Origin of the sequence: Pseudomonas sp. GM33, from assembly GCF_000282295.1 — a bacterium.
Classification (GTDB): Bacteria; Pseudomonadota; Gammaproteobacteria; order Pseudomonadales; family Pseudomonadaceae; genus Aquipseudomonas; species Aquipseudomonas laurylsulfatiphila.
In genome coordinates this window covers 1-57,671 of the sequence record NZ_AKJO01000012.1, presented here as the reverse complement: position 1 = coordinate 57,671, position 57,671 = coordinate 1, and the positions used below count along the sequence as shown (strand labels likewise).

At 59.2% G+C, this 57,671-nt stretch carries 46 protein-coding genes (1 of these 46 running past the window's edge); 20 read left to right on the top strand and 26 right to left on the bottom strand.

Going from position 1 to position 57,671, the window contains the following annotated elements:
• Together PMI26_RS26635 and xthA are read right to left on the bottom strand one after the other, a co-directional pair.
• Nucleotides 1–1,080, bottom strand: the 5' portion of a protein-coding gene (locus PMI26_RS26635; protein ID WP_007970501.1) for a substrate-binding domain-containing protein. It extends 261 nt beyond the left edge of the window; only the first 1,080 of its 1,341 coding nucleotides appear in the window; the start codon lies at nucleotides 1,078–1,080; its stop codon lies off the left edge, out of view.
• Nucleotides 1,081–1,273: 193 nt separating this feature from the next.
• The gene (xthA, locus tag PMI26_RS26640) at nucleotides 1,274–2,086 is read right to left on the bottom strand and encodes an exodeoxyribonuclease III (protein ID WP_007970500.1); all 813 of its coding nucleotides are present in this window, start codon (nucleotides 2,084–2,086) and stop codon (nucleotides 1,274–1,276) included.
• A gap of 296 nt (nucleotides 2,087–2,382) precedes the next feature.
• On the opposite strand from xthA, the gene PMI26_RS26645 reads away from it, so the two are divergent.
• The 7 genes from PMI26_RS26645 (at nucleotide 2,383) to PMI26_RS26675 (ending at nucleotide 13,662) form a co-directional block, all read left to right on the top strand.
• Nucleotides 2,383–3,033, top strand: a complete 651-nt coding sequence (locus PMI26_RS26645) for a GNAT family N-acetyltransferase (RefSeq protein ID WP_007970499.1) — start codon at nucleotides 2,383–2,385, stop codon at nucleotides 3,031–3,033.
• A gap of 78 nt (nucleotides 3,034–3,111) precedes the next feature.
• Nucleotides 3,112–4,839, top strand: a complete 1,728-nt coding sequence (locus tag PMI26_RS26650; protein WP_033047381.1) for an autotransporter assembly complex protein TamA — start codon at nucleotides 3,112–3,114, stop codon at nucleotides 4,837–4,839.
• Complete coding sequence (locus tag PMI26_RS26655) at nucleotides 4,836–8,507, top strand: translocation/assembly module TamB domain-containing protein (RefSeq protein WP_007970496.1); 3,672 nt, start codon at nucleotides 4,836–4,838, stop codon at nucleotides 8,505–8,507. The genes PMI26_RS26650 and PMI26_RS26655 overlap by 4 nt, the downstream gene beginning before the upstream one ends.
• Nucleotides 8,508–8,744: 237 nt before the next feature.
• A complete protein-coding gene (locus PMI26_RS26660; RefSeq protein ID WP_007970494.1) occupies nucleotides 8,745–9,218 on the top strand; it encodes a MarR family winged helix-turn-helix transcriptional regulator in 474 nt (157 codons plus the stop codon).
• On the top strand, nucleotides 9,215–10,684 hold the full coding sequence (locus tag PMI26_RS26665) for an efflux transporter outer membrane subunit (RefSeq protein WP_007970492.1): 1,470 nt from the start codon (nucleotides 9,215–9,217) through the stop codon (nucleotides 10,682–10,684). Before PMI26_RS26660 ends, PMI26_RS26665 begins: the two co-directional genes overlap by 4 nt.
• A gap of 15 nt (nucleotides 10,685–10,699) precedes the next feature.
• Nucleotides 10,700–11,902, top strand: coding sequence for an HlyD family secretion protein (locus tag PMI26_RS26670; protein WP_007970490.1), 1,203 nt, complete (start codon nucleotides 10,700–10,702; stop codon nucleotides 11,900–11,902).
• A 227-nt stretch (nucleotides 11,903–12,129) separates the two neighbouring features.
• Nucleotides 12,130–13,662, top strand: a complete 1,533-nt coding sequence (locus PMI26_RS26675) for a DHA2 family efflux MFS transporter permease subunit (protein WP_007970488.1) — start codon at nucleotides 12,130–12,132, stop codon at nucleotides 13,660–13,662.
• A 125-nt stretch (nucleotides 13,663–13,787) separates the two neighbouring features.
• On the opposite strand, the gene lpxH is transcribed toward PMI26_RS26675, so the two are convergent.
• Both lpxH and PMI26_RS26685 read right to left on the bottom strand, forming a co-directional pair.
• A complete protein-coding gene (gene lpxH / locus PMI26_RS26680) occupies nucleotides 13,788–14,540 on the bottom strand; it encodes a UDP-2,3-diacylglucosamine diphosphatase (RefSeq protein WP_007970487.1) in 753 nt (250 codons plus the stop codon).
• Nucleotides 14,537–15,040 (bottom strand): peptidylprolyl isomerase, encoded by a 504-nt coding sequence (locus tag PMI26_RS26685; protein ID WP_007970485.1) that lies wholly within the window; start codon nucleotides 15,038–15,040, stop codon nucleotides 14,537–14,539. Before PMI26_RS26685 ends, lpxH begins: the two co-directional genes overlap by 4 nt.
• A gap of 251 nt (nucleotides 15,041–15,291) precedes the next feature.
• Here PMI26_RS26685 and PMI26_RS26690 point away from each other — a divergent pair, with 251 nt between their 5' ends.
• Together PMI26_RS26690 and cysS are read left to right on the top strand one after the other, a co-directional pair.
• The gene (locus PMI26_RS26690) at nucleotides 15,292–16,989 is read left to right on the top strand and encodes a glutamine--tRNA ligase/YqeY domain fusion protein (protein WP_007970483.1); all 1,698 of its coding nucleotides are present in this window, start codon (nucleotides 15,292–15,294) and stop codon (nucleotides 16,987–16,989) included.
• A gap of 21 nt (nucleotides 16,990–17,010) precedes the next feature.
• Nucleotides 17,011–18,393: a cysteine--tRNA ligase gene (gene cysS / locus PMI26_RS26695; protein WP_007970481.1), complete on the top strand. Its 1,383-nt coding sequence runs from the start codon at nucleotides 17,011–17,013 to the stop codon at nucleotides 18,391–18,393.
• Between the two features lie 595 nt (nucleotides 18,394–18,988).
• Here cysS and PMI26_RS26700 read toward each other — a convergent pair.
• Nucleotides 18,989–19,378 carry a hypothetical protein gene (locus PMI26_RS26700; protein ID WP_007970479.1) on the bottom strand — a complete coding sequence of 130 codons (390 nt, stop codon included), beginning with the start codon at nucleotides 19,376–19,378 and terminating at the stop codon, nucleotides 18,989–18,991.
• A gap of 514 nt (nucleotides 19,379–19,892) precedes the next feature.
• Here PMI26_RS26700 and PMI26_RS26705 point away from each other — a divergent pair.
• From PMI26_RS26705 to PMI26_RS31290, 5 genes are all read left to right on the top strand, one after another.
• Nucleotides 19,893–21,083 carry a DUF4268 domain-containing protein gene (locus PMI26_RS26705; protein ID WP_007970478.1) on the top strand — a complete coding sequence of 397 codons (1,191 nt, stop codon included), beginning with the start codon at nucleotides 19,893–19,895 and terminating at the stop codon, nucleotides 21,081–21,083.
• Between the two features lie 718 nt (nucleotides 21,084–21,801).
• Nucleotides 21,802–22,239, top strand: a complete 438-nt coding sequence (locus tag PMI26_RS0129325) for a hypothetical protein (RefSeq protein WP_033047380.1) — start codon at nucleotides 21,802–21,804, stop codon at nucleotides 22,237–22,239.
• 184 nt (nucleotides 22,240–22,423) lie between these two features.
• The gene (locus PMI26_RS26710; RefSeq protein WP_007970476.1) at nucleotides 22,424–23,629 is read left to right on the top strand and encodes a tetratricopeptide repeat protein; all 1,206 of its coding nucleotides are present in this window, start codon (nucleotides 22,424–22,426) and stop codon (nucleotides 23,627–23,629) included.
• A 130-nt stretch (nucleotides 23,630–23,759) separates the two neighbouring features.
• Nucleotides 23,760–24,266 carry a hypothetical protein gene (locus PMI26_RS31295; RefSeq protein WP_157222254.1) on the top strand — a complete coding sequence of 169 codons (507 nt, stop codon included), beginning with the start codon at nucleotides 23,760–23,762 and terminating at the stop codon, nucleotides 24,264–24,266.
• Nucleotides 24,267–25,441: 1,175 nt separating this feature from the next.
• Nucleotides 25,442–25,606, top strand: a complete 165-nt coding sequence (locus tag PMI26_RS31290; RefSeq protein ID WP_157222253.1) for a hypothetical protein — start codon at nucleotides 25,442–25,444, stop codon at nucleotides 25,604–25,606.
• 231 nt (nucleotides 25,607–25,837) lie between these two features.
• Here PMI26_RS31290 and PMI26_RS30265 read toward each other — a convergent pair whose 3' ends face one another.
• The 6 genes from PMI26_RS30265 to PMI26_RS26735 form a co-directional block, all read right to left on the bottom strand.
• Nucleotides 25,838–28,180 carry a phage/plasmid primase, P4 family gene (locus PMI26_RS30265; protein WP_007970472.1) on the bottom strand — a complete coding sequence of 781 codons (2,343 nt, stop codon included), beginning with the start codon at nucleotides 28,178–28,180 and terminating at the stop codon, nucleotides 25,838–25,840.
• Nucleotides 28,177–28,437 carry a hypothetical protein gene (locus PMI26_RS26720; protein WP_007970471.1) on the bottom strand — a complete coding sequence of 87 codons (261 nt, stop codon included), beginning with the start codon at nucleotides 28,435–28,437 and terminating at the stop codon, nucleotides 28,177–28,179. The genes PMI26_RS30265 and PMI26_RS26720 overlap by 4 nt, the downstream gene beginning before the upstream one ends.
• A 118-nt stretch (nucleotides 28,438–28,555) precedes the next feature.
• Nucleotides 28,556–28,735 (bottom strand): helix-turn-helix transcriptional regulator, encoded by a 180-nt coding sequence (locus PMI26_RS0129305; protein ID WP_338009681.1) that lies wholly within the window; start codon nucleotides 28,733–28,735, stop codon nucleotides 28,556–28,558.
• Between the two features lie 141 nt (nucleotides 28,736–28,876).
• Nucleotides 28,877–29,419 (bottom strand): hypothetical protein, encoded by a 543-nt coding sequence (locus PMI26_RS26725; RefSeq protein WP_007970469.1) that lies wholly within the window; start codon nucleotides 29,417–29,419, stop codon nucleotides 28,877–28,879.
• On the bottom strand, nucleotides 29,416–30,645 hold the full coding sequence (locus tag PMI26_RS26730; protein WP_007970468.1) for a tyrosine-type recombinase/integrase: 1,230 nt from the start codon (nucleotides 30,643–30,645) through the stop codon (nucleotides 29,416–29,418). Before PMI26_RS26730 ends, PMI26_RS26725 begins: the two co-directional genes overlap by 4 nt.
• Before the next feature lie 318 nt (nucleotides 30,646–30,963).
• Nucleotides 30,964–32,796 carry a sigma-54-dependent Fis family transcriptional regulator gene (locus PMI26_RS26735; RefSeq protein WP_007970467.1) on the bottom strand — a complete coding sequence of 611 codons (1,833 nt, stop codon included), beginning with the start codon at nucleotides 32,794–32,796 and terminating at the stop codon, nucleotides 30,964–30,966.
• Between the two features lie 358 nt (nucleotides 32,797–33,154).
• Here PMI26_RS26735 and PMI26_RS26740 point away from each other — a divergent pair, with 358 nt between their 5' ends.
• Genes PMI26_RS26740 through PMI26_RS26765 form a run of 6 tightly spaced genes read left to right on the top strand, consistent with a single transcriptional unit; the run spans nucleotide 33,155 to nucleotide 39,111 of the window.
• On the top strand, nucleotides 33,155–34,249 hold the full coding sequence (locus tag PMI26_RS26740) for an ABC transporter ATP-binding protein (RefSeq protein WP_007970465.1): 1,095 nt from the start codon (nucleotides 33,155–33,157) through the stop codon (nucleotides 34,247–34,249).
• Nucleotides 34,249–35,364 carry an ABC transporter ATP-binding protein gene (locus tag PMI26_RS26745; RefSeq protein WP_007970463.1) on the top strand — a complete coding sequence of 372 codons (1,116 nt, stop codon included), beginning with the start codon at nucleotides 34,249–34,251 and terminating at the stop codon, nucleotides 35,362–35,364. The genes PMI26_RS26740 and PMI26_RS26745 overlap by 1 nt, the downstream gene beginning before the upstream one ends.
• On the top strand, nucleotides 35,361–36,227 hold the full coding sequence (locus tag PMI26_RS26750; RefSeq protein WP_007970461.1) for a carbohydrate ABC transporter permease: 867 nt from the start codon (nucleotides 35,361–35,363) through the stop codon (nucleotides 36,225–36,227). Before PMI26_RS26745 ends, PMI26_RS26750 begins: the two co-directional genes overlap by 4 nt.
• Before the next feature lie 10 nt (nucleotides 36,228–36,237).
• Nucleotides 36,238–37,038 carry a carbohydrate ABC transporter permease gene (locus PMI26_RS26755; RefSeq protein ID WP_007970460.1) on the top strand — a complete coding sequence of 267 codons (801 nt, stop codon included), beginning with the start codon at nucleotides 36,238–36,240 and terminating at the stop codon, nucleotides 37,036–37,038.
• Nucleotides 37,039–37,048: 10 nt separating this feature from the next.
• Entirely contained in the window at nucleotides 37,049–37,321 is a 273-nt protein-coding gene (locus PMI26_RS26760; RefSeq protein ID WP_007970457.1) for a DUF2160 domain-containing protein, read from the top strand.
• A 47-nt stretch (nucleotides 37,322–37,368) separates the two neighbouring features.
• Nucleotides 37,369–39,111: an ABC transporter substrate-binding protein gene (locus PMI26_RS26765; RefSeq protein WP_007970455.1), complete on the top strand. Its 1,743-nt coding sequence runs from the start codon at nucleotides 37,369–37,371 to the stop codon at nucleotides 39,109–39,111.
• Nucleotides 39,112–39,409: 298 nt separating this feature from the next.
• Here PMI26_RS26765 and nuoN read toward each other — a convergent pair whose 3' ends face one another.
• The 15 genes from nuoN to PMI26_RS26840 all read right to left on the bottom strand — a co-directional run bounded on the left by nuoN (nucleotide 39,410) and on the right by PMI26_RS26840 (nucleotide 57,464).
• On the bottom strand, nucleotides 39,410–40,873 hold the full coding sequence (nuoN, locus tag PMI26_RS26770; protein ID WP_007970453.1) for an NADH-quinone oxidoreductase subunit NuoN: 1,464 nt from the start codon (nucleotides 40,871–40,873) through the stop codon (nucleotides 39,410–39,412).
• Between the two features lie 7 nt (nucleotides 40,874–40,880).
• Nucleotides 40,881–42,413: an NADH-quinone oxidoreductase subunit M gene (gene nuoM / locus PMI26_RS26775; protein ID WP_007970452.1), complete on the bottom strand. Its 1,533-nt coding sequence runs from the start codon at nucleotides 42,411–42,413 to the stop codon at nucleotides 40,881–40,883.
• 39 nt (nucleotides 42,414–42,452) lie between these two features.
• Nucleotides 42,453–44,306: an NADH-quinone oxidoreductase subunit L gene (gene nuoL / locus PMI26_RS26780; RefSeq protein ID WP_007970451.1), complete on the bottom strand. Its 1,854-nt coding sequence runs from the start codon at nucleotides 44,304–44,306 to the stop codon at nucleotides 42,453–42,455.
• Nucleotides 44,303–44,611: an NADH-quinone oxidoreductase subunit NuoK gene (gene nuoK / locus PMI26_RS26785; RefSeq protein ID WP_007946416.1), complete on the bottom strand. Its 309-nt coding sequence runs from the start codon at nucleotides 44,609–44,611 to the stop codon at nucleotides 44,303–44,305. Before nuoK ends, nuoL begins: the two co-directional genes overlap by 4 nt.
• A 2-nt stretch (nucleotides 44,612–44,613) precedes the next feature.
• On the bottom strand, nucleotides 44,614–45,117 hold the full coding sequence (nuoJ, locus tag PMI26_RS26790) for an NADH-quinone oxidoreductase subunit J (RefSeq protein WP_007970450.1): 504 nt from the start codon (nucleotides 45,115–45,117) through the stop codon (nucleotides 44,614–44,616).
• Between the two features lie 9 nt (nucleotides 45,118–45,126).
• A complete protein-coding gene (nuoI, locus tag PMI26_RS26795) occupies nucleotides 45,127–45,672 on the bottom strand; it encodes an NADH-quinone oxidoreductase subunit NuoI (protein ID WP_007970449.1) in 546 nt (181 codons plus the stop codon).
• A 12-nt stretch (nucleotides 45,673–45,684) separates the two neighbouring features.
• A complete protein-coding gene (gene nuoH / locus PMI26_RS26800; protein WP_007970448.1) occupies nucleotides 45,685–46,692 on the bottom strand; it encodes an NADH-quinone oxidoreductase subunit NuoH in 1,008 nt (335 codons plus the stop codon).
• On the bottom strand, nucleotides 46,689–49,403 hold the full coding sequence (gene nuoG / locus PMI26_RS26805) for an NADH-quinone oxidoreductase subunit NuoG (protein WP_007970447.1): 2,715 nt from the start codon (nucleotides 49,401–49,403) through the stop codon (nucleotides 46,689–46,691). The genes nuoH and nuoG overlap by 4 nt, the downstream gene beginning before the upstream one ends.
• A 136-nt stretch (nucleotides 49,404–49,539) precedes the next feature.
• Complete coding sequence (nuoF, locus tag PMI26_RS26810; protein ID WP_007970446.1) at nucleotides 49,540–50,895, bottom strand: NADH-quinone oxidoreductase subunit NuoF; 1,356 nt, start codon at nucleotides 50,893–50,895, stop codon at nucleotides 49,540–49,542.
• Nucleotides 50,892–51,389: an NADH-quinone oxidoreductase subunit NuoE gene (nuoE, locus tag PMI26_RS26815; protein ID WP_007970445.1), complete on the bottom strand. Its 498-nt coding sequence runs from the start codon at nucleotides 51,387–51,389 to the stop codon at nucleotides 50,892–50,894. The genes nuoF and nuoE overlap by 4 nt, the downstream gene beginning before the upstream one ends.
• Nucleotides 51,390–51,391: 2 nt before the next feature.
• Nucleotides 51,392–53,176, bottom strand: coding sequence for an NADH-quinone oxidoreductase subunit C/D (gene nuoC, locus PMI26_RS26820; protein ID WP_007970443.1), 1,785 nt, complete (start codon nucleotides 53,174–53,176; stop codon nucleotides 51,392–51,394).
• Between the two features lie 72 nt (nucleotides 53,177–53,248).
• Nucleotides 53,249–53,923, bottom strand: a complete 675-nt coding sequence (locus PMI26_RS26825) for a NuoB/complex I 20 kDa subunit family protein (RefSeq protein ID WP_007970441.1) — start codon at nucleotides 53,921–53,923, stop codon at nucleotides 53,249–53,251.
• A 10-nt stretch (nucleotides 53,924–53,933) separates the two neighbouring features.
• The gene (locus tag PMI26_RS26830; protein ID WP_003223812.1) at nucleotides 53,934–54,347 is read right to left on the bottom strand and encodes an NADH-quinone oxidoreductase subunit A; all 414 of its coding nucleotides are present in this window, start codon (nucleotides 54,345–54,347) and stop codon (nucleotides 53,934–53,936) included.
• Between the two features lie 565 nt (nucleotides 54,348–54,912).
• Nucleotides 54,913–56,238 carry an isocitrate lyase gene (aceA, locus tag PMI26_RS26835; protein ID WP_007970439.1) on the bottom strand — a complete coding sequence of 442 codons (1,326 nt, stop codon included), beginning with the start codon at nucleotides 56,236–56,238 and terminating at the stop codon, nucleotides 54,913–54,915.
• 473 nt (nucleotides 56,239–56,711) lie between these two features.
• Complete coding sequence (locus PMI26_RS26840; protein WP_007970437.1) at nucleotides 56,712–57,464, bottom strand: secretin N-terminal domain-containing protein; 753 nt, start codon at nucleotides 57,462–57,464, stop codon at nucleotides 56,712–56,714.
• Nucleotides 57,465–57,671: the final 207 nt, after the last annotated feature.

The window sequence follows — 57,671 nt, the reverse complement described above, 5'->3', positions numbered from 1 at the left end:
CAAGTCTTGTTGCGCCTTGTTGTCCAGCGTTGCGCTGCCTTCCTCGAAACGAAAGTTGACCGACAAACGCTGCGCATGACGGCTGAGGGCCTGATAACCCTCGGGCATCAACGCATTGGGTGTCACGCTCATGGCCTGGACGGTCTGGGCGATGAAACCGTTGGCGGCGACAATCGCTTGTCCTTTACTGCTTTGGGCGAACGCCGCCAGTGCATCGGCCCAAGGGTTCTTTGCGCTCGGCGGCAGATAAAAAAACAGTCGACGGGACAGCGGATAGTCTTCCGTGGCAATCAGGTTGTTCAGTGGCGGCATGGCCTGTGATTGCCCATCGACAATTGCCACGGCTTTGGCCCGACGCACGTAGGGCAGGCCGATAAAACCAATGCCTTGTGGGTCTGCACTCACGGCGTCGGACAGTTGTTCACTGGATTCGAAGCGTTTCGCCATGCTACCGAGACTTTTCCCGCGATCACTCAGGACCAGTTCCTTGAAGGTGTCGTAGGTACCGGACTGATCATCCCGCGCATACAGATGAATCGGCCCGCCGCGGCCGCCGATGTCCTCCCAGGTTTTGACTTCGCCACTGAAAATGCGCGCCAGTTGCTCGGTGCCGAGTTGAGTCAGCGGATTGTCCGGATGAAGGATGATCGCCAGGCCGTCGATGGCGATGACTTGTTCGGCACCCGGGCTTTTCAGATCGCCCAGGGATGCAAGGCTCACCCGTTCGCTGTCCTTGATCGGGCGCGATGAGGCGGCGAGGTCGGCATTGGCGGTTTTCAGGGCGGCAAAACCAGTGCTCGAACCATGGGCTGCGACTTCCACGACAACCCGGCTGCCCTGATCGGTTTCACCCACGATGCGCAGTTCGTTGGCGGTAGCCAGGGTTTCGCGGTGAATCCTGCGCAGGCCCTGTTCGCCCAGCAGGCCCTCGACCAGTGCCGGTCCCAAGGCCGCGCCGATGGTGTTGGAGCCCTGAATGCGCAGCACCGGGCCTTGTCCGGATGTCGGCAAATTGCCGGCAGCCGCCAGGTGTGGCAAGCCGAGGCACAGCATCAACAGGAACAACACGCGCAGCATCATGCCGGCACCTTATATAGCCAAAGGAGGTGTCGGGAGATTAAGTCAGTAAGGTTTCCGAAAAATGACAGGTTGCAGTGATGGTCCCTTGTGGGAGCGAGCTTGCTCGCGATAGCGGTGGTTCAGTGACAATGATGTCGACTGACACTCCCTCATCGCGAGCAATCTCCCACAGGGGATTGTGGTTGGTCCTGGATCAGCTCAACTCAAGCCAGATCGGCGCATGGTCCGAAGGTTTTTCCATGCCGCGCAGTTCGTAGTCCACACCGGCGGCCTTCACCCGCGGCAGCAAGCCGTGGGAGGCGAGGATCAGGTCGATGCGCAGGCCTCGCTTGGGTTCGTCTTCGAAGCCACGGCTGCGGTAGTCGAACCAGCTGAAGGTGTCGGTCACGTCCGGGTTCAGGTGACGGAAACTGTCGACCAGGCCCCAGTTCTTCAGGCGGGCCATCCACTCGCGCTCTTCCGGCAGGAAGCTGCATTTGCCGGTCTTCAGCCAGCGCTTCATGTTGTCCGGGCCGATGCCGATGTCGCAGTCTTCCGGGGAAATGTTCACATCGCCCATCACCACCAGCGGCTGGTCGTTCTTGAACTGGCTTTCCAGCAATTGCTGCAAGTCGCCGTAGAAACGCTCCTTGGCCGGGAATTTGGTCGGGTGGTCGCGGCTTTCGCCCTGTGGGAAATAACCGTTCATGATGGTGACTGGTACACCGTTGGCGTCGGCGAAGGTGCCCCAGATGAAACGCCGCTGGGCATCCTCTTCGTCGGTGGCGAACCCTTTATGCAGGGCCAGCGGTTCCTGGCGCGAGAGCAGGGCGACGCCGTAATGGCCTTTTTGCCCGTGGAAATACACGTGGTAGCCCAGCGCCTGCACCTCGGCCAGCGGGAATTGCTCGTCGTGGACCTTGGTTTCCTGCAAGCCGATCACATCGGGCTGGTGCTTTTCGATCAGCGCCGCCAGCTGATGGGGACGGGCGCGCAGCCCGTTGATGTTGAAGGAGACGATCTTCATGGTCGGCAGTCCTGGCAAAAGGGCGATGCTAGCTGACATGTGGGAATCGGGCCAGTGTGGGGTGAGGGGATTGGGTTTTGCCTGTCAGTCTTGTGTGGGCAGTGATGGCCCTTTCGCGAGCAAGCCCGCTCCCACAGGTTATGCGCCGGCCTTTGCTTTTGTGGGAGCGGGCTTGCTCGCGAAGGCGATTTCATTGCCTACACTGATTGCGGATCTGTAAGGAACTGTGTCAGCGCCGATCCGCTCGTAACAACAAGAGCGCAGCCATCCGAGCTGTGCCGGGGAGATCAACCGTCATGCCCGAAACATCGACCGCCATCGCCGATATTCACATGCTCGACAGCGGCTACGCCCGTGAAGCCCGTTCGCTGCTGTACCAGGCTTATCGACACGAACCGACCTTCGGCTATCTGTTCGAAGCCGAACGCCCCGGTTACGAACAGCGGGTTCGCGCCACGGTGCGTGAACTGGTGACCCAGCATTTTCTCCAGGACCTGCCGGCCATCGGTCTGCTGGTCAACGACCGCCTGATCGGCATCGCCCTGATCGCGCCGCCGCAGCGTCGGCTTGGGGTTACCGAAAGCTGGGCGTGGCGCCTGCGCATGGTGCTCAGTACGGGATTTCGCTGCACCCGTCGCTATCTGGAGTATCACGCTGCCGTGGAGGCCTGCGTGCCGAACGACTCGGTGCACGTCTTGCCGTTGCTGGGGGTTCACCCACAGTTCCAGGGGCAGCATTTCGGCGAGCAACTGTTGCAAGCCGTGCACAACTGGTGCGCGGTGGATGAACACTCACAGGGCGTGATCCTCGACACCGGGAATCCACGCTATCTGGAGTTCTATAAACGTCAGGGCTACGAGGAAATCGGTGAAGTTGCCGTAGGGCCGGTTCGCGAGCACGTGTTTTTTCACCCCAATCCCCAGGTGTTACAAACAGCAATGGCTTAGCCCACGAACTTTCTTTGCATGTCAGGCTCTATCACGCTTCCATGTTCATCAACCATGCTCGTGATAGCATCCGCGCCTATGAAGTTTCCAGGAAGATTTACCAGTGGCGTGCTCATGCTGTTATCCAGCTGCACGGCGCTGGCGCAAAGTGAATTGGATGTGCGGATCAAACCGTCCAACGATGAACTGAAGGCCAATATAGAGGGCTATATCGGCAGCCTCGGCGATCGTGACGAAGAAGCCTTGCAGCGCTTCAGTCGTGGCGCCGAGGAGCAGGCGCGCAAGGCCGCCCAGGCCTTGGGTTATTACCAGCCGCACATCGACAGCGAAGTGAAGGGCGGCGAAAAACCGCGCCTGGTGTTGAAGGTCGACCCCGGCGAGCCGGTGCACCTGCGCAATGTCACGGTGCGAGTCGAAGGACCCGCAGCGTCCCTCAAATCCTTTCGAATCCCCAAAAGCGACGAGCTCAAGCCCGGTGCCGTGCTCAACCATGGGCATTACGAGGACGCCAAGCGCCTGATCCAGAACCAGGCTTCGCGGTATGGCTTTTTCAGCGGCCACTTCACCCGTTCGAAACTGTCGGTCGACCCGCGGGCCGGCGTTGCCGATATCGAACTGATCTATGAAAGCGGTCCGCGCTATACCTTGGGCAAGGTCAGTTTCGAGGGTGATACGCCGTTCGATGACGACCTGCTGCAACGCATGGTGCCATTCAAGGCCGGTACACCCTATGACTCGGAGCTGATTGCCGAACTCAATCAGAACCTGCAATCGAGTGGCTACTTCGAAGGCGTGCGCGTGGACGCGGCACCTGCGGCGTCAAAAGAAAATGCGATCCCGGTGGACGTCAAGCTCGAAACCCGCAAGCCACGGACCATGGGCCTGGGCCTGGGTTTCTCCACCGACGTCGGCCCACGGGCCAAGGCCAACTGGACCCGGCACTGGGTCAACGCGCAAGGGCACAGTTACGGCTGGGAGGCCGAAGTCTCGGCGCCTCGGCAGAACGTCGGGTTGTTCTACGACATTCCGCTGGACCCGCCGCTGACGGACAAACTGCGTTTTGCCGGCGGCTATCAGAATGAAGACATCGCCGGCACCGACACCCATAGTAAACTGTTGACCCTCGGCCCCGAATGGCACAGCAAACTGCCCAGCGGCTGGCAACGGGTGGTATCGCTGAAGTGGCAGCGCGAGGATTACCAACTGGGCGATGACTCGGGACTCAGTACCTTGCTGATGCCCGGTGTGAGCTATTCGTACCTCAAGAGCGACAACCGCATCGACCCGCACAACGGCTATCGCCTGCAATTCGAATCCAAGGTGGCCAAGGAAGGTCTGGGTTCCGACAGCAACCTGCTCTACGGCACGGCGTTGGTCAAAGGCCTGACCACGGTGTTCGATAAACACCGCTTCCTCGGGCGGGTGCAGGTCGGCGGCAGTGCCACCAACGGCTTCAAATCGGTGCCGCCATCGTTGCGCTTCTTCGCCGGTGGCGATCAGAGCGTGCGCGGCTACGACTATCAGAGCCTGTCGCCGGAAAACTCCGACGGCGACCGCATCGGTGGCCGCTACATGGTGGCCGCCAGCGCGGAGTATCAGTATTCGGTCGCCGAAAAATGGCGAATCGCGACCTTTGTCGATCAGGGCAACGCCTTCAACACCCTCGAGCTGCCGAGCCTCAAGACCGGGGTCGGTATCGGCGTGCGCTGGGTCTCGCCGGTGGGGCCGCTCCGGCTCGACCTGGCCCATGCGCTGGACGACGATGGCGGCATTCGACTGCACTTTTCCATGGGGCCTGAGCTGTGAAGCGTGGTTTGAAAGTAACGCTGCTGGCAATAGCCGCACTGTTGATGCTGTTTGTCCTGACCCTGGCCACGGTGCTCGGCACGGCGACGGGCAGCCGCTGGGCCTTGGGCTTCGTACCGGGTTTGACCCTGGACAACTTCCAGGGTCGGCTGGGCGGGCAGTGGAGTGCCGACCGGTTGCTGTGGCAGCAGGACACCAGCCGGGTTGAACTGAACCAGGTGATTTTCGCCTGGTCGCCGTTGTGCCTGACTCGCATGACCTTGTGCATCGAGCAATTGCAGGCCGACCAGGTCAGCCTGACGTTCCCGCCGGGTGGCGAAGAGCCGGACAGCGGCCCGATCACGCTCCCGGAGCTCAAGTTACCCTTGGCCATCGAACTGGGGGAGATCAAGGTCGGCAGCCTGTTGTTCAACGGCAGTGAAGAGCTCAAGGGCTTGCAACTGGCGGCGCACTGGACGGCTGCCGGTTTGAAAATCGATTCGGTATCGTTACAGCGCGATGACTTGAGCCTGAACCTGTCCGGCCTGCTGCAACCCAGCGGCAACTGGCCGCTCGGCGCCGAAGGTAAGCTGACCCTGTTGTCGACGCCTGAACCCTTGGTGCTGGCGTTGAAGGTCGACGGCGACCTGCTCAAGACCTTGAACCTGAAAGCCGACAGCAGCGGTTACCTCAACGGGCAACTGACCGGCGAGCTGCAACCCCTGGTGGACAACCTGCCGGCCAAGGTGCGGATCACCGCCGATGGTTTCAAACCCGGTGCCGATCTGCCGGATACCCTGCAACTCAATCAGCTTGAACTCACCGGCGCCGGCGACTTGAAGAACGGCTACGCGCTGCTCGGCAAGGCCACGCTGCCCGCCGAGCAAGGGCCGGTCGCCCTGGCGCTGCAAGGCAAGGTCGACGCCAACGGCGCGCAGATCGCCGCGTTGGACCTGACCGCCAACGACAAGCAAAGCCTCAAGCTCACAGGGCTTGTGGATTGGAGCAAAGGCCTGAGCGCCGAAGCGAAAATCGGCTGGCTGGACTTCCCCTGGCACCGTCTCTATCCATTGATTGACGAGCCGGAGGTAGCGTTGCGCCGCTTCACCGGTGAGGTGTCCTACACCGACGGCAAGTACCTCGGTCATTTTGAAGCCGCGGCGGATGGTCCGGCCGGCGCCTTCACCCTGGCCAGTCCGTTCGCTGGCGACTTGACGAAAATCTACCTGCAACAGATTCAACTCCAGGCCGGGCAGGGCAAGGCTGAAGGGCACCTCAACCTGCAGTTCGCCGACGGCATTGCCTGGGACACCGCGCTGGACCTGTCGGCGATCAACCCGGCGTACTGGGTCGCGGAGCTGCCGGGCACGCTGGCGGGGCCATTGCGCAGCACGGGCGAACTGAAAAACGAAGTGCTCAGCCTCAATGCTGACCTGGACCTCAAGGGCAAACTGCGCGGCCAACCGGCGGTGATCCAGGCCAAGGCCGATGGCCGTGGTGAGCAATGGAACCTCAACGCCCTGCAGGTTCGCCTGGGCGAGAACAGCATCAGCGGCAAGGGCAGCCTGCAACAGAAACTCGCCGGGCAGATCGATCTCAAGCTACCGCGCCTGGCCCAGCTCTGGCCAGAGCTGCGCGGCCAACTCAATGGCCGCGTGGATGTCGCCGGCACGCTCAAGGCGCCCCAAGGCAAGCTTGACCTGCAAGGCTCGCAATTGGTTTTCCAGGACAATCGCCTGCAAAGCCTGAACCTGGACGCCACGCTGGACAGTGCGCAACGGGCGAAAATCGACCTCAAGGGCAGCGGCATCCAGGCCGGTGACACCTCGCTGGGAACCCTGACCGCCAGCGGCCAGGGCGACATCAAGAACCAGAAGCTGAGCCTCGATCTGCAGGGGCCGAAGCTGAAACTGGCGCTGGGTCTGGACGGTGCGCTGGATAAAGGCAATTGGCGCGGACGCCTGGCCAGCGGTGATATCCAGGCCGGTGGCCAGGACTGGAAGCTGCAAGGGCCGGCGAAACTCGAACGCCTGGCGGACGGCAAAATCAACTTCGGTGCCCATTGCTGGGCATCCGGTCAGGCCAGCCTGTGCGGGGAGGACTCGCGGCTGATGCCCGAGCCGAAGCTGCGTTATCACCTCAAGCAGTTCCCGATCGACAGCCTCGCGCAATGGTTGCCGAAGGATTTCGCCTGGCAGGGCCGGCTCAATGCCGACCTGCAACTGGACCTGCCGGCCAGTGGCCCGAACGGCCAGGTCAGTGTCGATGCCGGCGGCGGCACGTTGCGCATCAAGGAAAAGGACCAGTGGCTGGACTTCCCGTATCAGACCCTGAAACTCACCAGCAGACTCACGCCCAAACGTATCGACACCGAACTCAATTTCGTCGGCGGCAAACTCGGCGAACTGATGGTGCAGGCGCAGCTCCATCCGTTGCCGAAGAACAAACCATTGAGCGGCTCGTTCCGCTTGAGCGGGCTGGACCTGTCGGTGGCGCGACCGTTCGTGCCGATGGTCGAGAAGCTGGCCGGGCGCCTGAATGGCAGCGGCACGATTTCCGGCGGGCTTTTGGCGCCACAGGTCAATGGCAGCCTGCAACTCAGTGACGGCGTGGTGGCCGGGCCTGAATTGCCGATGGAGCTGCAAAACCTGCACGTTCAGGCGCTCATCGCCGGTGAAAGCGTGCAACTGAACGGTGGCTGGAACAGCGGCAAGGCCGGGCAGGGCAGCTTGAACGGCAACATCGCCTGGGGTCAGGCGCTGGTGGTGGATCTGGCACTCAAGGGCTCGCAGTTGCCGGTCACCGTCGAGCCTTACGCCAAGCTTGAAGTGTCACCGGACCTGAAGATTTCGATGAAGGGCGATGAGTTGGCCATCGCCGGTAAAGTGCTGGTACCCAGGGGTGAAATCACCATTCGTGAATTGCCGCCATCGACGGTCAAGGTCTCCGATGACACGGTGATCGTCGGTCAGCAGACCGAGGAGGGCAAGCCACCGCTGGCGATGAAGATGGACATCGAAGTGCTGGTCGGCGAGGACAAGCTGAGCTTTGCCGGGTTTGGCCTGACGGCGAATGTGCAGGGGCATGTGCACATCGGCGACAACATGGACACCCGTGGCGAGCTGTGGCTCAACGACGGGCGTTACCGCGCCTACGGCCAGCGGCTTTCGGTGCGCCGGGCACGTTTGCTGTTTGCCGGGCCCATCGACCAGCCGTACCTGGACATCGAAGCCATTCGCAAGACCGACGACATCATCGCCGGCATTCGTTTGAGTGGCAGCGCCGAACAGCCGACCACGCAAATCTTTTCGGAGCCGGCGATGAGCCAGGAGCAGGCCTTGTCCTATCTGGTGCTCGGGCGTCCACTGAGCAGCAATGGCGAAGACAACAACATGCTCGCCCAGGCGGCCCTCGGGTTGGGCTTGATGGGCAGTTCCGGTGTGACCAGCGGCATCGCCAAGAACCTGGGGATCCAGGACTTCCAGCTCGACACCCAGGGCAGCGGTGACGCCACCAGCGTGGTAGCCAGCGGCAATATTTCCGAGAAGCTCAGCCTGCGCTATGGCGTCGGCGTGTTCGAACCGGCCAACACCATTGCCTTGCGCTACAAGCTGAGCAAAAAGGTCTACCTCGAAGCCGCCGGCGGCGTGGCCAGTTCGTTGGACATCTTCTACAAGCGGGATTTCTAGACCTGCGTTTTCTTTAAATCCGAGTTGCCCCCATCGCGAGCAAGCTCGCTCCCACAAGGTCCAATGCGATCCTTGTGGGAGCGAGCTTGCTCGCGATGGCGTCAGTGTGGCCGCAACAAATCCCGACGCAATTGATCAACTATTTACCAAGCATGCTAACTATTGCGTTGACATTCGCTGCCTAGGCAGTAACATCTAGACATACATTCACTGCCTAGGCAGCTAACCGGTGGTCAGATGAAACATTTCTCTCCAGACGATTTCCACAATTGCCATCTCGGCCTGCTGCTCGGACGCGCCGCGCTACTCAAGGACCGGATCATCGACACCCACATGGAACCCCACGGCATCACCGCCGCGCAGTTCAAGGTGTTGATCATCATGGCCCAGTACGGCGTCGATTCGCCGGGCGAGTTGTGCCGTCACCTGTCCCTGGACAGCGGCTCGATGACTCGCATGCTCGATCGTCTGGAACAGAAGGGCTTCCTCGCCCGCCAACGCTCCGAGGCGGATCGCCGTCAGGTGCAGCTGGTACTCACGGACGACGGCCAGAAGCTCGCCGGGCTGCTGCCGCACATCGGTGCCGAAGCCATGAATGAACTGGCCGGTGCCATCACTCCAGATGAGCTGAAAACCCTGGAGATGATTCTGAAGAAGATTTTGGTAGCAGCCGGTGACTCGATCACCCTGCTGCGAGTAGGTGACAAATGAGCAACAAACCCTTGCGTGTCGGCCTGAGCCTGGTGCTGTTGGCCATGAGCCTGGCCGGTTGCGCCAGTTACAGCGGCTTGAAAACCGAAGGTGTCAGCCTCGACGCGAAAAACTTCAAGGCCGGGCAATCCCTCGGCGGCGTGACCCTGTCGCCGGCCGCCTGGCCGAAAAACGACTGGTGGAAAAGCCTCGGCGACCCGCAACTCGACGGCCTGATCCGCGAGGCCCTGCGCGACAGCCCGGACATGCAGATCGCCGACGCCCGTGCCCACCAGGCCAGCGCCACCGCTTACGCCGCCGACGCCGCGCGGATGCCGACCCTGGATGCCAGCGCCGGTGTCAGCCGCTCGCGCCTGGCCCGGGACCAGGACCCGCTCGGGCAGGGCGACGCGTACGCCACTATTCGCAATATCAGCACCAGCTTCAACTACAACTTCGACCTGTGGGGCGGCCAGCGCGATGCCTGGGAAGCGGCCCTAGGCCAGGCCCGTGCCGCCGAAGTCGACCAGCAGGCCGCGCAACTGACCCTGGCCGCCGACGTCGCCCGGGCCTACAGCGATCTCGGTCAGGCGCACATCGTGTATGACCTGTCCAGTGAAGACCTCAAGCGCACCCGGCAAATGCTCGAGCTGAGCCAGCGCCGTCTGACGGCCGGGATCGACAGCCAGTACCAGTTCCAGCAGACCGAAAGCCTGGAAGCCACCTCCCAGGCCAATTTGATCGACGCTGAAAAGCGCCTGAACAGCGCGAAGATCGCCCTCGCGGTGTTGCTCGGCAAAGGTCCGGACCGCGGCAATGAAATTGCCCGGCCGAACATTCTTCAGCCGAGTGCGGTAGCGCTACCTTCGGTGTTGCCGGCCGAGTTGCTCGGGCGTCGCCCGGACCTGGTCGCCGCGCGCTGGCGGGTCGAGGCGGCGAGCAAAAGTATCGACGCCGGCAAGACCCGGTTCTACCCCAACTTGAACCTCAGCGCCGCTGCCGGCGCCGAGTCCTTGTTGGGTGATGCGATGTTTGGATCGGCCAGCCGCTTCTTCAGCATTGCACCGACGATTTCTGTGCCGATTTTCGACGGTGGCCGCTTGCGCGCCGACCTCGATTCGCGCGACGCCGACTACGACCTCGCGGTGGCGCAGTACAACAAAAGCCTGGTGAAGGCGCTGGGGGATGTCAGTGACAGCATCAACCAGCTGCGCGATATCGGCCGGCAGATCGCTGCCCAGCAGCACGCCACCGACATCGCCCAGGACTCCTACAACACCGTGGTCCAGCGTTACGGTTCCGGCATCGGCAACTACCTGGACGTGCTCAGCATCGAGCAGCAATTGCTCCAGGCCCAGCGTCAGCTGGCCAACCTGAATGCCGAGCAGATCGACCTGTCGATCCAACTGATGCAGGCGCTGGGCGGCGGTTTCCAGCCTGAGGCCATCGCCTCGGCCAACGCCACGCCAGCCACGCTGACCCACTAATTCAAGGTACTTGTCATGGCCACTGCCGATACAACCCAACCTCCTGAAAACACTCCTGGCAACCCCAATTCGGGCAAACGCAAGTTCATGCTGCTGGTTCTGGCCGCCGCCGTCGTGCTCAGCGGCGCGGGCGTCTGGGCTTATCACGAGTTCTACGGACGCTGGAGCGAAAGTACCGACGACGCCTATGTGAACGGCAACGTGGTGGAAATCACCCCGCTGGTCACGGGTACCGTGGTCAGCATCGGCGCCGACGATGGCGATCTGGTGCATGAAGGCCAGGTGCTGGTGAACTTTGACCCGAACGACGCCGAAATCGGTCTGCAAAATGCCCAGGCCAATCTGGCGCGTACCGTGCGTCAGGTGCGCGGCTTGTATAGCGATGTGGATGGCATGAAAGCCCAGGTCAATGCGCAGAAAGCCGAAGTGCAAAAAGCCCAGGACAACTTCAGCCGCCGGAAGAATCTCGCCGCCGGCGGGGCGATTTCCCAGGAAGAGCTGTCCCACGCCCGCGACGACCTGACCTCGGCGCAAAACGCCCTGGCCAATGCCGAACAAAAGCTCAAGACCACCAGCGCGCTGGTTGATGACACCGTGGTTTCTTCACACCCGGACGTGATGGCGGCCGCCGCGCAACTGCGCCAGGCCTACCTGAACAACTCACGCAGCGTCCTGATTGCACCGGTCACCGGTTACGTGGCCAAGCGTTCGGTGCAACTGGGCCAGCGCGTGCAACCGGGTACCGCGCTGATGGCGGTGATTCCGCTGGATCAGCTGTGGATCGACGCCAACTTCAAGGAAACCCAGCTGCGTGATATGCGCATTGGCCAACCGGTGGAGATCGAGACGGACCTGTACGGCAGCAGCGTCAAATACAGCGGCACCATCGACAGCCTCGGCGCCGGCACCGGCAGCGCCTTTGCCCTGCTGCCGGCGCAGAACGCCACCGGCAACTGGATCAAGATCGTGCAGCGCGTGCCGGTGCGAGTCCACGTCAACGCCGAGGAACTGGCCAGGCATCCGCTGCGGGTCGGCCTGTCGACCATGGTCGACGTGGACCTGCACGACCAGAGCGGGCCGGTGCTGGCACAACAGCCGCCGCAGAAGGCGTCGTTCAGCACCAACGTCTACGACCGTCAGTTGGCCGAGGCTGACGCGATGATCACCCAGTTGATCCACGACAACAGCGCCGCAGTCAGTAAAACCGCGCAACGCTGAAATGCCATTACCTCGACCCTGTGGGAGCGGGCTGTGGCGAGGGGGCTTGTCGGAACGCCGCATCGCCCCGTTTGAGTGCGCAGCACTCACAAGATCTTCGATACATCGGAAATTTTGGGGCTGCTGCGCAGCCCAACGGGGGCAAGCCCCCTCGCCACAGCCCGCTCCCACAGGGTTGGCTGCGTCCGTAACGGACGCAGCACCAATCAGGCTTCCAAGGATTCGCGATGAGCAATAACGCCTCTTTCACGCCCCCCAGCCTGCTGCTCAGCACCATCGGCCTGTCGCTGGCGACCTTCATGCAGGTGCTCGACACCACCATCGCCAACGTGGCGTTGCCGACGATTTCCGGCAACCTGGGCGTGAGTTCGGAGCAGGGCACCTGGGTCATCACCTCGTTTGCGGTGAGCAATGCCATCGCCTTGCCGCTGACCGGTTGGCTCAGTCGGCGTTTTGGTGAGGTGAAGCTGTTTGTCTGGGCTACGCTGCTGTTCGTGCTGGCCTCGTTCCTGTGCGGGATATCCACCTCGATGCCCGAGCTGGTGGGCTTCCGGGTGCTGCAAGGGGTGGTGGCGGGGCCGTTGTACCCGATGACCCAGACGTTGCTGATCGCGGTCTATCCGCCGGCGAAACGGGGGCTGGCCCTGGCGTTGCTGGCGATGGTCACGGTGGTCGCGCCCATTGCCGGGCCGATCCTCGGCGGCTGGATCACCGACAGCTACAGCTGGCCGTGGATTTTCTTCATCAACGTGCCGATCGGCCTGTTCGCGGCATGGGTGGTCACCCAGCAGATGAAAAAGCGCCCGGTGGTCACCAGCCGCCAGCCAATGGATTACGTTGGTCTGATCGCGCTGATCATCGGTGTCGGGGCGCTGCAGATCGTGCTCGACAAGGGCAACGATGCCGACTGGTTCGAATCCAGCTTCATCGTGATCGGCTCGGTGATTTCGGTGGTGGCCCTGGCGTTCTTCGTGATCTGGGAAATGACCGACGAACACCCGGTGGTCAACCTGCGCCTGTTCGCCCACCGCAACTTCCGCTACGGCACCATCGTGCTGATCCTGGGCTATGCCGGGTTCTTCGGGATCAACCTGATCCTGCCGCAGTGGCTGCAGACACGCCTGGGCTACACCGCGACCTGGGCCGGTTTTGCCGTGGCACCGCTGGGGATCCTGCCGGTGTTGCTGGCACCCTTTGTTGGCAAATATGCACCGAAATTCGACATGCGGTTACTGGCGGGCGGGGCGTTCCTGGCCATCGGCCTCAGTTGCTTCATGCGCGCCGGGTTCACCAATGAAGTGGATTTCCAGCACATCGCCATGGTGCAGCTGTTCATGGGGATCGGCGTGGCGTTGTTCTTCATGCCGACCCTGACCATTCTGCTCTCGGACCTGCCGCCGAGCCAGATTGCCGATGGTTCCGGGTTGGCGACGTTCCTGCGGACCCTGGGCGGTAGTTTCGCGGCGTCGCTGACCACCTGGATCTGGATTCGCCGGGCCGACCAGCACCATGCCTACCTGACCGAAAGCATCACCCCGTTCGACCCGGCGACCCGCGAAGCACTGAGCAACTTGGGCGGGGCGGGGGCCAAGTCCTACACGCAACTGGATCAGATGGTGATCAGCCAGGCCTACATCATGTCCACGGTGGATTACTTCACCTTGCTGGGCTGGATGTTCATGGGGCTGATCCTGATCGTGTGGCTGGCCAGGCCGCCGTTTACGGCGAAGGCCGGGCCTGCGGCGTCTGCGGGACACTGACAATCACCGTGGAACCCCTGTGGGAGCGAGCTTGCTCGCGATGGCGGTGGATCAGTCAACAGAGATGTTGAATGTTAATCCGCTATCGCGAGCAAGCTCGCTCCCACAGGGATCTCCTACCGCCTTCAGTTCGCAGGTGCGGCGAGTTGCGGCGGCGGGGCGAAATCAAACGGTGCCAGCGCAAACCCTTGCTCATCCACCTGCAACGCCCACCCTTGGCGATCCCAATCCCCCAGCACGATGCGCCGGGCGGCCTGGTCGCCCAACTGCAACTTGTGGATGGCCGGACGATGGGTATGCCCGTGGATCAAGGTCTTCACCCCGTACTCCTGCATGATCCGCGGAATTTCTTCGGGCGTGACGTCGACGATGTCATTGGCCTTCATCCGCACCTGCGCACGGCTTTCACTGCGCAGTTTGCGGGCCAGCTTGTGCCGGGTGCGCAAGGGCAGGTTACGCAGGATGAACAGGGTGATCGGGTTGCGCAGGTAGCGGCGCAGCTTCATATAGCCTTCGTCGCGGGTGCACAGGCTGTCGCCGTGCATCAGCAGCACCGGCTCGCCGTTGAATTGCACGACACTCGGGTCTTTCAGCAGGGTGCAGCCGGCCTGTTTGCAGAAGGCCTTGCCGAGCATGAAATCACGATTGCCGTGCATCAGGAAAATGGCCGTGCCGCTGTCGCTGAGGTCGCGCAGGGCCTGGCAGATGGAGCGCTGGAAGGGCGTCATGGCGTCGTCGCCAATCCACACCTCGAAAAAGTCGCCCAGGATATACAACGCACTCGCCGAGCGGGCGCGTCCGGCGAGTAAATCCAGAAACGCCCGGGTAATGTCCGGGCGCTCCTCTTCCAGATGTAAATCTGAAATCAGCAATATCACTCAATGATCTCGGCTTTCTCGATGATCACGTCGTCTGCCGGTACGTCCTGGTGGCCGGCCTTGGAAGTGGTGGCCACGCCTTTGATCTTGTCGACAACGTCGGTGCCGGCGGTCACTTTACCGAATACCGCGTAGCCCCAGCCTTGAACGTTCTTGCCGCTGTGGTTGAGGAAGCTGTTGTCCGCCACGTTGATGAAGAACTGTGCGGAAGCCGAATGCGGCTCCATGGTGCGGGCCATGGCGATGGTGTACTTGTCGTTGGAAAGACCGTTGTCGGCTTCGTTCTGGATGCTTGGACGCTTGTCTTTCTTTTCTTTCATGCCTGGCTCGAAACCGCCGCCCTGGATCATGAAGTTACCGATGACACGGTGGAAAACGGTGTTTTCGTAGTGACCGGCTTTAACGTACTCGACGAAGTTGGCCACGGTGATCGGGGCTTTGTCGGCGTTCAGTTCGATGACGATGTCGCCGAAATTGGTAGTCAGTTTGACTTGGGTCATGATCGTTACTCACTAAGGGAATTCGTGGTTTTGGGACATTCCATCCCCTAACCGGTTCAGCCTGTCTCGGCCAAGGTGCGCAGTTTAGCGTGACAGGCACGAATTTCGAGGCAGTTTTTTCATTTGCGGCCCATTAAATGCGACGGTTTACAGAGTGCGCTCTGTCAGGTACTTGACGGCATCGGCTATGATAGCGGCTTTGTTTTGTCCGGCCTTCATTACGGCCACGCACTTGTACGTTCAAGGATCCTATGAGCAAGCCCACTGTCGACCCTACCTCGAATGCCAAGACCGGCCCAGCCGTGCCGGTCAACTTCCTGCGGCCGATCATCCAGGCAGACCTGGACTCGGGCAAGCACACGCAGATCGTCACCCGTTTCCCGCCTGAGCCCAACGGCTACCTGCACATCGGCCATGCCAAGTCGATCTGTGTGAACTTCGGCCTGGCCCAGGAGTTCGGCGGCGTCACGCACCTGCGTTTCGACGACACCAACCCGGCCAAGGAAGACCAGGAATACATCGACGCGATCGAAAGCGACGTCAAATGGCTGGGCTTCGAGTGGTCCGGTGAAGTGCGCTACGCCTCGCAGTATTTCGACCAGTTGCACGACTGGGCGGTGGAGCTGATCAAATCCGGCAATGCCTACGTCGATGACCTGACTCCGGAGCAAGCCAAGGAATACCGTGGCAGCCTGACCGAACCTGGCAAGAACAGCCCGTTCCGCGACCGCAGCGTCGAAGAGAACCTGGACCTGTTCGCCCGCATGAAGGCCGGCGAGTTCCCGGACGGCGCACGCGTGCTGCGGGCCAAGATCGACATGGCCTCGCCGAACATGAACCTGCGTGACCCGATCATGTATCGCATCCGTCACGCTCACCACCACCAGACCGGTGACAAGTGGTGCATCTACCCGAACTACGACTTCACCCACGGTCAGTCGGACGCCATCGAAGGCATCACCCACTCGATCTGCACCCTGGAGTTCGAAAGCCACCGTCCGCTGTACGAGTGGTTCCTCGAGCATCTGCCGGTGCCGGCCAACCCGCGTCAGTATGAGTTCAGCCGCCTGAACCTGAACTACACCATCACCAGCAAGCGCAAGCTCAAGCAGCTGGTCGATGAAAAGCACGTCAACGGCTGGGACGACCCGCGCATGTCCACGCTGTCGGGTTTCCGCCGCCGTGGCTACACGCCGAAATCGATCCGCAACTTCTGCGAAATGATCGGCACCAACCGTTCCGACGGCGTGGTCGACTTCGGCATGCTCGAGTTCAGCATCCGTGACGACCTCGACCAGAGCGCCCCGCGTGCCATGTGCGTGTTGCGTCCGCTGAAAGTCGTGATCACCAACTACCCGGAAGGCCAGGTCGAAAACCTCGAACTGCCGCGTCATCCGAAGGAAGACATGGGCGTGCGCGCCTTGCCGTTCGCCCGTGAAATCTACATCGACCGTGAAGACTTCATGGAAGAGCCGCCGAAGGGCTACAAGCGCCTGGAACCGGCCGGTGAAGTGCGTCTGCGCGGCAGCTACGTGATCCGCGCCGACGAAGCGATCAAGGACGCCGATGGCAACATCGTCGAACTGCGCTGCTCGTACGATCCGGACACCCTGGGCAAGAACCCGGAAGGCCGCAAGGTCAAAGGCGTGATCCACTGGGTGCCGGCCGCGGCCAGCGTCGAGTGCGAAGTGCGTCTGTACGATCGTCTGTTCCGTTCTCCGAACCCGGAGAAGGCCGAAGACAGCGCCAGTTTCCTGGACAACATCAACCCTGACTCGCTGCAGGTGCTCACCGGTTGTCGTGCTGAACCCTCGCTGGGCAATGCACAGCCGGAAGACCGTTTCCAGTTCGAGCGCGAAGGTTACTTCGTCGCCGATCTCAAGGACTCGAAACCAGGTCAGCCGGTATTCAACCGTACCGTGACCCTGCGTGATTCGTGGGGCCAGTGATTCAGCGTCAAGGGAAATAACGTGCTTACGATCTACAACACGCTCACCAAGAGCAAAGAAGTCTTCAAGCCGCTCGATGGCAACAAGGTGCGCATGTACGTGTGCGGCATGACCGTGTATGACTACTGCCACCTGGGCCACGGCCGCAGCATGGTTGCGTTCGACCTGGTGACCCGCTGGTTGCGCTTCAGCGGCTACGACCTGACCTATGTACGCAACATCACCGACATCGACGACAAGATCATCAACCGGGCCAACGAGAACGGCGAGTCGTTCGAAGCCTTGACCGAACGCATGATCGCGGCGATGCACGAAGACGAAGCGCGCCTGAACATCAAGAAGCCGGACATGGAGCCGCGTGCCACCGATCACATCCCGGGCATGCACGCGATGATCCAGACCCTGATCGACAAGGGTTATGCCTACGCCCCGGGCAATGGCGACGTGTACTACCGCGTCGGCAAGTTCATGGGCTACGGCAAGCTGTCGCGCAAGAAGATCGAAGACCTGCGCATTGGCGCGCGCATCGAAGTCGACGAGTCCAAGCAGGACCCGCTGGACTTCGTGCTGTGGAAAGCCGCCAAGCCGGGCGAACCGAGCTGGGAATCGCCGTGGGGCGCCGGGCGTCCGGGCTGGCACATCGAGTGCTCGGTGATGTCCACCTGCTGCCTCGGTGAGACTTTCGACATTCATGGCGGCGGCAGCGATCTTGAGTTTCCGCACCACGAAAACGAAATCGCCCAGAGCGAAGCGGCCACCGGCAAGACCTACGCCAACGCGTGGATGCATTGCGGCATGATTCGTATCAATGGCGAGAAGATGTCCAAGTCCTTGAACAACTTCTTCACCATCCGCGACGTGCTCGACAAGTATCACCCGGAAGTCGTGCGTTACCTGCTGGTGTCGAGCCACTACCGCAGCGCGATCAACTATTCGGAAGACAACCTCAAGGACGCCAAGGGCGCCCTGGAGCGTTTCTACCACGCGTTGAAAGGCCTGCCGAACGTGGCGCCGGCCGGCGGCGAAGCCTTTGTCGAGCGGTTCACCCAGGTGATGAACGACGACTTCGGCACGCCGGAAGCTTGCGCGGTGCTGTTCGAGATGGTCCGCGAGATCAACCGTCTGCGCGAGAGCGATCTCAATGCAGCGGCCGGCCTGGCGGCGCGTCTGAAAGAACTGGCCAGCGTGCTGGGTGTGTTGCAGCTCGAAGCCGATGACTTCCTGCAGGCCGGTGCCGAAGGGCGCGTGGATGCAGCCGAAGTCGAGGCGCTGATTGCCGCTCGCCTGGCGGCACGTGCCGGCAAGGACTGGGCCGAATCCGACCGCATCCGCGACCAGCTCACCGCCATGGGCGTGGTGCTGGAAGACGGCAAGGGCGGCACGACCTGGCGTCTGGCTGACTGATTGCTTTGCTTGTTACAGACAAAACCCGCCTTGTGCGGGTTTTTTTATTACGTAACTTATTGTTTTGTATTAATTAAATTCTTGAGTATGGTGGCGGCCCCACGCTGAGCCCCACACGGATTGCTTGCGTGAAGGGCTGTCGGCTTGCCAAGCAGTTAGCAGTGCCCACCTATTGCGCACCGGACCAAGCTGCACCGTGTAACTGCCCCACAGGCATGCTGTAGCGGCCCTGTTGGCCGCACACACGGCTGGCCCCTGCCTTTTGTGCGGCGCTTAGGGCCCTAGCCCCAAGCGCCCCCCGTAACCCCAAATGGCCCCCCCGTAAGGTAAAATGCGGTGGGGTGCTGTGCAGGGCTGTAGTCATTCACAAAAAATGTGTGTTTTTACAGGTGCATGGTGCTACCACCTCTGCGCTACTTCCATCCTGCGAAACTGCATCCCACGTGACCACCCGTTTGCATTGCATCTGGCCACCGATCGCATCGGATTTGACCATCATGCATCGTAACCATGATCGGTGGAGAGCTGCACATCGCTGCCGTTGACGACAGGCACTAATCAACCCAGCGCAGCCCGCTAAACGCCTTGTGGCTCCTTAAGATGATCTGAATTCAATTTCGAAACGGTCACCATCCCAAAATGTGACCTTTCCGAGCCATTCTTCCTTTATATGGAATCTATTTTTTAGCTTACTGGCATCTTGCCCTTTGCGAACGGCGTCTTCGTCGTCAGTTCTTGCAATGACTACTCGAACAGACTGGTTTGTATCGTATGCTTTTGCGATTCGCTCTCTAAACTCAATATTTCCATGACCAGACCAACGCGAAACGCAATCTACATATTTAATCACGCCGCTCTCTGGCTTGGTGAAAAACTGCTGCCACAGGCTGACTACCAATTCGCCTTTATTATTTTCTGACGAAACCGACCAATTGACATTCTTGAGTGTCGCTCCATATTTAGCAAAGCAATCTTTAATGCCCATTGTTAACCTCCATTAATGCAAAACTATAAATATTCACTGAATCACCCCTGATTTCGTAAGCATCAGCGACTGACCTCTTTTGGCCGATGCTGTTGAAAAAGTCGGTTCTTCCAGATCGCCCACATTCTGACCGCTGAAAATGCGTTTTTTGCGCGCCGCTACGCGAAATCCGAGCCCGGAATCCTCTGCTCAAATTAAAGATTTCAATCTCAGGCGCGTACTTTTCTGCCGTGGAAACCATGGCCGACTTTTTCAACACAATCGGCCGCTCTCTGTCGGTCGTCAACGGCTGCTATTGGCTCACCTTGGTGCGGGCCGCTATCGATCCGCTTAGTCCACAGCCAAACTCAGCCTAGCAATTTTTGAGATCTACGGCCTCAGTTGCATTGAGTGAGTGTTTGGCCAAAAATGAATGCGAAATAGAAAACCTCACTCAGCTCTGCGAGACTTTTTCGGCATGACCTCTGGTGAGGTACACTTGCAGGAGATAAAAGCCAGTTACAGGAAGTGGCTCATGTTTAAGATTAACCCTATCCAGAACCGTATCGCACCGCTGGAAATAAAGCGCTTTGGGGAGCTGGGCTTCACTGAACGCAAGCATTTGCAAGAGTGGCTGGAAAACTGCCCACAGGCGCTGGCACAGGGCGATGGTGAGGAGCTGCTGATCATTCAGAAGGAGTTTGACGGCTTCGATGATACCCGCGAACGGCTCGACCTTTTAGCCCTAGATAAGGAGGGAAATCTGGTCATTATCGAGAACAAACTCGACGACTCTGGGCGTGACGTTATTTGGCAGGCACTGAAATACGCCAGCTACTGCGCTAATCTGAGTAAAGCCCAGGTCATCGAAATATACCAACGCTATTTAAATCAGAAAGCACATGAATCCGGCCAGCCAGCGGGCAGAGCAGCTGACAACCTGATCGAGTTTCTAGAGATCGACGGACTGGAAGCCGCACAGATCAACCGGATAAAGACACAGCGGTTGATCTTAGTCGCCGCTCGTTACCGCAAAGAAATCACTAATACGGTACTGTGGCTCAGTCAGTTTGGAATCGCCTGCCAATGTTTCAAAGTGACGCCCTACCAGTCAGGTGATGAACTATTCCTCAACTGTGAGCAGATTATCCCCACGCCGGAGTCTTCGGATTTTATGATCGGAATGGTGGCCAAGGAAGATGAGGAAAAAAGTGCCGACAGTGAACAGAAGCATCGTTACACCCTGCGGCAAGACTTTTGGGAACGGGCGCTGGAAGCCTTCAGTCAGAGTAATTGCTCCGTGTACAACAATATCAGCCCAACGAAGGATCACTGGCTCAACGCCGGCTCAGGTCTGAGCGGTATGCCATATCAGCTTGTCTTCGGTAAAAACGAAATACGAGTCGGTCTTAGCCTGCAAAGCAGTCAGGCCGCTGCGAACAGCTTTGTGTTCGAGCGCTTGGAGGCACAGAGGGATGGGATTGAAGCAGCGTTTGGACATAATCTTGTTTGGTTGCCGTTGCCCAACAAAAAGGCCTGTCGTATCCAGTACACCAAAGACGTTGATGGGTACGACAAATCGAACTGGTCGGAGATAATCCAGTGGATGATTCAGCACATGACTCGGCTGGAGCAGGCATTGCGCGAACCGCTGAAGTTGATTAACAAACAGCTGAAGCAGAAGAACCTTTCTGCTGATGACATGTTGGAAGGTGCGGCAGACTGAGCCGTTCCTGATTTCGTAGCGCTTTTGCCGAAAGCTGGCTTAGGCCGAAGGGCCGTTATTGGCCGATTCTGTTGAAAAAGTCGGTCTGCCCAAACCGCCTGATCATTGACTGGTGAAAACGCCTTTTGCACGCTACTACGTGAAATCCGAGTCCGGAAGCCTCTGCCAAAAATAAAGATTTCAATCTCGGAAGCGTACTTTTCTGATGTGCAAACCAGGCCGACTTTTTCAACAGAATCGGCCGATTATTGCCTTTCACGATGGGCTCCAATCGACCATAGCTGACGCTCAGGATTTCTCACTCTCAAACCCAAGCCGTAAACTTGCACATCAGTGACGACAAGTCGTTTTGCATAGGAGGCTGGATTACTACGCAAAACTGACCCACGCAATATTATGCGCCATCCCAGACCAACGGTCATGATCTGTCATCAAATGACAAAGCGCTGTCGCCAAATGGAAGGTTGGCAGCCCCCCCCGTCTATAAACTCCTTCTCACGGGCCGCTCGGCAAGCCTTTATTTGTTGGTTCGCAATAGCCGGATGTACGACCTAGTGCGCCTTGAGATAGAGAATGATTTTCCCCTAACCGAGAAAACACGTCACAGCCCAGCAAGCCTGCGGCATACAGTGGTTTCAATGAGCAAATAAATTGCACTGGTTGAAAATGTTTTGGCTGCCTTCGCTTAGTCAAGGCATCGCTGAATGGAGGGATATTTGTGGCGTTTGAAACCTCAACACATCCAAGTCAAAGAAAACAAATCCTACGCGTGTCGTGCATTGTCTACCTGCTGGCATTGCTACCAGCTTGGTTTTTTACAAGTATCGGAAACTTTGGCCTCGGGTTAGCCGTTTGGCTAGGTTGCGTTTTTGTTTGGAAGCGCTCGATCCGTCAGGTTGATAAAGAAGTCTTGGCTGATAAAGCAAAATGGGAAGCGCTTCTGGCGCGTCGAGACTCTCTAATGAGAAAGGCGCAAATGAAGATTTATCCCGAAACCCCCCTTGAGTGTTTTTCTTTGCTTGAGGAAATCGACGAAATCTTAGGTTGGTCGTTCGCGGATTGGGAAATCAACAGAAGAAACTTGGATACGCTCTGGGATTATCGCGAACAAGTTGAGCAAGATTTATGGCGACTGTCAGATAGTAGACTTGAGTGAAAGCCGTGACGAGCAAAAGGACTCTCTCCATGATGATCTCCTGCTGTATTGTCCTAGGTCAAAGCAACACTAACCCAATGAATGTAGGCTGACCTCAGCCGGTACTTATGAGTCATGACAACTCTTCAGTTCCGGTGAGGCTAAGCAATGGGTAAACAATGGAATTTCGAGAGGTAGGGTCGTCATGAAGCTCAAAGTCGCGCTGTTTTCCCTTGCGTTGGCTCTGTTTCAACCGCTAGCGTTTGCTGCCGTGGATGTTGATTCACTTATTAAGAAAAGCAGCCAAGGCGACCAACCTTCGATGAGTCTTCTTGCGAAATACATCGTAGATAATTCTCAAACTTGTGGCCAAATTAAAGCCACTCCCTGGCTTCAGCGCTTTGCAGAACAAGGCAGCTCTGATGCGCAAGTTATTCTTGCGAGCTGCCTTTTAGACTTGAAAAGCGAACCTCAAAGAGACGCTACTCAAAGTGTCTATTGGCTAAAGAAAGCTGCGGACCAAGGTAATTCGTTTGGGCAAGCGATGTTGGGATTGCTGTACGGGATGGGTGTGCCTGGCCTTCCAAAAGACACCAAACTCTCTAGATATTGGTTAGAAAAAGCCAACTCGCAAGATAATCCTCAAGCCCTCTTTTTCCTGGGGGTTCTTGAAATGCTGGAAAACCCTGATAAAAACTTTAGAAAAAGTTTTCCTTTGATGGAGCAATCTGCTGAAAAAGGTTATGCCCCCGCTCAGAGTATTGTCGGTGGTATGTACCTTAGCGGGGCTACAGATCTTCCAAAGAACACGGAGAAAGGTCTGTCTTTTCTGAATCAGGCGGCAGAACAAGATGATTCATCAGCGATGATTGTACTTGGCGAGTCGTACCTCGGCGGCATTGAAGGTGTACCCCAAAATCCTATGAAAGGTGAGACATATCTACGAAGGGCAGCGGATCAAGGAAATAGTTCGGCGCAGATTAAAATGGGGAATCGACTTTTGTACGGATTAGATATCCCCAAAAATCCCACTGAAGCATTCAGTTGGTACCTAAAGGCTGCGAGTCAAGGGAGCGCTGAAGCTCAGTATAAACTGGGCGAACTTTACTATGAGGGCAAAGGAGTGCCTCAAAACTATAAGCAGGCCGCGAGTTGGTATTTGAAGTCCGCTGAACAAAAGTACCTTAGTGCTATTAGGGCGCTCGCAAACTGCTATGCTTTTGGGGAAGGCGTAACGCAGGACTACAAACAAGCTTATGTATGGGCTTCTCTGGGAGCGGCGATCGATACATACGGCTTTGGAAACTTCACGGAAAGACGTGACGAGTATGCTACGAAGTTGCCCCCCGCGAAGCTGGCGGAAGCGCAAGAGTTAGCAGGTAAGTACTACGAGAAATACAATCCAAAGTAAAAGCACGGAGACGTGATTAATGAGTGTCTAGCCCTAACTCGCAATAAAGGCGAAACGATCAATCTGAGTGACGCCCTAAATGCAGTCCCACAGAAGTGTGGAGTAGCTGCGAGCTGGAAATTATGCCGTCGTGGCACAGATCAAGGGCGGTCTAAGGCTTGGAATTGCCAATATGCGGCGGGGCCTGATGCCTCTTTCATCGGGACATTGCTGCTATGCTGATCCACAACTGCTGACGCAAAAATCATCAATCCGCCCTAGTTACGTCAACAGTCTAAATGAACTGAAGGGATTTATTCGCGGGAAGCGGGGACAGATACGGCCGTTTATCCAGTTACAGGTAGCAGCTATGAATAATGAGGAGAAGGGGTTTTGGAAAGGCTTAGCGTGCGGGGTTGGAGTTGCCGTGGCGTTCGCGCTCTCTATTGCACCTAAGCCGACAGTCATCGTTATCGTGTGTTTTCTTGTTCTAGCTGGTATCGGTTGGGTGTTCTGGTGGCTGGGGGAGAAATACAATTCCGCTGACGACCGACGCCGTGCCCGTTATAACAAAATTTGGAAAGTAGTAGGCTACATCACTTCCTACGGGCTGATGGCATTTTTGCTTTGGTCTTTCCTAAAAACTGGGCATCTTTAGCAAAGTCCAGAGTGTCGCGGCTTATTTTTCGGGAATGGGCTTACCTGAAGAGTCCTTCCATGACATCACGGATCGACTCGGAAGTCCTGCGGGTTAACTTTAGGGGGGCCTAAGCACAGGGGCATTGCTGGGGCCGCAGCCAACGTACGGCGTGGTAAAATAAGCATGCCGTGCCACCAACCAAGGGGCCGCCACTTTGCAGCGCGCAGACTACCTACACTGGACATCAGAACCTTGCTGCATCAAGGGTTACTGAGGGACTCCGCACCCGGCACTTTGAGTTTAGGCGAGCTGATATTTGATTGCGAAGCCCCCGACCGCTCGGCACTGTTAGTTAGTTGGATTGGACACCGGCAAGCGTTACCTCTCCGCTGGACTGGAGTGCGTGGCCGTCCTGTCGCGCACCGAGTTTGTTGGTGCTGCCCTCAGTGCGGAAAGCCTACTTCACTGCGTTACCTGCTCGAAACTTTCGCCTGTGCCAAGTGCCATGGACTGCGCTCTGGGCTTGGTACTGCTGAACGGTTGCGCAGGGCTAAGGACGCAGTAGCCGTGTTAGAGGCAGCAGTACAAGGGCCCACTGCATTGCTGGCAGAACTAGCGAGCAGGTCTGTCACGCCCCCTGTAGTCGAGGCGGTCGGGCGGCGTGATGCCGAAAGCAGGGCAGCGCTCCAGCAAGCTCAGCGTGAGCAACGGCTGGCGGCGATACGCCGCGCCAAGCGGGAGCAACTGCCATGAGAAAACCACACACGGGCGAGGTTCCAGCCCTGGAGATGGGCGCGTTCCGGCAGATGGGTGGGCTGGATGCTGGAGCAAAGCTGGAGCTAAAGGGTGGGCTAGAGGGCGAAGTGCGGATCACCACCCAAATGATGGGCGATCATCTGTTGGTGACGGCTAACGAGGCGACGCAGCGGCTGGACCTCACCATGAGCGTGGACAAGTGCAATAGACTTAGAGTGCGAGTGCTCTGCCCTCGATGCTCCACGCGGCGGCGGAAGCTCTACCTATGGACGGGTGGATTCGCCTGCCGGGGCTGCCATGGACTGCATAGACCAAACAGCGTCGCTCCGCGCGCCGAGGGGCGGGACTTGGTGGCAGGGTACGAGCGACTACGCGCCAAGCTCCACGCACGGGATATGCCAATTCAGTGTATTCGCAGACCTGTCGGGATGAAGCGCATGTACTTCCAGCGCTGGGTCGAGCGCCTGAAGGTGGTTGAACCGCTGGCCTTGGAAGAAATGCGCCGCTATCTCCAGCGGGCGGGATTGCTGGGACTATTCAGTGTTGGCCCCAAGAAGATGGGCAGACCAAAGACGCGCCACCCGGCCCGTAAAGCGGGGTAGCAGGACCGCCAGTGCTCCGCAGTCCGCAACATGGAAGGGGCTACAGGCGGCACTACCAGTAGGGGAGGCAAGGGAGGCGCAGTGCAGCCAAATTGTTATAGGTTAAAAAAAAATAAAATTTTATTTTTAGCTATATTCCCCCCCCTTAACTCGTAAGTAGAACTATATTTTTGGTTTTTTATTTTTTTAAAGCTGCATTTAATTTGGGGGCACCCCCGCCTCCCTTGCCTCCTAATTTTTCGTTTTGGTGCGTAGACCGAATATATCCCGCCGACCAGCATGGCCTTTAGCCGTTGTGCAACCGAGTTGAAGCAGCCGCTCGGTGAACGTGGTGTGTGCTACGGCTACCTTGATACCCTCTTGCGTGACCCAACTTTGGTAAAGCTGGAAAAGAGTCGCTGACTTCTCACGTCCCGACAGGTCACGCTCAACCATGCCTGACTCCTCAACAAAACGTGCCACTTGATCAGCCGCAGTTCTCCATGTCTTGAGCTCGGCCAGACTACTTACCGGCGTGGTGAAGCCATTTTCTAATCCGCTAGCGTAGGCCCGTAGGGCAAGGTTCAGGATTCCAGGCAACTCCTTCATTAGTTTGTCCGAAAGCAGGAGGTCGCAGTTGCCTAGCTCGGGCTTAAACTCGTTGTTGAATCGAAGAATCAGCGCACGGCGAAACATCCCATCCGAAAAGTCCCGTGTGTGGGGCAAGTGGTTCGCGCCAAACCAGCAAGTAGCGAAGGGGTGCATAGTGAACGGATTCTGATGCTTATGCTCGACCGTCATTCCTTCACCCGACACGATTGCCTTGAGTGCGGCGTCGTCGATGGTCATCCCCTGTTTCATTTCGCTAACCAAATTAACTAACTTGTTGTGCAACTCGGCGCGTTGAAAGCTACTGCCGAACGACGCAGGTTGGACGGCTGAGACAGCGTCAGGACCGCACAGCCCCTCAATTACTCTCAGCACCACGGACTTACCATTGCCGCCCTCGCCAATCAGCAGAACAAACTTCTCCAGTCGGCAGTGCGCCATCAGCGAATAACCCATCATTTCAAGCAAGGCAGTCGCCTTGTCCGAGGCGTCTTCGTCGCCATCAAAGACTGATTCTAGAAATAACTCGAACCGTGGCGCTTTGGCCTCCGAGTCGAAATCCACGGGGAGTTGAGACGTGCGGTAGTGCTCCCGATTGTGGGGCTCGATATACCATTCCCCCTTCTGTAGAGATAACTCCCCATTCAGCACGTTGACACACTCGGGCGGGCCTACGTTGAAGGCGCAAGACTGAATGTAGACCTCGGTCTTGAGCAGGTCGGTCACAGAGTCCACAAGCCCTTTAGTTACGTTCTCGGCACTGGCTTCGACCTCAGCCTGCACCAGTTGTCGAAGTGCTCGCTCCTCGCACAGCTGCCATACGCCGCGCTCACTCCACTGCCAAACGCCAGAGTGCGCACCTACAAGGTTTTTGTGCCCGACTTTTTCAATCGCGTTGCGTGCCAATTGCAGATGGTCGCACCCGCCTTTGGCGGAGCGTATCGCGCTGCGCAGTGCGCCCTTTGGTGTGCCTGTACTCTTTTTGATCTGCTTAAGTACGGCTTCCCCTTCGACAGGTCCTAAGAAGCCCGCCTGCACGGCTAGCGTGGTCACTTCCTCAGGCTCGGCGTCCTTGGCAAGCTTCTTGGCTCGCGCCAGCAGGCTTTTAAACTCGCTCCAGCCTTCCTCGGAGGCGTACTTCTTAAGCGTGCCCAGCCCTACCGGATTGGTCGCGTCCGTATGAAAGCTGCGCCATTTTTCTTCGACTTCGCTGTCGTCGCCTGCGCTCCACTGACAAGCCAGCTCTAGCCCATCCGCAGATCCACCCATTTCGAAGTGCAGGGCCATGAGTACGGCCAGCCAGCGGTCGTAGTCGCAGTCCGGCTTGATGAAGGCCAGCAGCTCGCCCAGAAACCCAGTGTCGTGCAAAGGTCCGTGTTGTCTCCTTGGCGCAGCGGGTCGTGGCGCTTCTCTTCCGTTCGCCTGCCAAACCGCGTCGATGAAGTCCTGTCCAACCTCAACCAGTTCACCGATACAAGATGCGGAGTCGAGGAGCATGGTCTTTCCCGGTGACGGGGCCACTACTAGCATGGCTCTCCCCTCGGTGGCGCTGCGGCCGGTTTTTACATCGATGCTGTCGGGGCTTTTAACTGTGCTGAAGCCTTGCTGCCAAGCCGTAGTGCTGGGTGCTCGGCGAAAGCGGTAGTGCATCCCCTTACGGGTCTGTTGAATCCAGTTGCACTCGAGACCATGCTCCGAAATAAGTGCCTGCAGTCTTGCGAGTGACTCCGACGAGTCGGCGTCAAGCACCATAGTCTGATCATCGACGATGATTCCCAGCCCAGCCTGGGGATTCCTGCCCCAGTAATCATCAATTGCGTCGTGGCTAAGTTTTTCGAGCCACGACGACCACCCGACTAGCGTTATCTTCGTTTCCATACCAACCGGAATTGGCCTGTCCCCGAAATCGAGCAATTCATGCGCTCTACGTTGAAAAAGGTTTTCAATATGTGCCCATTGGCCCGGAGATCCTTCATAGATGGTCATGCCAGCACCTCCATCGCGAGCAAGTCGGCCTCAAGGTGAATATGAGCAATTCGATTGAACGCTTGGTGGTAGACCTGAACACAATTCACCTGCGCGGCGTTTCGATTACCGGTGATTGTGGCGTCGGTCATGACCAACCACTGTGGCTCGACTGCACTAAGTATCCCGGTGTATGTCACTGGGACAAGCTGTATAACCACGCTCTGGCCAAGGTAGAAGTCAAGTGGGCTGGCTTTGGGTAGCGATAGATTTTCCATTGGGTTCCTCTCCTGAGAAGCCCAACCTGTAAGGGGTGTGGTGCGCGCAAAGGGGTGTAAAATTGCACTTGTATTGTTCCGCCCAAAGCCGCTGACTCCTTAACTGGTCGGCGGTTTTTTATTGGGGTTGGTCAAGCTGAGCGTTTACCCAGGACTCAACCATCAGACTGTCCCAGCCAACGGCGTGCAGTCCAGCAATCGGCTTACCCTTGGGGAACTTGCCCTCGGCCATCAACTCGTAAATTTTAGTGCGACTAAGACCCATAACTTTTTGTAGGTCGTGGATGCGTAGAATCATCCGGGGGAAGGGTGCGCTGGTCATGTTGGATATGCCCCAATTAGGGCCGCTGCGGGGTGCGGCGGTATGGGGCTATGCTGTGCGGTACGGCGGGTTTAAAAAATTACCCAGCCGTTACGGTATTGGGGTTTACCGTACCGCTTAGGGGGTTTTACGGGGGCGGCCAGCTTTGCGGGCATAGGCTGGCGCAACGTGCTTGATCCATTTCCTGATGCTTTCAGGCTTGTCCGGTAGTTGCGCTTGGTAGCCCTCATCAATCATCTGATTCCAGACCGATTGAACCATCATTGCGAGTTTTATCACCTGAGCGATATCAGCTTCCCATAGCTCGGTGGCTATGGCCTTTGCCCTATCAATCGCGGCGTCCTTAAGCATATTGGTCACGCCTAGTGACTTCTTATATCTGTTGTCATTCACCACGACTTGGGGAAGGAGCGCAGCCCCGCAAAATGTGGCAACGCACAGAAGCAAGCAGTCTAGTTTGGCTTTTTGCGCCGGATTAAGCATCGCGGCTAACTCTTTGGCCTTAGTGACCACACCCTGAACGGCTACTTTTCGCATGGGCAGGGTTGCCGGGGGAGCAGCAAGCTCAGAAAGCGCGATTAGCACCCGCAGCGGTCCGAAAGACGACTGTTCCCCCGCATCCTCGAAGTGCTGCGTGAGTGCTTCGTCGATAGACTTCATGCTCCCCCCCTCCCAAATGCGCCATGCACTACATTCGCCGCTGGCGCGGTGGTGGCGTAGTCAGCCCATGTCTGCATTAGCTCCCGGCGCTTTTCCAGCAGGTTGCTTCGACTGTAGGCGGCCTCTGTCTGGTCGCGCTCATCATGTGCCAGCGCCAGCTCACAAACTTCACGCGGGTAGTGAGTGCATTCACTCGCCCACGTGCGAAAGGTGGCGCGGAAACCGTGGGTGGTTATGTCCGGTAGTCCCATTGAGCGCAGCAGGTTAAAGGTTGCTCCGATGTGCATGACGCCAGACTTGCTGCTGGTGCCAGGAAACAGATAAGGACTGCCAGCAATGCGTGGAATGCTTTGTAGCAATGCAACCGCCTGCCGCGAAAGCGGAACTGTAAACGGCTGGCGTGTTTTCATGCGCTCGGCAGGTAGGCTCCATGTGGCAGCTTTAAGGTCGAACTCGTCCCAAGTGGCAAAACGAACCATTCCGGCGCGAGCAGCAGTCAGAATCAACAATTGCAACGCAGTAGCATCACGTCCCTCTCTAGAAGCCAGTCTGCCCATGAACGTCGGTAGGTCGCGCCAAGCCATCGCTGGATGATTGTTCTTTTGCCTTGCGCGCTTTTTGTCGGCTCGACTCAGTAGGTTGTCCAAGTGGCCGCGCCAGCGTGCAGGATTCTCCCCGGTCCTTAGTTTGAGCGTTTTGGCTGCATCCAGCACCCGCTCGATATGGCCGCGCAACTCATCGGCTGTTGCTGGTTTCGCGCTCCAGATCGGCTGCAGAGCACGTAGTACATGCTCCGTCTGTATTTGATCAGGTCGCAGCGTGCCCATAGTCGGGAGAGCGTAGCGTTCCATAATTGACAACCAGCCTTTGCGGCGGCGTTCAGTCAGGTGTTGGCAGTGTGCCGAATGGTAATCCAGCACCAGCGATTTGAAGGTCGCGACATTGGCCTGTTCTGCTCGGCGCTGCTGCTCGGCTCGGCGCTCATCCAAGGGATCGCAGCCCTTCAGGATCAGTGCTCGTGCTTCAGCGGCGGCTTGCCTAGCTGCTTTGAGTTTTGCCGCTGGATACGGTCCCAGGCCCATATCTCGGCGCTTGCCGTTGAGTTGGTAGCGCAACAGCCAAGACTTGTTTCCCCCGGCCTTGATTACCAGATAAAGCCCGTCACCGTCCGAGTATCTACCCGGCTCGGTTAGGTGCTCGACTTGCTTCGGATTTAGCTCGCTCATTGCAACAGCCCCACACTCAGCCCCACATATTTACACGGGTTTAGGCGTACAGCCACATACCGCCACGCATATTGTACCACCGGTATGCCCAGTATTTACTGGGGTTTATGCACAATTACGTATTTCGGCGTACAAATAAAAAACCCGCCTTGCGCGGGTTTTTGTTTTAGGGGCTGGCAGTTCATTTTGAAGTGACAGGGCTGACGCCTTCGCGGGCAAGCCCGCTCCCACAGGTTCAGCGGGTTGCACAGATTTTGTGTACGACACGGACACTGTGGGAGCGGGCTTGCCCGCGAAGGGGCCCGCTCGGGCAACTTGTCATTCAGCCTGGCGCAACCGCTTGTACAGGGTATTGCGACTAACCCCCAACAGCCGCGCCAGATACGAAATATTCCCCCCGACCGCCTGTAACTGCCGATTCAGTGCTTCCACATCATTCAAGTCGATGCCCAGCGGCTCCGGCGTCTCTACCGGTTCCATCTCCAGGTCGACAAAAAAATCATCCGGCAAGTGCTCTGCCCGCACCGGTTGTTCTTCGGCCATGGCCAGGGCCACCTGGATCACGCTGCTGACCTGGCGCAAATTGCCCGGCCACGGGTGGCGGCCGAACAACGCCATCACTTCCTGGCTCAAACCAGCCCATTGTGCCGGTTCGCGGTGCTGCTCCCACAGGCGTTTGAACAGTGCCTCCTTATCGCTGCGCTCACGCAGGGGAGGCAGTTCCAGGGTCAGGCCGCCGATGCGGTAGTACAAGTCTTCACGAAACCGCCCCAGTTGTACTTGTTCGCGCAGCGAGCGATTGGTCGCTGAAATGATGCGCAAGTCCACAGGGAACAATTCGCTGCTGCCCACTGGCTGCACGCAACGCTCCTGCAACACCCGCAACAGTCGCGCCTGAGTCGGCAGCGGCATGTCACCGATTTCGTCGAGAAACAGCGTGCCTTTGTCAGCCTTGCGGATCAGCCCGATGCTGCCTTTCTGGTTGGCGCCGGTGAACGCGCCTTTCTCATAGCCGAATAACTCGGATTCCACCAATTCGGCGGGAATCGCCGCACAGTTGACGGCGATGAGCGCTTGTTTGCTGCGTGAGCTTGCGTGGTGCAGGGCCTTGACGAAGACTTCCTTGCCGACCCCGGTTTCACCGTGGATCAGCAGTGGAATGTCTTTTTCCAGCAAGCGTTCGGCCTGGCGCACGGCTTTTTCCACGCGGCTGTCGCCGAAATGCAGGGTGTTGAGGCTGATGGCCGCGGGTGTAGCGACAACCGGCTCGGTGAACACTCGGGGTTGAATGGATGCCTGTTTCGGCCGCTTCAGCAGGCACTGGAAGCGGTTGCGTCCGGAGGTTTGCAAGGCGAAGGGCAGGCCTTCGGGCTGATTGAGCAGTTCCAGCAGCGAGACCTTGAACAGGCTTTCGACACTGACCCGCGACAGGCGGATGCCCAGCAGATTGTCGGCCCGGCGATTGGCCGACAGCACCTGGCCGCTTTCATCGAAAATCAGCAAGCCGGCCCATTGGCTGTCGAGGTTGTTCAGGCCGGTGTTGAAGGTCAATTGGAAATGCTGGCCATGGAACAGGTTGAGGATCAGCCGGTTTTCCACGGTCTGGCTCATCATCTTGACCATGCCCAGGGTGTGGGAAGGCGGCAGGTAGCTGTCGCTGGACACGTCCAGCACCGCGATCACCTTGCGCTCGGCATCGAAAATCGGCGCGGCGGAACCGGTCATGAAGCGGTTGGCCTTGAGGAAATGTTCATCGTGCTCGATGTGCACGGCTTGTTCGCAGGCCAGGGCGGTGCCAATGGCGTTGGTGCCGGTGCAACGTTCCATCCAGCTGGCGCCGGCGCTGAAACCCCGGGCCAGCTTCGGCTCGATAAAGCGCTGGGTGCCCCACGAGGTGAGTACCTGGCCCTGATGGTCGGCGAGCATGATCAGGCAATTGGAATTGCTCAGGATGTTCTCGTAGTAGGGCAGCACTTCCTGGTGGGTGGTTTGCACCAGTGAGTGCTGGCTCTCCAGCAGTTGCGCGATGCCCGCGGCCGGCAATTGATCGAATGCCGGCGCGCTCTGATGACTGAGGCCGAACGCGCGGCAACGCGACCAGGAGTCCTGGATGATGGCGTCGTGGGACAGCGGCGATGCGGGTGCGGGCATGGCAGTCAGTCTCTGAATCAGCATTTTATTGTTTTTATGGGTACATGCGCCCCCTGTAGGAGCTGCCGAAGGCTGCGATCTTTTGATCTTGTCTTTGAAGAGCAAGATCAAGAGATCGCAGCCTTCGGCAGCTCCTACAGGGGCCGTGAACAGTCCGTAGAGTGTTGTTCACTATTGTTCACTGTCAATGGGTGAACTGTTCAATTGTTCATTTCAGATTGTTCATTTGTGTTCAGCAACGAACGTCGACGGGCTGTGGTTTTCACTGATTTCTAGCTGAATCAATGGCTTGGGATTTTTGGCACGGATGTCGCTTTATCGCTCCGGTCGCTTGACTCCAATAATAAAAGGCCGAGCCATGTCACTCACCCTGGAGCACGTCAGCCGCACCGTCGAGGGCCAGACCTGGATCGACGATGCCAACCTGAGTTTTGAACCCGGTTCCTTCAACGTCTTGCTGGGGCGCACCCTGTCCGGCAAAACCAGCCTGATGCGCCTGATGGCCGGTCTGGACAAGCCCGACAGCGGCCGCATCCTGATGAACGGCGTCGACGTTACCCAACGGCCGGTGCGCTTGCGCAATGTGTCGATGGTCTATCAGCAGTTCATCAATTACCCGACCATGACGGTGTTCGACAACATCGCCTCGCCGCTGCGCCAGGCCGGTGTATCCAGCGAGCTGATCCAGAGCAAGGTGCTGGAAACCGCGAAGATGCTGCGCATCGAAAAGTTTCTGAAGCGTTATCCACTGGAGCTTTCCGGTGGCCAGCAACAACGCACGGCCATGGCCCGGGCGCTGGTCAAGGATGCCGAGTTGATCCTGTTCGACGAGCCGCTGGTCAACCTCGACTACAAGTTGCGCGAGGAACTGCGCCAGGAAATGCGCGAGCTGTTCAAGGCGCGCCATACCATCGCGATCTATGCCACCACCGAACCCAACGAGGCCCTGGCCCTGGGCGGCACCACGACCATTCTTCACGAAGGCCGGGTGATCCAGAGCGGACAGTCGTCCTCGGTCTATCACCGGCCGCAAACCGTGCTGGCGGCGGAGTTGTTCTCCGAACCGCCAATCAACCTGATGCCGGGGCGCATTGCTGGCAACGAAGTGAGTTTCGCCAACTTCGTGCACTTTCCGCTGAACGTCGATTTGCGTCCGGTGGGCGAGGGCGAGTTCCGTTTCGGTGTGCGACCCAGCCATATCTCGCTGGTGCCGAGCAATGACGATGACCTCGAACTGGCGGTGACCGTCGAGGTGGCCGAGATCAGCGGCTCGGAAACCTTTCTGCACGTGCGCAACGAGCATTTCCTGCTGGTGCTGCACTTGCCGGGTGTTCACGAATACGACGTCGATGCGCCGATCCGTATCTACATCCCGACCCATAAACTGTTTGTGTTCGATACGCAGGGCCGGCTGGTACAGGCGCCGGGCCAGCGTGTCGCGAGGGTAGCCTGATGGCCGAAATCCGTTTGCAGAACCTCGCCCACAGCTACACCAAAACCCCGGTGGGACCGGAGGACTACGCGATCCGCGAGATGGACCACATCTGGGAGCAGGGCGGCGCCTATGCGTTGCTCGGTCCGTCGGGCTGTGGCAAATCAACCTTGCTCAACATTATTTCCGGGCTGCTCAGTCCGTCCCAGGGCCATGTGCTGTTCGATGGCAAAGCGGTCAACGACCTGACGCCGGAGAAGCGCAACATTGCCCAGGTTTTCCAGTTCCCGGTGGTCTACGACACCATGACGGTGTTCGACAACCTGGCCTTCCCGCTACGCAACCAGGGTATGGCCGAGGCAAGGATTCATACCAAGGTGCAGGAAATCGCCGAAGTCCTCGACCTGCAGAACCTGCTGAGCAAAAAGGCGCGCAACCTCACTGCCGACGAAAAACAGAAAGTCTCCATGGGCCGCGGGCTGGTGCGCGACGATGTGTCGGCGATCCTGTTCGACGAGCCGCTGACGGTGATCGACCCGCACCTGAAATGGAAGCTGCGACGCAAGCTCAAGCAGATCCACGAGCAGTTCAACATCACCATGGTCTACGTCACCCACGATCAACTGGAGGCCTCGACCTTCGCTGACAAGATTGCGGTGATGTACGGCGGGCAGATCGTGCAATTCGGCACACCACGGGAATTGTTCGAGCGCCCGAGCCACACCTTTGTCGGCTACTTCATCGGCAGCCCGGGGATGAACCTGATCGAGGTGCAGCCGCAACTGGGTGGCGTCGGGTTCGCCTCGACCCACCTGCCGCTGTCCGAGGCCATGCAGCAACGCATCGCTGAATCCGAATGGAAAACCCTGAAGGTCGGCATTCGCCCGGAGTTCGTCCATGTCTGGGACGAAGCCTTTGATGACGCGCTGCGGGCACAGGTCGTACACGTCGAGGACCTGGGCACCTACAAGATCATGACCCTCAACCTCGACGGCGCGCCCCTGAAGGTGCGCCTGGCCGAAGACAAACCGGTGCCGCAAGGTACGGCCTACATCAGCTTTCCGGCGCAGTGGTTGATGGTGTACGCCGATGATTTCCTGCTCGAAGCCCAAGCCAACCAGGAGGCGCAGCCATGAACAAGGTGCAGAACAACAAGGCCTGGTGGCTGGTGCTGCCGGTGTTCTTGCTGGTGGCGTTCAGTGCGGTGATCCCGATGATGACCGTGGTCAACTATTCGGTGCAGGACATTTTCGACCAGTCCAGCCGCTATTTCGTAGGTGCCGATTGGTACAAGCAGGTACTGCTCGACCCTCGGCTGCACGACTCGCTGTTGCGCCAGTTCATCTATTCCGCCTGCGTGCTGCTGATCGAAATTCCGCTGGGCATCGCCATCGCCCTGACCATGCCGACCAAGGGCCGCTGGTCGTCGGTGGTGCTGATCGTGCTGGCCATCCCGCTACTGATCCCGTGGAACGTGGTCGGCACCATCTGGCAGATCTTCGGCCGCGCCGATATCGGCCTGCTCGGTTCGAGCCTCAATGCCATGGGCATCAGCTACAACTATGCGGCGAACACCGCGGACGCCTGGGTCACCGTACTGGTGATGGACGTCTGGCACTGGACCTCGCTGGTGGCGCTGTTGTGTTTCTCCGGGTTGCGGGCGATTCCGGATGTGTATTACCAGGCGGCGCGGATCGACCGTGCCTCGGCCTGGGCGGTGTTTCGCCATATCCAGTTGCCCAAGCTCAAGAGCGTGCTGTTGATCGCGGTGATGCTGCGCTTCATGGACAGTTTCATGATCTACACCGAGCCCTTCGTGCTCACCGGCGGCGGCCCGGGCAATGCCACGACCTTCCTCAGCCAGACCCTGACGCAGATGGCCGTAGGGCAGTTCGACCTGGGGCCAGCCGCGGCGTTCTCGCTGGTGTACTTCCTGATCATCCTGTTGGTGTCCTGGCTGTTCTACACCGCCATGACTCACTCTGACGCCAACCGTTGAGGCCCGCGCCATGAGCAAAAGAAAGCTTATCCCTTTGCTGCTCTACATCCTGTTCCTGTTGGTGCCGATCTACTGGCTGCTGAACATGTCCTTCAAGAGCAACAGCGAAATCCTCGGCGGCCTGACGCTGTTCCCGCAGGATTTCACCCTGGCCAACTACAAGGTGATCTTCACCGACCCGAGCTGGTACACCGGCTACATCAACTCGGCGTATTACGTGAGCCTGAACACGATCATTTCCCTGACCGTTGCACTGCCGGCGGCCTATGCCTTCTCGCGCTATCGCTTCCTGGGCGACAAGCACCTGTTCTTCTGGCTGCTGACCAACCGCATGGCGCCACCGGCGGTGTTCCTGTTGCCGTTCTTCCAGCTGTATTCGTCGATCGGGTTGTTCGACACCCACATCGCCGTGGCCCTGGCTCACTGCCTGTTCAACGTGCCGCTGGCGGTGTGGATTCTCGAAGGATTCATGTCCGGCGTACCCAAGGAAATCGACGAAACCGCCTACATCGATGGCTACAGTTTCCCCAAGTTCTTCGTGAAGATTTTCATCCCGCTGATCGGCTCCGGCATCGGCGTAACGGCGTTCTTCTGCTTCATGTTTTCCTGGGTCGAACTGCTGCTGGCACGAACCCTCACCTCGGTGAACGCCAAACCCATCGCGGCGGTGATGACGCGTACGGTTTCGGCATCAGGTATCGACTGGGGCGTACTGGCGGCGGCGGGGGTGTTGACCATCCTGCCGGGCATGCTGGTGATCTGGTTTGTTCGCAACCACGTGGCCAAGGGCTTTGCCCTGGGCCGGGTATGAGGAGCTGATGATGGAATGGATGAGTTGGACCGTCCCTACGGCGGCGTTCTTCGGCGTCATTGCCTTGATCCTGGTGGGCATGACCACCTGGGAGTTGCGTTCGCCGAGCGTGCTTCGGCGAGGTTTGCTACCGATTGCCACCACCCGTGGCGATCGCTTGTTCATCGGTCTTCTCGGCAGCGCCTACCTGCATTTGCTGGTAATCGGCGTCACCGACTGGAGCATCTGGGTGGCGTTCGCGTTGTCCCTGGTGTGGCTGTTGGCTGTGATGCGTTGGGGCTAGTCGAATCGCTCGGCACTGTTGCTCCGAAACCCTATAAGGAGGTCTCTATGTTCGACAAAAACAATAAGCTGCGACATAGCATTTCATTGGCAGCCATGCTGGCACTCAGCGGTTTGAGCGCTTCGGCCTGGGCCGATGCCTACGAAGATGCCGCAAAAAAATGGATCGGCAGTGAATTCAAGCCATCCACACTGACGGCCGATCAGCAGCTGGAAGAATTGAAGTGGTTCATCAAAGCGGCGGAACCCTTTCGCGGAATGAACATCAAGGTGGTCTCGGAAACCATCGCTACCCACGAGTACGAGTCCAAGGTGCTGGCCAAGGCCTTTACCGAGATCACCGGGATCAAGCTGACCCACGACCTGCTGCAGGAAGGCGATGTGGTGGAAAAGCTGCAGACCGTGATGCAATCGGACAAGAGCATCTATGACGGCTGGGTCAACGACTCGGACTTGATCGGTACGCACTTTCGATACGGCAAGACCGAATCGATCACTGACCTGATGGCGAACGAAGGCAAGGACTTCACCTCGCCGACCCTCGACCTCAAGGACTTCATCGGCATTTCCTTCACCACCGCTCCGGACGGCAAGATCTACCAGTTGCCTGACCAGCAGTTCGCCAACCTGTACTGGTTCCGTGCTGACTGGTTCGAACGTGCGGACCTCAAGGCCAAGTTCAAGGAAAAGTACGGTTACGAGCTGGGCGTCCCGGTGAACTGGTCGGCCTATGAAGACATTGCCAAGTTCTTCAGCGAAGACGTCAAGGAAATCGACGGCAAACGCGTCTACGGGCACATGGACTACGGCAAGAAGGACCCGTCCCTGGGCTGGCGTTTCACCGATGCCTGGTTCTCCATGGCCGGTGGCGGCGACAAGGGCATTCCCAACGGCTTGCCGGTGGACGAGTGGGGCATTCGTGTCGAGGACTGCCACCCGGTGGGTTCCAGCGTGACCCGCGGCGGCGACACCAACGGCCCGGCGGCGGTGTTCGCCACCACCAAGTACGTCGACTGGCTGAAAAAGTACGCGCCACCGGAAGCGGCGGGCATGACCTTTTCCGAATCCGGCCCGGTGCCGTCCCAAGGCAGCATCGCCCAGCAGATCTTCTGGTACACCGCCTTCACCGCCGACATGACGAAGCCAGGCCTGGCGGTGATGAACGCCGATGGCACGCCGAAATGGCGCATGGCGCCGTCACCGCGGGGACCGTACTGGGAGGAGGGCATGAAGCTGGGCTATCAGGATGTGGGGTCTTGGACCTTCATGAAGTCCACGCCTGAGAAGCAGAAACTGGCCGCCTGGCTCTATGCGCAGTTCGTAACCTCGAAAACCGTGTCGCTGAAGAAAACCATCGTCGGCCTGACGCCTATCCGCGAGTCGGATATCAATTCGCAGGCGATGACCGACCTGGCACCGAAACTCGGTGGCCTGGTGGAGTTCTACCGCAGCCCGGCCCGCGTGCAATGGACGCCGACCGGGACCAACGTGCCTGATTACCCTCGCCTCGCGCAGTTGTGGTGGAGCCACATCGCCGAAGCGGCCAGCGGCGACAAAACCCCGCAACAGGCACTCGACGGCCTGGCCAAGGATCAGGACGCGATCATGACCCGCCTGGAGCGTTCGAAGGCACAAGCCACCTGCGCACCGAAAATGAACCCTGAGCGCGATGCTCAGTACTGGTTCGACCAGCCGGGCGCACCGAAGCCGAAACTGGCGAACGAGAAGCCTAAGGGCGAGACCGTGAGCTACAGCGAGCTGCTGAAATCGTGGGCGGATGCGCGTAAGTAAATGTTTGGGAGTGTGAAAGGCGAACGGCACCGAAAGGTGCCGTTTTCTTTTGTGCCTGTTGCGCCGCTTGCCTCCTGTCGAATGTGAGCTATTGCCCATTGCCTTGCAGGTAACTTCCAATCAAGAGGGGGGGCACTGAAAAGCAAAAGATCGCAGCCTGCGGCAGCTCCTACAGGATGTACGCCTCCCAAATGTAGGAGCTGCCGCAGGCTGCGATCTTTTGACCTTGAAAACCCCAAGCGCAAAAACGGCACCCGAAGGTGCCGTTTCTGTTTGTTGCCGAGAGTCGCCTAAGCGATCAACCCGCCAGACCCGACTGTTGAACCAGGTTCAGCAGAGGTTGTGGGTACAGGCCGAGGAAGAACGCCAGTACCGCGATGGCCAGCAGCATCACGCCGCCTGCACGTTGTTCCCAGTGCAGTTGAGCATCGTGGCGACGCAGGTTCGGTTCGATCAGGTACAGGGTGACCATCACACGCAGGTAATAGAACACGCCGATGGCGCTGCCCAGTACCAGGGAGGCGACCAGCCACCACTGATGCGATTCGACGCCGGTGGCGATGATGTAGAACTTGCCGATGAAGCCTGCGGTCAGCGGGATACCGGCCAGGGACAGCATCATCACGGTCAGTACGGCGGTCAGGTACGGACGGCGCCAGAACAGGCCGCGGTATTCGTACAGGGCATCCGCGTCACGGCCGTTGTACGGCGAGGACATCAGGGTGATCACGCCGAAGGCGCCGAGGCTGGTGATCACGTAGGTGACCAGGTACACGCCGATGGCTTCCACGGCCAGGCCTTTGCTCGCCACCAGGGCGATCAGCAGGTAGCCGAAGTGGGCGATGGACGAGTAACCCAGCAGACGCTTGAGGTTGCTTTGGGTCAGGGCCAGCAGGTTACCGAACAGGATCGACGCGATGGCGATGATGGTCAGCACGTTGCTCAGCACACCGCTGCTCGCCGCTGGCGAGATCTGGAACAGACGCACCATCACCGCGAACACCGCCACTTTCGAAGCGGTGGCCAGGAACGCTGCAACCGGCGCCGGAGCACCCTCGTAAACGTCCGGGGTCCAGAGGTGGAAGGGTACCAGCGACAGCTTGAACGCCAGGCCGATCAGCATCATGCCCAGGCCCAGTTGTGCCAGCGAGCTTGGCAGGCCAGTAGCCGCCAGCGCCTGGCCGATTCCGACAAAGCTCAGGGAACCGGCGTCAGCGTAGAGCAGGGCCATACCGAACAACAGGAACGCCGACCCGGCCGCCGACAGCACCATGTACTTGATACCGGCTTCCAGCGAGCGCTTGTTGAAGAAGGCATAGGCCACCAGACCGTAGACCGGTACCGACAGCAGTTCCAGACCGACGAACAACCCGGCCAGGTGCTGCGCGCTGACCAAAACCAGGCCACCGGCGGCGGCCATCAGGATCAGCAGGTACAGTTCTTCACGGTTGCCCGGGTAACCCGAACCGCCATCGCCAAGGTAGGCGTGGGCGAGGGTCACGCAGGCGAGGGTGGCGACCAGGATCAGCGCCATGTACAGGCAGGCGAAGGTGTCGATCTGCAGCAATGGGGTCACGGCCAGGGGCGCGACTTTCAAGGCAGGCAGGATCGACAGCAATGCCAGGTTCAGACCGGCCACCGACAGCAGGAAGGTCTGGGAGTGGTTGCGGCGCCAGGCGATCGCCAGCATCACCACGATGATCGTGGCGCTGGTAATCAACAGCGGCGCTAGCGCGATAAAGTGTTGAGTCGTGAATTCCATAGCGCTCTTACCGGGCCGAAGCGAGTTGAGTGAAGGCGGTGCCGAGCCACTGCTGCACGCCATGCATCGTAGCGGCAGAGGTATCGAGGAACGGTTGTGGGTACACGCCGATGTAGATCAGCAGTGCAGCCAGACCGACCACCATGATCATTTCGCGACCGTCCATGCCATGCAGCACCGCGTCCGACTTGGCCGGGCCGAAGTAGGCGCGATGGATCATGATCAGCGAATAGACCGAACCGAACACCAGGCCGGACGTGGCGATGATGGTGACCCATGGGGCGATCGGGAAGGTGCCGATCAGGATCAGGAACTCACCAACGAAGTTACCGGTACCCGGCAGGCCCAGGGACGCCGCCGCGAAGAACAGGCTGAGGGCCGGCAGGTAGGCAATCTTCGACCACAGGCCACCCATTTCGCGCATGTCGCGGGTGTGAGTGCGTTCGTACAGCTGGCCACTCAGGATAAAGAGTGCCGCTGCCGACAGACCGTGGGCCAGCATCTGCATCACCGCACCCTGCAGCGCGAGTTGGCTGCCGGAGTAGATGCCGATCAGTACGAAGCCCATGTGGGAAACGGACGAGAAGGCAATCAGTCGCTTGATGTCGGTTTGCGCGAACGCCAGGAACGCACCGTAGAAGATCCCGATCAGACCCAGGGTCATGGCGATCGGCGCAAACTCTGCCGAGGCATTCGGGAACAGCGGCAGGGCGAAACGCAGCAGGCCGTACGCCGCGGTCTTCAGCAAGATACCGGCGAGGTCGACGGAACCGGCAGTCGGTGCCTGGGCGTGAGCGTCAGGCAACCAGGAGTGGAACGGCACGACCGGCAGCTTGACCGCGAAGGCGATGAAGAAGCCGAGCATCAGGATGTACTCGGTGGTCGTCGACATCTTGGTCTTCAACAGGTCGGCGTAGTTGAAGGTAATCACGCCGGTGTCGTTGAAGTTGACCAGTACCAGGCCCAGGATCGCCACCAGCATGATCAGGCCGGAAGCCTGAGTGAAGATGAAGAACTTGGTCGCCGCGTAGATCCGGGTTTTCTTGCCGTCCGAAGAACTGTGACCCCAGAGCGCGATGAGGAAGTACATCGGCACCAGCATCATTTCCCAGAAGAAGAAGAACATGAACAGGTCGAGGGCGAGGAACACGCCGACGACACCGCCCAGGATCCACATCAGGTTCAGGTGGAAGAAGCCAACGTGACGCTGGATCTCTTTCCACGAGCAGAGTACCGAGAGCACACCCAGCAGGCCGGTCAGCATGATCATCAACAGCGACAGGCCGTCGAGGGCCAGGTGCACGTTGATGCCGAAGCGCTGGATCCAGACGTGCTTGAACTCAAGCGCCCAGGTTGGGTCGGCGCCAGGCGCCGGAGCAAATGAATAGTCACCGTTGGCCCACAGCCAGAGGCCGAGGGAGAGCAGCAGGGACATGGTGATCAGCGCAATCCAGCGGGGGAGGGTGGCGCCGAAGCGCTCACCCATCCAGCACAGCAGGCCGCCGATGAAGGGGATCAGGATTAGCCAAGGCAGAATCATGACGGGTTCGTTTCCTTTCGCAAATTCGCAAGGTTCATATCAGACCGCTACCAGCACGACGGCGCCGATGACCAGCACGGCACCAGCAGCCATCGAGGCGGCATACCAACGCAGTTGACCGGTCTCGGTACGGCTCAGGGCGGTGTGACCGCCTTTGGCCATGCGCGGGATCAGACCGATGGTCTGGTCGAGCGGGTCTTTGCGCAGGATGTGGCTGATCGCCAGGTACGGCTTGACGAACAGTTTGTCGTAGATCCAGTCGAAGCCCCAGGCAGCGAACCACCAGGCCGAAAGGACACGGCCGATGCCGCTGTTGGCGATGGCCGTCACGAAGCGACGCTTGCCGAGGAACAGCAGCGCAGACAGCAGGATACCGGCCAGGGCGATGGCGCCCGAAGCGATTTCCAGGCTGTGCTTGGCTTCGCCACCGGCATGGCCGACGCTCTCAGGCAGTACGCCGTGCAGCGGCGGAACGATCATCGCGCCGATGGCGGTGGACAATACGATCAGCACCGACAGTGGCAGCCAGTGGGCAATGCCGTGACCGGCGTGGGCTTCGGTCTTCGCTTCACCGTGGAACGCGATGAAGATCAGGCGGAAGGTGTACAGCGAAGTCATGAACGCACCGACCAGACCTGCATAGAGCAGACCGTGGTTGCCGCTGGCGAACGCTTCCCAGAGGATTTCGTCCTTGGAGTAGAAGCCCGCGGTGACCAGTGGCAGGGCCGCCAGGGCCGCGCCGCCGACGATGAAGCTGGCGTAGGCCAGTGGCAGCTTTTTCCACAGACCGCCCATCTTGAAGATGTCCTGCTCGTGGTGGCAGGCAACGATCACCGCACCGGATGCAAGGAACAGCAGGGCCTTGAAGAAGGCGTGGGTCATCAGGTGGAAGATCGCGCCATCCCAGGCACCGACGCCCAGGGCCAGGAACATGTAGCCGATCTGGCTCATGGTCGAGTAGGCGAGGATACGCTTGATGTCGGTCTGAACCAGGGCTGCAAAACCTGCCAGGACCAAGGTCACGCCACCGACAATGCCTACCAGGTGCAGGATTTCCGGCGCCAGGGTGAACAGGCCGTGGGTACGGGCGATCAGGTAGACACCGGCGGTCACCATGGTTGCGGCGTGGATCAGTGCCGAAACCGGAGTAGGACCGGCCATCGCGTCCGCCAGCCAGGTTTGCAGTGGCAGTTGCGCGGATTTACCGACAGCGCCGCCCAGCAGCATCAGGGTGGCCATGACCATCCAGAAGTCGCCGGCCTGGAATTTCTGCGGTGCCAGCACCAGCAGTTCCTGGACGTTCAGCGTGCCCAGTTGGGCAAACAGAATGAACAGGCCGATGGCCATGAACACGTCACCGATGCGGGTCACGATGAAGGCTTTGAGTGCGGCGTTACCGTTGTTGCGGTTGCTGTAGTAGAAACCGATCAACAGGTACGAGCACAGGCCCACGCCTTCCCAGCCGAAGTACAGGAACAACAGGTTATCGCCCAGCACGAGGAACAGCATGCTGGCGATGAACAGGTTGGTGTAGGCGAAGAAACGCGAGTAACCGGCTTCACCGCGCATGTACCAGGACGCGAACAGGTGGATCAGGAAGCCGACGCCGACGACCACACCGAGCATGGTCACGGACAGGCCGTCCAGGTACAGGGCGAAGTTCGGCGTGAAGCCTTCCACCGCCATCCACTGCCACAACACCTGGGTGTAGTGACCGCCTTCCGGCGGGGCGACGTTGAATTGCCAGATCACGTAGGCGGTAACGATCGCCGACAGACCGATGGAGCCGACGCCAATCAGCGCGGCCAGGTTTTCCGAGATGCGTCCACGGGAGAACGACAGCAGCAGGAAACCGATGAGAGGGAATACGAAAGTCAGATAGAGAAGGTTCATCCGCGCATCTCACTGGCAGCGTCGATATCGAGCGTGTGGAAGCGGCGATACAGTTGCAGCAGGATCGCCAGGCCGATACTGGCCTCGGCGGCTGCCAGGCTGATCACCAGGATGAACATGATCTGTCCATCCGGCTGCGCCCAGCGGCTACCGGCAACGATGAACGCCAAGGCGGAGGCATTCATCATGACCTCCAGGCTCATCAGCACGAAAAGGATGTTGCGGCGGACCATCAGGCCGACCAGACCGAGGCAGAACAGGATGCCGGCGACCGCCAGACCATGCTCCATGGGGATAGCAGGCATCGTCATTGCTCCTTGGCTTCGTTGCGGCCCAAGTGGAACGCCGTGACGGCTGCGGCGAGCAGCAGCATCGAGGCGAGTTCGACCACCAGCAGGTAAGGACCGAACAGGCTGATGCCCACGGCCTTGGCGTCTACGGTGGTGTGGCCGACGGCTTCACCGGTCTGGTGGGAGAACAGCACGTACAGCAGTTCCACCAGCAGCAGCGCGGCGAGGAGGACCGGGCCGCCCCAGATGCCGGGCTTGAGCCAGACGCGCTCTTGCTGAACCGAGGCAGGGCCCAGGTTCAGCATCATCACCACGAACACGAACAGCACCATGATGGCGCCAGCGTAGGCGATCACTTCCAGGACACCGGCAAACGGTGCGCCGAGGGCGAAGAACGTCATCGCCACGGCGATCAGCGAAATGATCAGGTAGAGCAGGGCGTGCACAGGGTTGGTGTTGGTGATCACGCGAAGCGTGGACACCACAGCGATACCCGATGCGAAATAGAAAGCGAATTCCATCTTTCTTCCTTAAGGCAGCAAGCTCTTCACGTTGATCGGTTCGGCTTCGTTCTGCGCGGAGCCTTTCGGCTTCCCGGCAATCGCCATACCTGCAACACGATAGAAGTTGTAATCAGGGTTTTTGCCGGGGCCGGAGATCAGCAGATCTTCTTTCTCGTAAACCAGGTCCTGACGTTTGAACTCGGCCATCTCGAAATCCGGTGTCAGCTGGATCGCGGTGGTCGGGCAGGCTTCCTCGCAGAGGCCACAGAAAATGCAGCGCGAGAAGTTGATGCGGAAGAAGTCCGGGTACCAGCGACCGTCTTCGGTTTCAGCTTTCTGCAGCGAGATGCAACCGACCGGGCAGGCCACGGCGCACAGGTTGCAGGCTACGCAACGCTCTTCGCCATCGGGGTCGCGGGTCAGGACGATGCGTCCACGGTAGCGCGGCGGCAGGTAGACCGGTTCTTCCGGGTACTGCAGCGTGTCGCGCTTGCGGAAGGCGTGGCCGAAAATCATCACCAGGCTGCGAAGCTGGGTGTAGAAGCCATGCACGATGTCAAATATGTACTTCATGATTCTCTATCCTCACTGAGCCGCGACGGCGGGCGTGTTGAGCAACACGATCGCAGCGGTCACCAGCATGTTGACGAGGGTCAGCGGCAGGCAGAACTTCCAGCTGAAATCCATCACCTGGTCATACCGTGGGCGCGGAATCGACGCGCGCAGCAGGATGAACATCATGATGAAGAACGCGGTTTTCAGTGCGAACCAGATGAACGGGATCTGCGGCAGGAGACCGAACGGACCGTGCCAGCCACCGAAGAACAAGGTCACCAGCAGCGCCGAAATCAACACGATGCCGATGTACTCGCCGACGAAGAACATGCCCCATTTCATGCCGGCGTATTCAATGTGGTAACCGTCTGCCAGTTCCTGTTCCGCTTCCGGCTGGTCGAACGGGTGACGGTGAGTCACGGCCACGCCAGCGATGAAGAAGGTCAGGAACCCGAAGATCTGCGGAATGATGAACCACAGGTTCTGCGCCTGATATTCAACGATGTCGCGCATGTTGAACGAGCCGACCTGGATCACGATGCCCATCAGCGACAGGCCCATGAATACTTCGTACGACACGGTTTGCGCCGAGGCACGCAAGCTGCCCAGCAGGGCGAACTTGTTGTTGCTCGACCAGCCGGCGAACAGCACCGCGTAGACCGAGAGGCCGGCCATGGCGAAGAAGAACAGGATACCGATGTTGATGTCCGCCACGCCCCAGGTCGGGGTGATCGGGATGATCGCGAAGGCAATCAGCAGGGCGCTCATGGCCACGACCGGTGCCAGGGTGAAGATCATCTTGTCGGCGAATGGAGGCGTCCAGTCTTCCTTGAAGAACATCTTGATCATGTCGGCGGCGATCTGGAACGCGCCGAACGGACCGACGCGGTTCGGACCGTAACGGTCCTGCCAGAGGGCGAGCAAACGACGCTCGACCCAGCTCAGCAGGGCGCCGCAAACCACCACGGCGAGCAGAATCACCACGGCCTTGAGGACCGCGATGATCACGTCGATCACTTCAGGAGTGAACCAGGTCATTGAGCTGCCTCCTGCAGACCGTCAACGGATTTGCCAAAGATTGCTGGCGGAATGCCGGCGATGCCCGCAGGCAAGGCCACCAGGCCTGCGCCCAGTTCTTCATTGATGCGCAGTGGCAGACGCAGGGTCTGGCCGGCCACGTTCAGGCTCAGCATGGCACCGTCGTTGACGCCCAGGCGGTCGGCTTCGGACTTGGCCAGTGCGACGTAGGCCGCCGGAATGCGTTCCTGGACCGGAGCGGCTTTCGAAGAGTTCTCTTCGCTGCCGAACAGGTGGAAGAACGGCACGACCTGCCAGGTGCCTGGAGCCGGGTTGAACGCGCGCGGAACGCTGGCGAACCAGTTCAGCGAATCACCGGTGCTTTCGATCAGGCGGGTGCCCGGGTCGCCAGCGCGGATGTGACCACCGACTTCGTCCTGGAACTTGTTCCAGGCTTGCGGCGAGTTCCAGCCCGGAGACCAGGCGAATGGCACTTGCTGACGCGGTTCGGCCGAACCCGAGTAACCTTCCATGGAGAAGGCGAACGCGGTGTCCTTGTCCTGCGGGGTACGCGGTTCGTGCACGCTGATGTCGGCGCGCATGGCGGTACGACCGGAGTAGCGCAGCGGTTCACGGGCCAGTTTCATGCCCTTGATGCGGAACGCGGCGGACGGCGCGGCGTCGACAATGCGGTTCAAGACCGGTGTGCTGGAAGCGACAGCGGCGGTGGCGTGGTCCAGCTGGGTCCAGTCGATCGGCTGGTTCAGCAGGGTGGCGCGCAGGGCATGCAGCCAGCGCCAGCCTTCGTGGACCAGGATGCTCGCGTCCATGTACTTCGGATCGAAGACCTGGAAGAAGCGCTGGGCGCGGCCTTCCTGGCTGACCAGGGTACCGTCGCCTTCAGCGAAGCTGGCGGCTGGCAGAACCAGGTGCGCGCGATCGCTGGTGGCAGTCTTCTGATGGTCGGCCACGATCACCACTTTCGCGGCATTCAGGGCGGCATCGACACGGGCTTTGTCGGTACGGGTGTACAGATCGTTTTCCAGTACGACGATGGCGTCAGCCTTGCCGTCGATCACGGCTTGCAGCGCGGCGTCGACCGATTCGCCACCGAGCATGGCCAGGCCGAGGCTGTTGGCCTCCGGCACGATCAGGCTGATGGAACCGTTCTTCTCGCGCAGCTTCAGGGCCTTGGCGATGTTCGCGGCAGCTTCGATCAGGGCTTTGGAGCCCAGGGAAGTACCGGCGATGATCAGTGGGCGCTTGGCCGCGAGCAGGGCGTCGGCGATGCGCTTGGCCAGTTCGAGGGCTTCAGCATCCAGGCCTTCAACGGCAGGCGCGCTGGCGTCGAGGGCGTGAGCTACGGCGAAACCGATGCGGGCCAGGTCGTCGGGAGCGGCGTGAACGCATTCTTCGGCGATGTCGTCGAGCTTGGTTTCAGCCAGGCTGGCGATAAACAGCGGGTTCAGCGCGTGCTGGCCGATGTTCTTCACCGCGGCGTCGAGCCAGGGCTGGACGCGCATGGCGTCGGCCATGTCTTCGGCCTTGCCCTTGACCGATTGACGCAGGGACAGGGCCATGCGCGCAGCCGTCTGGGTCAGGTCTTCACCGAGGACGAACACGGCGTCGTGGTCTTCGATGTCGCGCATGTTCGGCACTGGCAGCGGGCTGTCCTTGAGCACTTGCAGGACCAGGCGGATGCGTTCCAGTTCGGACGCTTCGATACCCGAGTAGAAGTGCTCGGCACCGACCAGTTCGCGCAACGCGTAGTTGCTCTCGAGGCTGGCGCGTGGCGAACCGATACCGACGATGTTGCGACCGCGCAGCAGGTCGGCGGCTTTATCCAGCGCTTCGTCGAGGCTCAGCTTGGTGCCGTTGGCCAGCAGCGGCTGACGTGGACGGTCTTCGCGGTTGACGTAGCCATAGCCGAAACGGCCACGGTCGCACAGGAAGTACTGGTTCACCGAACCGTTGAAACGGTTTTCGATGCGGCGCAGTTCACCGTAACGCTCGCCCGGGGAGATGTTGCAACCGCTGGAGCAGCCATGGCAGATGCTCGGCGAGAACTGCATGTCCCACTTGCGGTTGTAGCGCTCGGAGTGAGTCTTGTCGGTGAACACACCGGTCGGGCAGACCTCGGTGAGGTTGCCGGAGAACTCGCTTTCCAGGGTGCCGTCTTCAACGCGACCGAAGTACACGTTGTCGTGGGCGCCGAACACACCGAGATCGGTGCCGCCGGCGTAGTCCTTATAGAAACGCACGCAGCGGTAGCAAGCGATGCAGCGGTTCATTTCGTGGGAAATGAACGGGCCCAGTTGCTGGTTCTGGTGGGTACGCTTGGTGAAGCGGTAACGGCGCTCGTTGTGGCCGGTCATTACCGTCATGTCTTGCAGGTGGCAGTGACCGCCTTCTTCACAGACCGGGCAGTCGTGAGGGTGGTTGGTCATCAGCCATTCAACAACACTGGCGCGGAACGCCTTGGATTCTTCATCGTCGATGGAGATCCAGGTGTTGTCGGTGGCAGGGGTCATGCAGGACATGACGATACGACCACGGGTGTCGTTCTCGTCGGTGTACTGCTTGACCGCGCACTGGCGGCAAGCGCCAACGCTGCCCAGGGCAGGGTGCCAGCAGAAATACGGAATATCGAGGCCCAGAGACAGACATGCCTGTAACAGGTTGTCTGCCCCATCGACTTCGAGCGCTTTGCCGTCTACGTGGATAGTGGCCATGGTTCAAAGTTCTTCGTTGGCCCGGTGTCAGCGGGCGTGGCTAATGGAATCTTGTTATCCGTGTGAATCAACACAGCCGCTTACGGCGTCATCACACGAAAAGCGAAGGGCACGGACCCTTCGCCTTTTTAAGCGGTTACGCGCCGACTACGATCGGCCTTGCCAGAGGCGGGACGGCGGCGCTGACAGGCGCGATACCGGCTTCGAACTCATGGCGGAAGTATTTGATTGCGCTGCCCAACGGCTCCACGGCGCCCGGTGCGTGAGCACAGAAGGTCTTGCCCGGGCCGAGGAAACCGACCAGACCCAGCAGGGTCTCGATGTCGCCTGGCTGGCCTTCACCGTTCTCGATGGCCATCAGGAGCTTGACGCTCCATGGCAAGCCATCGCGGCACGGGGTGCAGAAGCCACAGGATTCGCGGGCGAAGAACTGCTCCATGTTGCGCAGCAGGGACACCATGTTGACGCTGTCGTCCACCGCCATGGCCAGGCCGGTACCCATGCGGGTGCCCACTTTGGCGATGCCGCCGGCATACATTTGTGCGTCCAGGTGTTCCGGCAACAGGAAGCCGGTACCGGCGCCGCCTGGCTGCCAGCACTTGAGCTTGTAACCGTCGCGCATGCCACCGGCGTAGTCTTCGAACAGCTCGCGACCGGTGACGCCGAACGGCAATTCCCACAGGCCCGGGTTCTTGACCTTGCCGGAGAAGCCCATGAGCTTGGTGCCCATGTCTTCGCTGCCTTCGCGAGCCAGGGATTTGTACCAGTCCACGCCGTCGGCAATGATCGCCGGCACGTTGCACAGGGTCTCGACGTTGTTCACGCAAGTCGGCTTGCCCCACACGCCAACGGCGGCAGGGAAGGGCGGCTTGGAACGCGGGTTGGCGCGGCGGCCTTCGAGGGAGTTGATCAGTGCGGTTTCTTCACCGCAGATGTAACGCCCGGCACCGGTGTGGACGAACAGCTCGAAATCGAAACCGCTGCCCAGGATGTTCTTGCCCAAAAGGCCTGCTGCCTTGGCTTCTTCCACGGCACGGTTCAGGTGCTTGGCGGCGGTGGTGTACTCGCCACGCAGGAAGATGTAGCCGCGGTAGGTTTTCAGCGCACGGGCACTGATCAGCATGCCTTCGATCAGCAGATGGGGCAGTTGCTCCATCAGCATGCGGTCTTTCCAGGTGTTCGGCTCCATTTCATCCGCGTTGCACAGCAGGTAGCGGATGTTGATGGATTCGTCCTTGGGCATCAGGCCCCACTTCACGCCAGTGGGGAAGCCCGCACCACCGCGACCCTTGAGGCCGGAATCTTTCACGGTCTGGACGATGTCGTCCTGAGCCATGTCGGCGAAGGCCTTGCGCGCAGCGGCGTAACCGTTCTTGGCCTGGTACTCGTCGAGCCATACGGCTTCGCCGTCGTCGCGCAGACGCCAGGTGAGCGGGTGAGTCTCGGCCGAACGCTTGATGCGGTTGGCTGGACCGAAGGAAGTCAGGGTCATACGTAGCCCTCGAGCAATTTGGCAACGCCTGCTGGCTGCACATCACCGAACGTGTCGTCGTCGATCATCAGCGCCGGCGCCTTGTCGCAGTTGCCGAGGCAGCAGACCGGCAGCAGGGTGAAACGACCGTCGGCGGTGGTCTGACCCAGGCCGATGCCGAGCTTGCTCTGGATTTCGCTGACCACGGACTCGTGGCCGCCGATGTAGCAGACCATGCTGTCGCAGACGCGAATGATGTGACGGCCGACCGGCTGACGGAAGATCTGGCTGTAGAACGTCGCCACGCCTTCAACGTCGCTGGCCGGGATGCCGAGGATCTCGCCAATGGCGTACAGGGCGCCGTCCGGCACCCAGCCACGTTCCTTCTGGACGATCTTCAGGGCTTCGATCGACGCCGCGCGCGGGTCTTCGTAGTGATGCAACTCGTGCTCGATGGCCGAGCGCTCGGTTTCGCTCAGGGCGAAACGGTCTGTCTGGATAAGCGTGCTGTTCATGCTTAGCGGTCCACGTCGGCCATAACGAAATCGATACTACCCAGGTACGCAATCAAGTCCGCGACCATGCTGCCTTTGATCACCGAAGGGATCTGTTGCAGGTGCGGGAAGCTTGGGGTACGAATCCGGGTGCGGTAGCTCATGGTGCCGCCATCGCTCGTCAGGTAATAACTGTTGATGCCCTTGGTCGCTTCGATCATCTGGAAGGATTCGTTGGCCGGCATGACCGGACCCCACGAAACCTGCAGGAAGTGCGTGATCAGGGTTTCGATGTGCTGCAGGGTGCGCTCTTTCGGCGGCGGCGTGGTCAGCGGGTGATCCGCCTTGTACGGGCCTTCCGGCATGTTGCGCAGGCACTGGTCGATGATCCTGATGCTCTGGCGCATCTCTTCGACACGCACGATGCAGCGGTCGTAGGCATCGCCATTGGCGGCCAGCGGCACTTCGAATTCGAAGTTCTCGTAGCCCGAGTACGGGCGCGCTTTACGCAGGTCGAAATCGCAACCGGTCGAACGCAGGCCGGCACCGGTGACGCCCCATTCCAGGGCCTCTTTGGTGTTGTAGTCGGCGACGCCGATGGTGCGGCCACGCAGGATGCTGTTGTCCAGGGCGGCTTTCTGGTATTCGTCCAGACGCTTGGGCATCCACTCGACGAAGTCCTTGACCAGCTTTTCCCAGCCGCGCGGCAGGTCGTGGGCGACGCCACCGATCCGGTACCAGGCCGGGTGCAAACGGAAACCGGTAATGGCCTCGATCACCGTGTACGCGCGCTGGCGGTCGGTGAAGGTGAAGAACACCGGGGTCATGGCGCCGACGTCCTGGATGTAGGTACCCAGGAACAGCAGGTGGCTGGTGATCCGGAAGAACTCGGCCATCATGATGCGGATGACGTCGACCTTCTCGGGCACCTTGATGCCGGCCAGCTTCTCGACCGAGAGCACGTACGGCAGGTTGTTCATCACGCCGCCGAGGTAATCGATACGGTCGGTGTACGGGATGAAGCTGTGCCACGACTGACGCTCGGCCATCTTCTCGGCACCACGGTGGTGGTAGCCGATGTCCGGTACGCAATCGACGATCTCTTCACCGTCCAGCTGCAGGATGATGCGGAACGCACCGTGCGCCGAAGGGTGGTTCGGGCCGAGGTTGAGGAACATGTAGTCCTCGTTCAGGCCGGAGCGCTTCATGCCCCAGTCTTCCGGCTTGAAGCGTGCGGACTCTTCTTCGAGCTGCTGCTTGGCCAGGTTCAGGGTGAACGGATCGAACTCGGTGGCGCGCGCCGGGAAGTCCTTGCGCAGCGGGTGACCTTCCCAGGTCGGCGGCATCATGATGCGCGACAGGTGCGGGTGGCCTTTGAAGTCGATGCCGTACATGTCCCAGACTTCACGCTCGTACCAGTTGGCGTTCGGCCAGATGCTGGTGACGGTCGGCAAGCTGAGGTCGCTCTCGGACAAGGCGACCTTGATCATTACGTCACTATTACGTTCGATCGACATCAAGTGATAGAACACGGAGAAGTCGACGCCGTTCGGCAGCCCTTGACGCTTGGTGCGCAGACGCTCGTCCACGCCGTGCAGGTCATAGAGCATGACGTACGGCTTGGGCAGGTTACGCAGGAAAGTCAGGACTTCGACGAGTTTGGCACGGGCAACCCAAAGCACCGGCATGCCGGTGCGGGTAGGCTGGGCGGTGAACGCCTCCGGGCCAAAACGGTTGTTCAGTTCGACGACCACATCCTGGTCGTCTGCCTTGTAAGGCGGGATGTACAGAGCACTGCCTGTAGTCATGGTTATTTATCGCTTTCGGTCAACGTAAAGAATGAAGCCAGCTTCTCGTTTCTTTGAAACAGCAGATCTGGATCAGACTTCGTCGGGGCTGCGCAGGTTGGTTACCTGAATACGCTGTTCGCGGCGCTTTTCCTTCTCGGAAGGCATCTCGGCGCGATACACGCCTTGATCGCCAACGACCCAGGAAAGTGGGCGACGCTCCTGGCCAATCGACTCCTGCAACAGCATCAGGCCTTGCAGGAAAGCTTCAGGGCGGGGCGGGCAGCCAGGCACGTAGACGTCCACGGGCAGGAACTTGTCCACCCCTTGAACAACGGAGTAGATGTCGTACATGCCACCGGAGTTGGCGCACGAACCCATGGAAATGACCCATTTAGGCTCGAGCATTTGCTCGTAGAGACGCTGAATGATCGGCGCCATCTTGATGAAGCAGGTACCGGCGATAACCATGAAATCCGCCTGGCGCGGCGATGCCCGGATAACCTCGGCGCCAAAGCGCGCGATGTCGTGGGGCGCCGTGAAGGCGGTGGTCATTTCCACGTAGCAGCACGAAAGACCGAAGTTATACGGCCACAGGGAGTTCTTGCGCCCCCAGTTGATCGTGCCGTTGAGCACGTCTTCGAGCTTGCCCATGAAAATGTTTTTGTGGACTTGATCTTCTAACGGATCGGAAACGGTTTCCCGCTGGCCAATCGGATACTGCTCGTTAGGAGCATCGGGGTCGATCCTGGTGAGATTGTATTGCATTGCCAAAGCCTCATTGTTTCAGCTTCGCTTGCCGCTTGCGCCGAGCTTCCGGAGCCCAGTCAAGGGCGCCCACTCGGAATAGGTAGACAAGGCCTGCCAACAGAATTGCTATGAAAACGAGAGCTTCGACGAATCCGGTCCAGCCGCTTTCGCGGACGGACACAGACCATGCAAAGAGAAAGAGGGCTTCGATATCGAAGATCACGAAAAGCATCGCGACCAGATAGAATTTGGCTGAGAGCCGCAAGCGGGCGCCACCTGTAGGTAGCATGCCGGACTCGAACGGTTCGTTTTTGCTGCGGCCCCAGGCTTTTGACCCGAGGAGGCTGGAGACGCCCAGCATGAAGGCGCAGAGGCCGACGACGCCTAGAAGGAAAATGGCAAAGCCCCAGTTGTGGGCCATGAGTCCTGTCGCTTCGGGCATGCTGGTAATCCTTAACAGAGAGCAAAGGTCTCTGAGCTTGAAAAGAAACAAAAGCAGTGACGATATGTCGCAGCAATCAATCCCGCTGATTTTATGGCTAAACACCCGGCAAGTAAAATTCCTATAGCGAAATTATTTATAGGAATAAGGACATAGCGAAGCCTAAAAGCCCTGTGGCCCTTGGTCTGCGGGCATTAGCCGGCATTTCGTCAATTATGTTTTGTAGAGAACGTAACGAACATAATTTTTTCTAAATGATAATCAGTATTGTTTGAGTTGGTTTTTAAACTGTTTAATGATCTAGCGCTCAGGAAGTTGCCTTAGATGCGCGTTACTTGTAGGAGCGAGCTCGCTCGCGATGGTCGTGAACGATAACGCGGGGAACCAGATTCCCCAGCGGCGTCCTTGAGTTTTTCGCGAGCAGGCTCGCTCCTACAGGGAGTGTGGTGTTGGTGAAATCTCACGCAAAAAAAACGCCCCGAACCAGGCGGTCGGGGCGTCAGATGTGCAGCGCTGCGGTTAGCTTTCTATTCAGTCCGCAGCGGCTGTTTACTCAAGAAGCAGATCAGTGGAACTGTTCTTCTTCAGTCGAACCGGTCAGTGCGGTTACCGAAGACGAGCCACCCTGGATCACGGTGGTCATGTCGTCGAAGTAACCGGTGCCCACTTCCTGCTGGTGAGCCACGAAGGTGTAACCCTTGGCGGCGTCAGCGAATTCCTGCTCTTGCAGCTTCACGTAGGCAGTCATGTCGTTGCGGGCGTAGTCGTGCGCCAGGTTGAACATGCTGTGCCACATGTTGTGAATGCCGGCCAGGGTGATGAACTGGTGCTTGTAGCCCATGGCGGACAGTTCGCGCTGGAACTTGGCGATGGTCGCGTCGTCCAGGTTTTTCTTCCAGTTGAAGGAAGGCGAGCAGTTGTACGACAGCAGTTGGTCCGGGTATTCCTTCTTGATCGCTTCAGCGAAGCGACGAGCCTCGTCCAGGTCTGGCTTGGCGGTTTCGCACCAGATCAGGTCGGCGTACGGAGCGTAGGCCAGGCCGCGAGCGATGGCCTGGTCCAGACCGGCGCGCACTTTGTAGAAGCCTTCCTGGGTACGTTCGCCAGTCACGAATGGCTGGTCGTACGGGTCGCAGTCGGACGTCAGCAGGTCAGCGGCGTTGGCGTCGGTACGGGCCAGGATGATGGTCGGAGTACCGGCAACGTCAGCTGCCAGGCGGGCAGCGGTCAGCTTCTGTACGGCTTCCTGGGTAGGAACCAGTACCTTGCCGCCCATGTGGCCGCATTTCTTCACGGAAGCCAACTGGTCTTCGAAGTGAACGCCGGCGGCGCCTGCTTCGATCATGCTCTTCATCAGCTCGTAGGCGTTCAGTACGCCACCGAAACCGGCTTCAGCGTCAGCCACGATCGGCGCGAAGTAGTCGATGTAGCCAGCGTCGCCCGGGTTCTTGCCGGCTTTCCACTGGATCTGGTCGGCACGACGGAACGAGTTGTTGATGCGCTTGACCACGGTTGGAACCGAGTCCACCGGGTACAGCGACTGGTCCGGGTACATCGATTCGGCGGAGTTGTTGTCCGCAGCAACCTGCCAGCCCGACAGGTAGATCGCCTGGATACCGGCTTTGACTTGTTGTACGGCCTGGCCGCCGGTCAGGGCGCCCATGCAGTTGACGAAATCTTTCTCAGGACGGAAGGCTGGCTTGGCACCCTGGGTGACCAGGTTCCACAGCTTCTCGGCGCCCATTTTTGCAAAGGTGTGCTCAGGTTGAACCGAGCCACGCAGGCGGACGACGTCAGCAGCGGAGTAAGTGCGTGTCACGCCTTTCCAGCGCGGGTTTTCAGCCCAGTCTTTTTCGAGGGCTGCAATTTGCTGTTCGCGTGTCAGTGCCATGGGAGATAAACCTCGTCGCGTCTTTATGAAAAGTTGTTCTGCGGTGGAAAATTCCTGCGCTCGCTGACCAGAAGCTTAAGCGGTCAAGTCGGATTCGGCGGGGAGGGCGACGGGATGAACGATGGGCTCGAGGGGAAGTGAGCAGGTAAAGGCGAACTGCGGGCGCATTCGGGCGTCGTGGGCCTTGGTACGAACATCAGTGTGGTGCCGGGTTACCTATTACGCTTCCGTCCCTCGGGACAACTTCGTTCCAGTCGACAACCTCGTCAAACACACCTTGTGGGCGGTACAGACACGAAGCGGTTCGCGGGGTAGGTGCGAACGTCGCCTCGAAGGCCCTTGCCAGGGCCCCTGATTAGCGGGAGCGAGGCCATCATGCCTTCGCTTTTTTGGCCCGTCAAACGTTTTGTAGTGCTTTTTTTCAAGCACTACATCTTTGGTCTAATACGACTCGTCAGTCAGTTTTTGGTGATTTAGTCCAAGGTGTCGACTTTCACCCGCAAAGTCATGTCGTTGCGGCCCTGGGTTGAGTAGCTGCGGGTCTGGCCCTGTTTGTCGGCCTGGGTCTGGCCATTGACCCCGGCCAGCAGGATCCACTCACCGAGGTGGCCAGTGACGGTTGTGTCGGTACTTTGTACGTTCACTACATCGGGACGCTCCTGACTCATGCGGTCACGATTGGTACTGATCGAGAGGTGAACGATATCGCCGGTGACGTTTGCGGTGACGTAAAAGCCCTGGGTGACGTTGCGGTATTCGGTCTGGCTGCGCAGGTCGCCATAGCCATCGGTCTGCGAACTGGTCAGCGGCACGCTCTGGCCGACCTGGATCAGCGCCGGTGCGCCTTCGCTGGCCTGCACTTGCTGAATACCGCCGTCGCGGCTGTCGGTGCTGTAGTTGATGATTCGGGTCTTGGCGCCGTTGGCTGAAGAACCCTGGTCACCCTGGAAGTTGTTGTCGCTGGTGTCGACAGTGATCAGCAGGCGCTTGGGTGCTGTGTCGAGTTGGGAAACAAGGGCTTTAAGTTCGTCGATCTTGCGCTGATCGGCGTTGACGATGAGTTGATTGCCGTAGGCGCTGACCTGTCCGTCCTTGCCGATGAAATCCTGCGCCACCGGCAGAAAATCGGCGCTGGTGTGGTACTTGAGGGGGACGATTTCTGTGGCTGCCATCACCGAAAAACTGCAGCCCAGCAGCAGTGTGGTGAGCAGGGTGCGTAGGGACATATCCGTTATCTCCGCCAAATAAACAAAGCCCGTAGGAGCTGCCGAAGGCTGCGATCTTTTGATCTTGCCCTTGGGTTTTTACTGATAGTGCCACTTTGTCGGCCCGTGATGGGGCAAGTTGAATGGTAGACAGCAAAACGCCCCGGTATCCGAAGATAGCGAGGCGTTTTGTGGTGTGCTGCCTATAAAGATCGCAGCCTGCGGCAG

Excerpts from the sequence above, each read along its gene's own strand:
- xthA (WP_007970500.1), bottom strand. The coding sequence starts at position 2,086 with ATGAAGATCGTCTCCTTCAACATCAACGGGCTGCGCGCCCGTCCCCAT.
- PMI26_RS26645 (WP_007970499.1), top strand. The coding sequence starts at position 2,383 with ATGCCCGAAACATCGACCGCCATCGCCGATATTCACATGCTCGACAGC.
- PMI26_RS26650 (WP_033047381.1), top strand. The coding sequence starts at position 3,112 with ATGAAGTTTCCAGGAAGATTTACCAGTGGCGTGCTCATGCTGTTATCC.
- PMI26_RS26660 (WP_007970494.1), top strand. The coding sequence starts at position 8,745 with ATGAAACATTTCTCTCCAGACGATTTCCACAATTGCCATCTCGGCCTG.
- PMI26_RS26665 (WP_007970492.1), top strand. The coding sequence starts at position 9,215 with ATGAGCAACAAACCCTTGCGTGTCGGCCTGAGCCTGGTGCTGTTGGCC.
- PMI26_RS26670 (WP_007970490.1), top strand. The coding sequence starts at position 10,700 with ATGGCCACTGCCGATACAACCCAACCTCCTGAAAACACTCCTGGCAAC.
- PMI26_RS26675 (WP_007970488.1), top strand. The coding sequence starts at position 12,130 with ATGAGCAATAACGCCTCTTTCACGCCCCCCAGCCTGCTGCTCAGCACC.
- PMI26_RS26685 (WP_007970485.1), bottom strand. The coding sequence starts at position 15,040 with ATGACCCAAGTCAAACTGACTACCAATTTCGGCGACATCGTCATCGAA.
- PMI26_RS26690 (WP_007970483.1), top strand. The coding sequence starts at position 15,292 with ATGAGCAAGCCCACTGTCGACCCTACCTCGAATGCCAAGACCGGCCCA.
- PMI26_RS26700 (WP_007970479.1), bottom strand. The coding sequence starts at position 19,378 with ATGGGCATTAAAGATTGCTTTGCTAAATATGGAGCGACACTCAAGAAT.
- PMI26_RS26705 (WP_007970478.1), top strand. The coding sequence starts at position 19,893 with ATGTTTAAGATTAACCCTATCCAGAACCGTATCGCACCGCTGGAAATA.
- PMI26_RS26710 (WP_007970476.1), top strand. The coding sequence starts at position 22,424 with ATGAAGCTCAAAGTCGCGCTGTTTTCCCTTGCGTTGGCTCTGTTTCAA.
- PMI26_RS31290 (WP_157222253.1), top strand. The coding sequence starts at position 25,442 with ATGTACTTCCAGCGCTGGGTCGAGCGCCTGAAGGTGGTTGAACCGCTG.
- PMI26_RS30265 (WP_007970472.1), bottom strand. The coding sequence starts at position 28,180 with ATGACCATCTATGAAGGATCTCCGGGCCAATGGGCACATATTGAAAAC.
- PMI26_RS26720 (WP_007970471.1), bottom strand. The coding sequence starts at position 28,437 with ATGGAAAATCTATCGCTACCCAAAGCCAGCCCACTTGACTTCTACCTT.
- PMI26_RS0129305 (WP_338009681.1), bottom strand. The coding sequence starts at position 28,735 with ATGATTCTACGCATCCACGACCTACAAAAAGTTATGGGTCTTAGTCGC.
- PMI26_RS26725 (WP_007970469.1), bottom strand. The coding sequence starts at position 29,419 with ATGAAGTCTATCGACGAAGCACTCACGCAGCACTTCGAGGATGCGGGG.
- PMI26_RS26730 (WP_007970468.1), bottom strand. The coding sequence starts at position 30,645 with ATGAGCGAGCTAAATCCGAAGCAAGTCGAGCACCTAACCGAGCCGGGT.
- PMI26_RS26735 (WP_007970467.1), bottom strand. The coding sequence starts at position 32,796 with ATGCCCGCACCCGCATCGCCGCTGTCCCACGACGCCATCATCCAGGAC.
- PMI26_RS26740 (WP_007970465.1), top strand. The coding sequence starts at position 33,155 with ATGTCACTCACCCTGGAGCACGTCAGCCGCACCGTCGAGGGCCAGACC.
- PMI26_RS26745 (WP_007970463.1), top strand. The coding sequence starts at position 34,249 with ATGGCCGAAATCCGTTTGCAGAACCTCGCCCACAGCTACACCAAAACC.
- PMI26_RS26750 (WP_007970461.1), top strand. The coding sequence starts at position 35,361 with ATGAACAAGGTGCAGAACAACAAGGCCTGGTGGCTGGTGCTGCCGGTG.
- PMI26_RS26755 (WP_007970460.1), top strand. The coding sequence starts at position 36,238 with ATGAGCAAAAGAAAGCTTATCCCTTTGCTGCTCTACATCCTGTTCCTG.
- PMI26_RS26760 (WP_007970457.1), top strand. The coding sequence starts at position 37,049 with ATGGAATGGATGAGTTGGACCGTCCCTACGGCGGCGTTCTTCGGCGTC.
- PMI26_RS26765 (WP_007970455.1), top strand. The coding sequence starts at position 37,369 with ATGTTCGACAAAAACAATAAGCTGCGACATAGCATTTCATTGGCAGCC.
- nuoN (WP_007970453.1), bottom strand. The coding sequence starts at position 40,873 with ATGGAATTCACGACTCAACACTTTATCGCGCTAGCGCCGCTGTTGATT.
- nuoM (WP_007970452.1), bottom strand. The coding sequence starts at position 42,413 with ATGATTCTGCCTTGGCTAATCCTGATCCCCTTCATCGGCGGCCTGCTG.
- nuoL (WP_007970451.1), bottom strand. The coding sequence starts at position 44,306 with ATGAACCTTCTCTATCTGACTTTCGTATTCCCTCTCATCGGTTTCCTG.
- nuoK (WP_007946416.1), bottom strand. The coding sequence starts at position 44,611 with ATGCCTGCTATCCCCATGGAGCATGGTCTGGCGGTCGCCGGCATCCTG.
- nuoJ (WP_007970450.1), bottom strand. The coding sequence starts at position 45,117 with ATGGAATTCGCTTTCTATTTCGCATCGGGTATCGCTGTGGTGTCCACG.
- nuoI (WP_007970449.1), bottom strand. The coding sequence starts at position 45,672 with ATGAAGTACATATTTGACATCGTGCATGGCTTCTACACCCAGCTTCGC.
- nuoH (WP_007970448.1), bottom strand. The coding sequence starts at position 46,692 with ATGACCTGGTTCACTCCTGAAGTGATCGACGTGATCATCGCGGTCCTC.
- nuoG (WP_007970447.1), bottom strand. The coding sequence starts at position 49,403 with ATGGCCACTATCCACGTAGACGGCAAAGCGCTCGAAGTCGATGGGGCA.
- nuoF (WP_007970446.1), bottom strand. The coding sequence starts at position 50,895 with ATGACCCTGACTTCCTTCGGTCCAGCCAACCGCATCAAGCGTTCGGCC.
- nuoE (WP_007970445.1), bottom strand. The coding sequence starts at position 51,389 with ATGAACAGCACGCTTATCCAGACAGACCGTTTCGCCCTGAGCGAAACC.
- nuoC (WP_007970443.1), bottom strand. The coding sequence starts at position 53,176 with ATGACTACAGGCAGTGCTCTGTACATCCCGCCTTACAAGGCAGACGAC.
- PMI26_RS26825 (WP_007970441.1), bottom strand. The coding sequence starts at position 53,923 with ATGCAATACAATCTCACCAGGATCGACCCCGATGCTCCTAACGAGCAG.
- PMI26_RS26830 (WP_003223812.1), bottom strand. The coding sequence starts at position 54,347 with ATGCCCGAAGCGACAGGACTCATGGCCCACAACTGGGGCTTTGCCATT.
- aceA (WP_007970439.1), bottom strand. The coding sequence starts at position 56,238 with ATGGCACTGACACGCGAACAGCAAATTGCAGCCCTCGAAAAAGACTGG.
- PMI26_RS26840 (WP_007970437.1), bottom strand. The coding sequence starts at position 57,464 with ATGTCCCTACGCACCCTGCTCACCACACTGCTGCTGGGCTGCAGTTTT.